The 57671-nt window shown below is 38.6% G+C and carries 51 protein-coding genes, 1 tRNA gene and 2 pseudogenes (2 of these 54 running past the window's edge); 23 read left to right on the top strand and 31 right to left on the bottom strand.

Annotation, left to right across the window (positions count from 1 at the left end; genetic code table 11):
- The 4 genes in view from ABN212_RS11030 to ABN212_RS11045 are tightly spaced (at most 9 nt apart) and all read left to right on the top strand, a layout consistent with a single transcriptional unit that may run on beyond the window.
- On the top strand, positions 1 to 397 hold the 3' portion of the coding sequence (locus tag ABN212_RS11030) for a siderophore ABC transporter substrate-binding protein (RefSeq protein WP_198620120.1). It extends 563 nt beyond the left edge of the window; 397 of the gene's 960 nt are visible here — the last part of the coding sequence; its start codon lies beyond the left edge, outside the window; its stop codon occupies positions 395 to 397.
- A gap of 9 nt (positions 398 to 406) precedes the next feature.
- Positions 407 to 1369 carry an ABC transporter permease gene (locus tag ABN212_RS11035; RefSeq protein WP_196533913.1) on the top strand — a complete coding sequence of 321 codons (963 nt, stop codon included), beginning with the start codon at positions 407 to 409 and terminating at the stop codon, positions 1367 to 1369.
- Positions 1356 to 2363 (top strand): iron chelate uptake ABC transporter family permease subunit, encoded by a 1008-nt coding sequence (locus ABN212_RS11040; protein ID WP_198626275.1) that lies wholly within the window; start codon positions 1356 to 1358, stop codon positions 2361 to 2363. The genes ABN212_RS11035 and ABN212_RS11040 overlap by 14 nt, the downstream gene beginning before the upstream one ends.
- A gap of 1 nt (position 2364) precedes the next feature.
- Positions 2365 to 3120, top strand: coding sequence for an iron ABC transporter ATP-binding protein (locus ABN212_RS11045; RefSeq protein WP_196533912.1), 756 nt, complete (start codon positions 2365 to 2367; stop codon positions 3118 to 3120).
- Positions 3121 to 3184: 64 nt separating this feature from the next.
- Here the strand turns inward: ABN212_RS11045 and ABN212_RS11050 are convergent, their stop codons facing one another.
- Positions 3185 to 3739 carry a TetR/AcrR family transcriptional regulator gene (locus ABN212_RS11050; RefSeq protein ID WP_349443221.1) on the bottom strand — a complete coding sequence of 185 codons (555 nt, stop codon included), beginning with the start codon at positions 3737 to 3739 and terminating at the stop codon, positions 3185 to 3187.
- An 87-nt stretch (positions 3740 to 3826) separates the two neighbouring features.
- Here ABN212_RS11050 and ABN212_RS11055 point away from each other — a divergent pair, with 87 nt between their 5' ends.
- The gene (locus ABN212_RS11055) at positions 3827 to 5317 is read left to right on the top strand and encodes an MFS transporter (RefSeq protein WP_349443222.1); all 1491 of its coding nucleotides are present in this window, start codon (positions 3827 to 3829) and stop codon (positions 5315 to 5317) included.
- A 38-nt stretch (positions 5318 to 5355) separates the two neighbouring features.
- On the opposite strand, the pseudogene ABN212_RS11060 reads toward ABN212_RS11055, so the two are convergent.
- Both ABN212_RS11060 and ABN212_RS11065 read right to left on the bottom strand, forming a co-directional pair.
- Positions 5356 to 5556 (bottom strand): annotated as a pseudogene (locus tag ABN212_RS11060) (hypothetical protein); the annotation flags it as partial.
- Positions 5557 to 5759: 203 nt separating this feature from the next.
- Positions 5760 to 6545 carry an AraC family transcriptional regulator gene (locus ABN212_RS11065; protein WP_198620123.1) on the bottom strand — a complete coding sequence of 262 codons (786 nt, stop codon included), beginning with the start codon at positions 6543 to 6545 and terminating at the stop codon, positions 5760 to 5762.
- Positions 6546 to 6991: 446 nt separating this feature from the next.
- Between ABN212_RS11065 and ABN212_RS11070 the strand changes: the two genes are divergently transcribed.
- The 4 genes from ABN212_RS11070 to dmsD all read left to right on the top strand — a co-directional run bounded on the left by ABN212_RS11070 (position 6992) and on the right by dmsD (position 11594).
- A complete protein-coding gene (locus ABN212_RS11070) occupies positions 6992 to 9412 on the top strand; it encodes a DMSO/selenate family reductase complex A subunit (RefSeq protein WP_349443223.1) in 2421 nt (806 codons plus the stop codon).
- The gene (locus ABN212_RS11075) at positions 9409 to 10050 is read left to right on the top strand and encodes a DMSO/selenate family reductase complex B subunit (RefSeq protein ID WP_109406736.1); all 642 of its coding nucleotides are present in this window, start codon (positions 9409 to 9411) and stop codon (positions 10048 to 10050) included. The genes ABN212_RS11070 and ABN212_RS11075 overlap by 4 nt, the downstream gene beginning before the upstream one ends.
- On the top strand, positions 10047 to 10946 hold the full coding sequence (locus ABN212_RS11080) for a dimethyl sulfoxide reductase anchor subunit family protein (protein WP_349443224.1): 900 nt from the start codon (positions 10047 to 10049) through the stop codon (positions 10944 to 10946). Before ABN212_RS11075 ends, ABN212_RS11080 begins: the two co-directional genes overlap by 4 nt.
- Positions 10947 to 11024: 78 nt before the next feature.
- Positions 11025 to 11594 carry a Tat proofreading chaperone DmsD gene (dmsD, locus tag ABN212_RS11085; RefSeq protein ID WP_349443225.1) on the top strand — a complete coding sequence of 190 codons (570 nt, stop codon included), beginning with the start codon at positions 11025 to 11027 and terminating at the stop codon, positions 11592 to 11594.
- Between the two features lie 98 nt (positions 11595 to 11692).
- On the opposite strand, the gene norR is transcribed toward dmsD, so the two are convergent.
- Positions 11693 to 13210 (bottom strand): nitric oxide reductase transcriptional regulator NorR, encoded by a 1518-nt coding sequence (norR, locus tag ABN212_RS11090; protein ID WP_198620128.1) that lies wholly within the window; start codon positions 13208 to 13210, stop codon positions 11693 to 11695.
- Positions 13211 to 13400: 190 nt separating this feature from the next.
- Here norR and norV point away from each other — a divergent pair, with 190 nt between their 5' ends.
- Both norV and norW read left to right on the top strand, forming a co-directional pair.
- Complete coding sequence (norV, locus tag ABN212_RS11095) at positions 13401 to 14849, top strand: anaerobic nitric oxide reductase flavorubredoxin (RefSeq protein WP_349443226.1); 1449 nt, start codon at positions 13401 to 13403, stop codon at positions 14847 to 14849.
- Complete coding sequence (gene norW, locus ABN212_RS11100; protein ID WP_349443227.1) at positions 14846 to 16000, top strand: NADH:flavorubredoxin reductase NorW; 1155 nt, start codon at positions 14846 to 14848, stop codon at positions 15998 to 16000. Before norV ends, norW begins: the two co-directional genes overlap by 4 nt.
- Before the next feature lie 285 nt (positions 16001 to 16285).
- On the opposite strand, the gene ABN212_RS11105 is transcribed toward norW, so the two are convergent.
- On the bottom strand, positions 16286 to 18493 hold the full coding sequence (locus tag ABN212_RS11105) for an extracellular solute-binding protein (protein WP_198620131.1): 2208 nt from the start codon (positions 18491 to 18493) through the stop codon (positions 16286 to 16288).
- A 346-nt stretch (positions 18494 to 18839) separates the two neighbouring features.
- On the opposite strand from ABN212_RS11105, the gene ABN212_RS11110 reads away from it, so the two are divergent.
- The 3 genes from ABN212_RS11110 to ABN212_RS11120 are packed head-to-tail and all read left to right on the top strand — an operon-like array spanning position 18840 to position 21675.
- Positions 18840 to 19661: an MBL fold metallo-hydrolase gene (locus tag ABN212_RS11110; protein WP_099076083.1), complete on the top strand. Its 822-nt coding sequence runs from the start codon at positions 18840 to 18842 to the stop codon at positions 19659 to 19661.
- Positions 19662 to 19674: 13 nt separating this feature from the next.
- A complete protein-coding gene (locus ABN212_RS11115) occupies positions 19675 to 20922 on the top strand; it encodes an MFS transporter (protein ID WP_198620132.1) in 1248 nt (415 codons plus the stop codon).
- A 39-nt stretch (positions 20923 to 20961) separates the two neighbouring features.
- On the top strand, positions 20962 to 21675 hold the full coding sequence (locus ABN212_RS11120; protein ID WP_151436438.1) for an MgtC/SapB family protein: 714 nt from the start codon (positions 20962 to 20964) through the stop codon (positions 21673 to 21675).
- Between the two features lie 78 nt (positions 21676 to 21753).
- On the opposite strand, the gene ABN212_RS11125 is transcribed toward ABN212_RS11120, so the two are convergent.
- The 11 genes from ABN212_RS11125 to ABN212_RS11175 all read right to left on the bottom strand — a co-directional run bounded on the left by ABN212_RS11125 (position 21754) and on the right by ABN212_RS11175 (position 31510).
- Positions 21754 to 22251: an SGNH hydrolase domain-containing protein gene (locus ABN212_RS11125; RefSeq protein ID WP_349443228.1), complete on the bottom strand. Its 498-nt coding sequence runs from the start codon at positions 22249 to 22251 to the stop codon at positions 21754 to 21756.
- On the bottom strand, positions 22248 to 22643 hold the full coding sequence (locus ABN212_RS11130; RefSeq protein ID WP_232805417.1) for an SGNH hydrolase domain-containing protein: 396 nt from the start codon (positions 22641 to 22643) through the stop codon (positions 22248 to 22250). Before ABN212_RS11130 ends, ABN212_RS11125 begins: the two co-directional genes overlap by 4 nt.
- Before the next feature lie 101 nt (positions 22644 to 22744).
- Entirely contained in the window at positions 22745 to 23461 is a 717-nt protein-coding gene (locus ABN212_RS11135) for a hypothetical protein (protein WP_198620134.1), read from the bottom strand.
- A 175-nt stretch (positions 23462 to 23636) separates the two neighbouring features.
- Entirely contained in the window at positions 23637 to 24527 is an 891-nt protein-coding gene (locus ABN212_RS11140; RefSeq protein WP_100158564.1) for a dihydrodipicolinate synthase family protein, read from the bottom strand.
- Between the two features lie 172 nt (positions 24528 to 24699).
- Positions 24700 to 25587 (bottom strand): MurR/RpiR family transcriptional regulator, encoded by an 888-nt coding sequence (locus tag ABN212_RS11145; RefSeq protein WP_109373760.1) that lies wholly within the window; start codon positions 25585 to 25587, stop codon positions 24700 to 24702.
- Between the two features lie 187 nt (positions 25588 to 25774).
- On the bottom strand, positions 25775 to 26248 hold the full coding sequence (nanQ, locus tag ABN212_RS11150) for an N-acetylneuraminate anomerase (RefSeq protein ID WP_198620136.1): 474 nt from the start codon (positions 26246 to 26248) through the stop codon (positions 25775 to 25777).
- A gap of 13 nt (positions 26249 to 26261) precedes the next feature.
- The gene (locus tag ABN212_RS11155; protein ID WP_198620137.1) at positions 26262 to 27752 is read right to left on the bottom strand and encodes a sodium:solute symporter; all 1491 of its coding nucleotides are present in this window, start codon (positions 27750 to 27752) and stop codon (positions 26262 to 26264) included.
- Positions 27753 to 27802: 50 nt separating this feature from the next.
- Positions 27803 to 28672 carry an N-acetylmannosamine kinase gene (gene nanK / locus ABN212_RS11160; RefSeq protein ID WP_109373763.1) on the bottom strand — a complete coding sequence of 290 codons (870 nt, stop codon included), beginning with the start codon at positions 28670 to 28672 and terminating at the stop codon, positions 27803 to 27805.
- Positions 28669 to 29367, bottom strand: coding sequence for an N-acetylmannosamine-6-phosphate 2-epimerase (locus tag ABN212_RS11165; RefSeq protein WP_109373764.1), 699 nt, complete (start codon positions 29365 to 29367; stop codon positions 28669 to 28671). Before ABN212_RS11165 ends, nanK begins: the two co-directional genes overlap by 4 nt.
- A 209-nt stretch (positions 29368 to 29576) precedes the next feature.
- Complete coding sequence (locus ABN212_RS11170; protein ID WP_109373765.1) at positions 29577 to 30272, bottom strand: oligogalacturonate-specific porin KdgM family protein; 696 nt, start codon at positions 30270 to 30272, stop codon at positions 29577 to 29579.
- A gap of 80 nt (positions 30273 to 30352) precedes the next feature.
- Positions 30353 to 31510, bottom strand: coding sequence for an N-acetylneuraminate epimerase (locus tag ABN212_RS11175; RefSeq protein WP_349443229.1), 1158 nt, complete (start codon positions 31508 to 31510; stop codon positions 30353 to 30355).
- A 953-nt stretch (positions 31511 to 32463) separates the two neighbouring features.
- Here ABN212_RS11175 and ABN212_RS11180 point away from each other — a divergent pair.
- Positions 32464 to 33780: a sodium-dependent transporter gene (locus tag ABN212_RS11180; protein WP_198620140.1), complete on the top strand. Its 1317-nt coding sequence runs from the start codon at positions 32464 to 32466 to the stop codon at positions 33778 to 33780.
- Between the two features lie 87 nt (positions 33781 to 33867).
- Here the strand turns inward: ABN212_RS11180 and ABN212_RS11185 are convergent, their stop codons facing one another.
- The 4 genes from ABN212_RS11185 to ABN212_RS11200 all read right to left on the bottom strand — a co-directional run bounded on the left by ABN212_RS11185 (position 33868) and on the right by ABN212_RS11200 (position 38325).
- Positions 33868 to 35238, bottom strand: a complete 1371-nt coding sequence (locus tag ABN212_RS11185; protein WP_198620141.1) for a class-II fumarase/aspartase family protein — start codon at positions 35236 to 35238, stop codon at positions 33868 to 33870.
- Positions 35239 to 35249: 11 nt separating this feature from the next.
- Positions 35250 to 36806, bottom strand: a complete 1557-nt coding sequence (locus tag ABN212_RS11190; RefSeq protein WP_109374183.1) for a PTS transporter subunit EIIC — start codon at positions 36804 to 36806, stop codon at positions 35250 to 35252.
- A gap of 334 nt (positions 36807 to 37140) precedes the next feature.
- Positions 37141 to 37881: a MurR/RpiR family transcriptional regulator gene (locus ABN212_RS11195; RefSeq protein WP_109374182.1), complete on the bottom strand. Its 741-nt coding sequence runs from the start codon at positions 37879 to 37881 to the stop codon at positions 37141 to 37143.
- Between the two features lie 198 nt (positions 37882 to 38079).
- The gene (locus ABN212_RS11200; RefSeq protein ID WP_198620143.1) at positions 38080 to 38325 is read right to left on the bottom strand and encodes a DUF2543 family protein; all 246 of its coding nucleotides are present in this window, start codon (positions 38323 to 38325) and stop codon (positions 38080 to 38082) included.
- Positions 38326 to 38450: 125 nt separating this feature from the next.
- Between ABN212_RS11200 and ABN212_RS11205 the strand changes: the two are divergent.
- Positions 38451 to 39165, top strand: a pseudogene (locus ABN212_RS11205) (RluA family pseudouridine synthase).
- Between the two features lie 10 nt (positions 39166 to 39175).
- Here the strand turns inward: ABN212_RS11205 and ABN212_RS11210 are convergent.
- Complete coding sequence (locus ABN212_RS11210; protein ID WP_349443230.1) at positions 39176 to 39658, bottom strand: cold-shock protein; 483 nt, start codon at positions 39656 to 39658, stop codon at positions 39176 to 39178.
- Positions 39659 to 39759: 101 nt separating this feature from the next.
- Positions 39760 to 40293: a DUF2058 domain-containing protein gene (locus ABN212_RS11215; RefSeq protein ID WP_198626260.1), complete on the bottom strand. Its 534-nt coding sequence runs from the start codon at positions 40291 to 40293 to the stop codon at positions 39760 to 39762.
- A gap of 182 nt (positions 40294 to 40475) precedes the next feature.
- On the opposite strand from ABN212_RS11215, the gene yajD reads away from it, so the two are divergent.
- The gene (gene yajD, locus ABN212_RS11220; RefSeq protein WP_006534437.1) at positions 40476 to 40823 is read left to right on the top strand and encodes an HNH nuclease YajD; all 348 of its coding nucleotides are present in this window, start codon (positions 40476 to 40478) and stop codon (positions 40821 to 40823) included.
- Positions 40824 to 40920: 97 nt separating this feature from the next.
- On the top strand, positions 40921 to 41283 hold the full coding sequence (locus tag ABN212_RS11225) for a YibL family ribosome-associated protein (protein ID WP_198620146.1): 363 nt from the start codon (positions 40921 to 40923) through the stop codon (positions 41281 to 41283).
- A 183-nt stretch (positions 41284 to 41466) separates the two neighbouring features.
- On the opposite strand, the gene ABN212_RS11230 is transcribed toward ABN212_RS11225, so the two are convergent.
- Together ABN212_RS11230 and ABN212_RS11235 are read right to left on the bottom strand one after the other, a co-directional pair.
- Complete coding sequence (locus ABN212_RS11230) at positions 41467 to 42501, bottom strand: virulence RhuM family protein (RefSeq protein ID WP_349443231.1); 1035 nt, start codon at positions 42499 to 42501, stop codon at positions 41467 to 41469.
- A 171-nt stretch (positions 42502 to 42672) separates the two neighbouring features.
- Positions 42673 to 42767, bottom strand: a tRNA-Sec gene (locus ABN212_RS11235).
- A gap of 241 nt (positions 42768 to 43008) precedes the next feature.
- Here ABN212_RS11235 and prlC point away from each other — a divergent pair.
- Entirely contained in the window at positions 43009 to 45051 is a 2043-nt protein-coding gene (gene prlC / locus ABN212_RS11240; protein ID WP_198620152.1) for an oligopeptidase A, read from the top strand.
- 3 nt (positions 45052 to 45054) lie between these two features.
- Positions 45055 to 45801: a 16S rRNA (guanine(1516)-N(2))-methyltransferase RsmJ gene (gene rsmJ, locus ABN212_RS11245; protein ID WP_198626259.1), complete on the top strand. Its 747-nt coding sequence runs from the start codon at positions 45055 to 45057 to the stop codon at positions 45799 to 45801.
- Between the two features lie 76 nt (positions 45802 to 45877).
- Here rsmJ and gdhA read toward each other — a convergent pair whose 3' ends face one another.
- Both gdhA and uspA read right to left on the bottom strand, forming a co-directional pair.
- Complete coding sequence (gene gdhA, locus ABN212_RS11250; RefSeq protein WP_196533884.1) at positions 45878 to 47218, bottom strand: NADP-specific glutamate dehydrogenase; 1341 nt, start codon at positions 47216 to 47218, stop codon at positions 45878 to 45880.
- A gap of 256 nt (positions 47219 to 47474) precedes the next feature.
- Positions 47475 to 47906: a universal stress protein UspA gene (gene uspA / locus ABN212_RS11255; RefSeq protein WP_023583131.1), complete on the bottom strand. Its 432-nt coding sequence runs from the start codon at positions 47904 to 47906 to the stop codon at positions 47475 to 47477.
- 406 nt (positions 47907 to 48312) lie between these two features.
- Between uspA and uspB the strand changes: the two genes are divergently transcribed.
- Entirely contained in the window at positions 48313 to 48645 is a 333-nt protein-coding gene (gene uspB, locus ABN212_RS11260) for a universal stress protein UspB (protein ID WP_160230819.1), read from the top strand.
- Positions 48646 to 48711: 66 nt separating this feature from the next.
- Here the strand turns inward: uspB and pitA are convergent, their stop codons facing one another.
- On the bottom strand, positions 48712 to 50211 hold the full coding sequence (gene pitA / locus ABN212_RS11265; RefSeq protein WP_198620170.1) for an inorganic phosphate transporter PitA: 1500 nt from the start codon (positions 50209 to 50211) through the stop codon (positions 48712 to 48714).
- 309 nt (positions 50212 to 50520) lie between these two features.
- Between pitA and ABN212_RS11270 the strand changes: the two genes are divergently transcribed.
- Entirely contained in the window at positions 50521 to 51729 is a 1209-nt protein-coding gene (locus ABN212_RS11270) for an NAD(P)/FAD-dependent oxidoreductase (protein ID WP_349443232.1), read from the top strand.
- Positions 51730 to 52271: 542 nt separating this feature from the next.
- On the top strand, positions 52272 to 52973 hold the full coding sequence (locus tag ABN212_RS11275) for a pirin family protein (RefSeq protein WP_349443233.1): 702 nt from the start codon (positions 52272 to 52274) through the stop codon (positions 52971 to 52973).
- Between the two features lie 172 nt (positions 52974 to 53145).
- Here the strand turns inward: ABN212_RS11275 and pckA are convergent, their stop codons facing one another.
- From pckA to umoB, 4 genes are all read right to left on the bottom strand, one after another.
- On the bottom strand, positions 53146 to 54765 hold the full coding sequence (gene pckA, locus ABN212_RS11280; protein WP_198620156.1) for a phosphoenolpyruvate carboxykinase (ATP): 1620 nt from the start codon (positions 54763 to 54765) through the stop codon (positions 53146 to 53148).
- Between the two features lie 204 nt (positions 54766 to 54969).
- Positions 54970 to 55854 carry an Hsp33 family molecular chaperone HslO gene (hslO, locus tag ABN212_RS11285; protein WP_198620157.1) on the bottom strand — a complete coding sequence of 295 codons (885 nt, stop codon included), beginning with the start codon at positions 55852 to 55854 and terminating at the stop codon, positions 54970 to 54972.
- 26 nt (positions 55855 to 55880) lie between these two features.
- Positions 55881 to 56294, bottom strand: coding sequence for a ribosome-associated heat shock protein Hsp15 (gene hslR / locus ABN212_RS11290; RefSeq protein WP_100158535.1), 414 nt, complete (start codon positions 56292 to 56294; stop codon positions 55881 to 55883).
- A gap of 71 nt (positions 56295 to 56365) precedes the next feature.
- A protein-coding gene (gene umoB, locus ABN212_RS11295) for a flagellar biogenesis regulator UmoB (RefSeq protein ID WP_109374168.1) crosses the window boundary here: on the bottom strand, positions 56366 to 57671 show its 3' portion. Its footprint extends 803 nt past the window's final position; 1306 of the gene's 2109 nt are visible here — the last part of the coding sequence; its start codon lies off the right edge, out of view; it ends in the stop codon at positions 56366 to 56368.

The following is a 57671-nucleotide window of genomic DNA, read 5'->3' on the forward strand; positions in this document are numbered from 1 at the left end:
AGATGCGGGTAAAGCAATGGTGGTTTTAGTCAGTGGCGGTAAAATTTCAGCTTATGGGCCAGGCTCTCGCTTTGGCTTTATCTATGATGTATTAGGTTTTGAACCCGCTTATGTTTTTGATAGCCCAGGTTCACACGGCAACATCGTTAACTCTGAATTACTGTTAAAACTTAACCCAGATTGGCTGTTTGTCATTGACCGTGATGCAGCAATTGGTCGTGAAGATTCACAACCTGCTCAACAAGTTCTCGATAACGCACTGGTAAGAAAAGTAAACGCTTGGAACAAAGACCAAGTTATCTATCTTGATTCAAGCTCTATTTACATTTCAGGCGGGATCCAAACTTACTCTCGCTTAATGGATACCATTAATCAGGCGTTGGATCAGAAAAAATAAAATAATCGAATGAAAACGTTCCATTTATCATTGGGGATAGGGATTGTTGCTATCCTCTCAATGATCAGTCTATTTGTCGGCGCAGGAGATATTACTCCTGCTTCGCTTTTTTCTGATCCCGATATGCGCGATATCTTCTTTATCAGCCGTGTGCCAAGAACCCTATCATTATTACTCGCTGGTGGTGCCATTAGTGTTGCAGGTTTAATCATGCAACTACTCACTCAAAACCGCTTCGTTGAACCTTCTCTTGCAGGAACAACACAATCTGCAAGTCTTGGCTTATTAGTTGTCATGTTGCTCTTTCCAGCCGCTGGCATCTTTACCAAAATGATGGTTGCAACTGTTTTTGCCCTTCTTGGTACTTTGTTATTTATGTTGCTTTTGCAAAGGATCACCTTAAAAACAACACTAATAGTACCTTTAGTGGGCATTATGCTCAGTGCAGTTATTGGCGCACTCACCATCTTCTTAGCGGTATATTTCGATTTACTGCAATCATTAGATGCATGGACAAGTGGCGATTTCTCAAGTGTGTTACAAGGCCGTTATGAGCTGTTATGGCTTGTCGGTGCGCTAGCAATCATGGCGTGTTGGGTAGCCGATAGCTTTACTGTTGCCGGAATGGGGCGTGAATTTTCCATTAACGTGGGACTCAATTACCGCAAAGTGATGATCATTGGATTATCCATTATTGCACTGATTAGTGGTGTTGTGGTTTCCGTTGTCGGCGCATTACCTTTCCTCGGCTTAATTGTGCCCAATCTGGTGAGCTTAGTAATGGGCGATAATATCCGCAAAACCATTCCTTGGGTTTGCTTGAGTGGTGGTGCAATTGTTTTACTGTGTGATGTGATTGGTCGCCTTATTCGCTACCCATTTGAAATTCCTGCCAGCGTTATTTTAGGCGCAGTGGGTGCCGTTATTTTCCTTTTCTTAATATTAAAGCAGCAACGTTATGCAAAAAGTTAATTCATCCATAATTAGCAAATGTACTGGCGCTGTCGAACATAAGAAAACGCGCCTCTCACCTATGTCTCGTATTTGGTTATTATTAGGGGCATCGTTATTATCCATTGTGTTATTTATGACGATAAACCTAAACGGCAATATCTCTTATATTCTGACTCACCGTGCTTATATTGTACTTACAATGATTGTGGTAGCGTTTGCCGCTGGTGTTTCCACGATATTGTTTCAAACTATCGCGAATAACCGTATTTTGACACCCTCACTTATGGGGTTAGAAGCCCTGTTTGTATTACTACAAACTGTGTTTATTTTCTTTGAGGGGGATATGCCTGCCTCGTGGATGTTGAACCTATCAAAGTTCTTCTTAGAATCGACATTGCTGGTGCTATTTTCTGTTGTGCTCTATCGTTGGTTGTTTAGTTCGGTACGCTTTAACATTAACTTAGTCCTGATGATCGGGATTATTTTAGGCACTTTATTTCGTAGTTCAGCTACGCTATTACAACGTTTGATGGATCCCAATGAGTTTTCCGTCTTACAAAGTCGTATGTTTGCCACTTTCACCCGTGCAACGCCTGATCTTATCTTTTGTGCCTTAGCCATGATTGTGGTTGTCGGTGTTTTACTTTGGCGTATGCGTTATAGCTTTGATGTCATGGCATTAGGACAAGCCAATGCCATTAACCTCGGTATTAATTACCGCAAACAAACCACTTATATTCTGTTACTGATTTCTATTCTAGTGGCTGTATCAACAGCGTTAGTGGGTCCGTTAACCTTCTTAGGGTTAATTGTCGCTAACCTCGCTTATCATATCAGTGGCAGTAGCCAGCACCGTTTCTTGATGCCCGTAGCCTTCCTACTGGGCACTATTGCCTTAATCGGTGGGCAACTGGTTTTAGAATATGGCTTAAAAATGACAGGAACACTTTCTGTTGTGATTGAGTTTGTTGGTGGGATGTTCTTTATCTATTTGGTGTTAAGAAGACTTTAATATGATTGAAATCAGCAAAATATCAAAACGTTATCAAGACACGACCGTTCTCGATAATATTACAACAACAATTCAACGTGGCGGTATTACTTCGATCATAGGTCCTAATGGCGCAGGTAAATCCACACTACTTTCTGTTATTGGACGTCTATTACTTCCTGAAAGTGGCATGGTGAGCGTTAATGGTATGGATGTTGCTGCAACTGATAGCGATGTTCTTGCTAGAAATCTTTCAATACTGCGCCAAGAAAACCAGTTTGTTAGCCGTTTAACCGTAGAAGAATTAGTTGGCTTTGGTCGCTATCCTTACAGCAAAGGTCGTTTAACGCTCGATGATAAAAAAGTCATTGATGAGTCATTAGACTTTTTAAATTTGACTGAATTTCGTCACCGTTATCTAGATGAATTATCGGGTGGGCAACGTCAACGTACCTATGTTGCGATGGTGCTATGCCAAGACACAGAATATGTCATGCTTGATGAACCACTGAATAATCTTGATATGAAGCATGCGGTAATCATGATGAAACTTCTGCGAAAAGCAGCAGATGAATTAGGAAAAACCATTATTATCGTTATTCATGATATCAATTTTGCTTCTGTTTATTCTGACTATATTTTAGCCATGCGTAACGGACAACTGTATTATCACGGTTCACCAAAAGAGATCATGAAAGCAGAGATTATCGAAGATATTTTCGATACACCCGTTGACGTTAAAGAGCTAGATAATAAGCTAATTGCTATGTATTACTAATTCCATTTAGCCCTATTATCTTCAATAAAAAGCATGTTGTTCTTCTCATTAACAACATGCTTTTTTATTGCCTTTTCCCTTGCTGAAGTAACTCTGAATCAATATCTTCAAAGATAGATTGCCATTCGTTATCATCAATATCCATTAATCCAAAATAGCGCAGTAAAAAAGTGCCTTCTGCCGCTAAAAATGCCAATCTTGCCCGTTTTCCAGCTTCTGTTGTCATATCTACACCTGCTAATCGTTGCTGATACCACTCTTTTGTACTTTGTAGATATTCAGGCGTTTGCAGCAATGCTGCCATCAAACTCGCTCCTTTAGCAAAAGAGACTTTGTCATGATTATGAGTGGCATGAATATGTGCAGTGACTCGATTTTCAGGTGAGTTATCGTTTTCAACGATTTTTTTAAATTGCGTTTCATAACTGCCTTCCCAGTGCTCAAACATCGCATCAATCATTGCTTCTTTGCTACTAAAACAGTATTGAACGCCCCCTTTTGAGATCCCCATTTTTTTTGCAACAGTATCAATCGTTAATGCTGCCGCTCCTTGCTCCATGACAATGTCGAAGATAGCTTCTAACAGTTTTTCTCTATCAATGGTTCTTTGACGTCCCATAAAAAAAACCTCTTTTCAATACGTTCGTATGGATTTATATTATAGCCGCTAGTAAAAATAATACACATAAAAATAACTGAGATTTCTATGATAAAAGATTATAAACGTTGGATAGTATTACTTTTGGTATCTAGCATGCTGTTTCTCATTGTTGTTGATGTAACCGTGCTTTATACCGCATTGCCACGTTTAACTTATGATTTAAACGCAAGTGCTTCAGAAAAACTTTGGATAATGAATGCTTATCCATTAATTGTTGCTGGATTATTACCCGCAGCAGGTATGCTAACCGATAGAATTGGTCATAAAACGCTGTTTATCTGTGGTCTTCCTCTTTTTGCGATTGCCTCTCTATGTGCTGCTTTCTCACCGACAGCAACCACTTTAATTGCTTCTCGAGGTTTTTTAGCCGTGGGTGCCGCAATGAGTATGCCTGCAACACTATCAATCGTGCGCCAAGTTTTTAGCGATCCACAAGAGCGAGCTATTGCGATTGGCATTTGGTCTGCGGTTGCTTCTGGCGGAGCTGCTTTAGGGCCTTTAATTGGTGGCATGTTACTTGAACATTTTTGGTGGGGTTCTGTCTTTTTAATTAACGTCCCTATTGTGCTTATTGTCTTGCCGTTCTCTATTTGGCTTATTCCTAAGTTTTCGGGATATGGTGATCATAAAATTGATTATTTAAGCTCAGTACTCATTTTAGTGGGTTTGATCAGTACTATTTATGCCTTAAAAGAGATAGGAAAACCTTATACACAGTGGAATGAAGCGACGATTGCCGCCATTATTGCCGTAGTTTTCCTCACTCTATTTACTCTACGCCAACGTAAACAGACTCACCCGATGATTGACTTTAGGTTATTTAAAAACCGCTTTTTTAGTATCGGTATTTTAATGGCCGTACTTTCTATGGTGATCATTGTAGGCATTGAATTATTGCTTAGCCAGCGTTTACAGCTTGTTGCGGGTTTTACTCCACTGAATGCAGCGCTGGTCATTTTACCTATTCCTATTGGCTCTGTACTTGCTTCTCCCTTGGCAGGTTATTTCTTGGTGCGTTTAGGTGAAGTTCGCTTAATTATTGCTGGATTTATGCTTACTTTGGTGGGAAATCTGTGGTTAATTGCTGTTTATCAAACAACATCTCCAATGGTGTTAATCGGTAGCTTATTCTTAATCGGCTTTGGTTTAGGTATTATCTTTACCACGGCATCTACGTCAATTATGTTGAGTGTCGCAGATAGGCAAGCGGGAATGGCGGCATCAATTGAAGATGTAGCTTATGAGCTCGGTAGTGTGATTGGTGTGACATTTATGGGCAGTTTGATGAGTACCGTGTACACCTTAAAACTGATATTACCTGACTCATTAACAATTGATGATGCGGTATATGACAGTTTAGATGAGGCTCTTATTGTGGCAGAAAAATTGCCAAATGACATGGCTTCTCTTGTGATATCTCAAGCAAATATCGCCTTTGAAAATGCCTTTTTTGTCGTGCTAACCGCGACCGCAATTATTACGGCACTTAGCTTAGTGGTTCTACCTTATTGTTTACGGAATGAGGTGCGAAAGTAAAATTGTTTTGATAATAGCTATTTGCACATTTTTGTAGAAATTAAAGGACAGTTATCTCCTAGGTGACGTTGTTTTCTGTCACGACTTTGTTTACCTGAAAGAAACTGTCGTTTAAAAATTGCATAAATTTTTAAACCATTCGAATATTCAATAGTTGGATTTTCTTCAGACTGAGTTGTTAACCAATCAGAGCAATCATGTTCCACAATAACACATTGTTCTTTAAGAATTAATCCCACAAACATATCTCTATACTAAAAGAGAGCAAAGTATAAAAGAGATAAAATAATAGAACTATCTTCTAAAGAAGATGTTTATTAAGAATACTATTTCTACTTATTTAAATAAAATTAACATCTAACTTAAAATAAGAGTATATCTATTTTTAAACTCAAAAATTATCTATATTTAATTTAATTAGAGAATTATTTTATTATTCATATTAAAACCGATCAATATCCAATGCATCCATACTAAAATGAGAAGGCGATTGTCCCATCTGTTTTTTAAACATTGTTGAGAATGAGCCAGCGCTGTTATAACCCAAATCAAAGGCAATCTCGGTAATACCGCGTCCTGATAAGATTTGTGTTAATGAATTTAATAAACAGACTTGCTGTCGCCATTGTGAAAATGACATTCCTGTTTGCTGACGAAAAAATCGGCTAAAAGAGCGCTCACTTTTATGTAATTTATCTGCCCACTGTTGCGGTAAAGAATCTATTTTAGGATTACGGATAAAATCACGGCATAATTTAGCTAATTTACTGTCTTGTGGAATAGGCGCAAAAAACGGTAATGGTTTTGCTTTCGATAATTCACATAGGATTAACTGCATTAAAAGACCATCTCGCCCTTTTTTGTCATATTCCGCAGGTACATCAACAGCTTCAAGTAACAACTGACGAAAGAGAGGAGAAACACTTAACACTTCACACTGTTTACTATGACGAGGAGCAGCAGAAGGCTCGATATACAAGCTTCGCGTACTCACATCTAACATACGAGTTTCATGCCCTGTTTCTGGCGGTATCCATACGCCACAAGACGGTGGAATAACCCACTCACCATCATTGGTACTCACTTCAATTAAGCCTGTGGCAGGATATAAAAATTGAGCTCGACGATGTTGATGCGTTTCTAACAACGTATTAGGCAGATAGTCTGTACCTAGCGCAATAACATCTCGGTCAAGTGAATCAACGCTTTTTAAAGGTACATTTCTCACAATTTAAACCACTCTCTTTTTATTTTCTTCCTTTTAATATAGCAGTTATCCCACGCTCTACACACTGGCAAATAATAACCTATATAATTAAAATCGTTATATATTTAAATATATAGCTAAAATACCTTATGCGAAATTTCAACCTTCTTGATATCTATTTAACAAACCCTATTAACAATCAAAAAACGAGCTTTTAACACCTCTCGTAAATAGGCTGAAATTCAAATGTCATTGTCTGGTTTTAGAATGTTGGCAAAAGATTAATCAACTACTATCCCTCTCGCAGAGGTTATTTCGAGCATTCTGCAATTATCTATGCATTCAATAATAATGCAGCGGATACCAGACATTCCCTTTATTCATAGCCTAGAAAAAACACGCACATTCTTTATATCAAGTATCGGGTATATCGGGATCCGCCTATTATGTTTAAGGTAGAGTTCATTATGAGCAATCAGTCCGATCACGATAGTGATACAAAGAGCATTCTCAACGATGTTAGCCGCCGTCACTTTATTCAAGCGAGCTCAGCATTAGTCACCCTTCCTTTTCTCGCATCAAACTCTTTTGCTGCGACAACAGATAACGCTATCCCAGTAAAATCAATAACAACCGAAGATGGAGAGCGCGTTGTTTCAACCTGTAGTAGCTTTGACTGTGGAGGCAAATGTGACATTCGTGCCCATGTAAAAGATGGCAAAGTCACCCGTATTAGCACACGCCCAGATGCTGATTTAGATGAAGAGATGCCCATTATGCGTGCCTGTGTACGAGGCCGTGGTTATCGTAAATTTGTCTATCACCCAGACCGTTTAAAATACCCAATGAAACGCGTTGGAAAACGTGGCGAAGGCAAATTTGAGCGCATCAGTTGGGAAGAAGCCACCACGCTTATCGCACAAAATATGCAACGCATTAACCAGCAATATGGTCCAGCGTCTCGCTTTGTGAGTTTAAGTACGGGCGTTACTGGCGGTATTTTCTCAGGTGCGAATATGTTACGTCGCCTATTTAATATCACTGGCGGTTTTCTGGAAAACTATCACTCTGTCAGTAACGGCAATACCCTTGCGGTCACGCCTTATACATACGGCACCGCAGCCAGTGGCAGTACATTAGATACGTTAGAAAATACCCCTCTCGTGATTTTATGGGGTCATAATCCTAACGAAACTATTTTTGGTCATTCAAACCATTTTTTCCAAAAAATGAAGAAAAACGGCACTAAATTTATTGTTGTTGACCCTCGTTATTCTGATACCGCCTCTTCTTTAGCTGATCAGTGGATCCCTTTATTACCCACGACAGATAACGCGATGATGGATGCGATGATGTATGTCATCGTCAGCGAAAACCTGCATGACCAAGCCTTTATTGATAAATACACAATCGGCTTTGATGAGCACCAAATGCCAGAAGGTGTGGGTGAAAATGAGTCTTTAGTTGCCTATTTAATGGGTAAAAAAGATGGCATTAAGAAAACCCCTGAATGGGCTGAAACCATCACTAAAGTACCTGCCGATACTATTAAAAAATTAGCGCGTGAATACGCATCGACAAAACCTGCTGCATTAATGCAAGGCTGGGGGCCTCAACGTCATATTTGTGGTGAACGGACGGCGCGTGGCGCTACTTTACTCGCCACTATCACGGGGAATGTGGGAGTGCGTGGTGGTTGGGCTGCGGGTTATGGAATGGCATTAAATTCTGAACTGCGTAAAACCATCGCAGGGCCAAGCCTATTAATCAACCCAGTAAAAGCGAAAATCAATATCACCAACTGGGTACAAGCGTGTGAAGATAAAAGTTTAGTCACACCACAAAATGGGTTACTGAATGCAGAGAAACTTGATACTGAAATCAAGATGATTTTCTCAATGGCCGGTAACTACATGACAAATCAAAATACCGATATTCTTCATGCTGCGAAAGTACTTGAAGATGAATCGAAAGTCGAGTTTATCGTCTGTAGTGATCTCTATCTTACGCCAAGTGCAAAATACGCCGATATTTTACTACCAGAAACCAGCTTCCTAGAACGTTGGAACATCGGTGGTACATGGAGTTATGGCGACTACATTATTCTTTCTGAAAAAGTAATTGAACCTGAGTTTGAGCGTCGCACTGACTACGATTGGTTACGTGAAGTTGCCGATAAATTAGGGGTAGGCGAACAATTTAGCGAAGGCAAAGAGACTGACCGTGATTGGATTGAATATTTAGTTAATGACGCGAGTGTTAAACGTCCTGAAGACGGTATTCCAACCTTTCAAGAGCTATTGGTTAAACGCCGTCATCTCTTAAAACATCGTCCTCATACGCAAAATGTGGCATTTGAGAAAAATATCCAAGATATCGAGAATAACCCATTCCCAACACCATCAGGAAAAATTGAGATCTTCTCTAAGCGTTTATATGACATGAATAATGTCGATATTCCTGCGCTTTCTCATTATGTACCCGCAATTGAGGGCCCCGAAGATACGTTAACGGATAAATTCCCTCTGCAACTTATCACATGGAAAGGGCGTAACCGCGCAAACTCAACACAATTTGCTAACCCTTGGTTGCAAGAAGTCCAACGCCAAGAACTGTGGATTAATCCGTTAGATGCCCAAGATAGAAACATCAAAGAGGGCGAGAAAGTCAAAGTGTATAACGATCGCGGGGTAACCATGGTTCCCGTCAAATTAACACAACGAATTATGCCTGGTGTTGTCGCCTTGCAAGCAGGTGCTTGGTGGCAACCTGATGCAAAAGGCATAGATCAAGGTGGATGTGCCAACGTATTAACATCATCTCGTAGCACCGCAATGGCACACGGCAATGCTCACCAAACATTATTGGTCGAGGTAGCAAAAGCATGAGTAAATTTATCGTTTATCCCGCAGTGAGTAGTAAACAGTTAGGATTTTATATCGACAGCGCTCGCTGTTCAGGTTGTAAAGCGTGTCAGGTTGCGTGCAAAGATAAAAATAACCTCGATGTCGGGCGCAAATTTCGTCGTGTCTATGAAATTACGGGTGGCGGGTATACCCGAAATCCTAAAGGCGCACTGATTAATAATGTCTTTGCTTACACCTTATCTATCTCTTGTAACCATTGTGACGATCCTATTTGCGTTAAAAATTGCCCAACAACCGCAATGCATAAGCGTGAAGGTGATGGCATTGTGATGGTAGATACAGACAAATGTGTCGGTTGTGGTGCTTGTGCGTGGTCTTGCCCTTATGGCGCACCACAAATGAACCCAGAAACCAAACAGATGTCAAAATGCGATTTTTGCATCGATTTACAGCAAAAAGGTGAACAACCCGTTTGTGTCGCTACTTGTCCGTTAGGTGCAATCCAATTTGGCCCTATTGATGAACTACGTGAACGCTATGGCGATTTAGATTATGTCACGGGTTTACCTTCCCCTGAAATAACGCATCCAAACCTTGTTATTAACCCACATCAGGGTGCCAATAATGACGGAATTAATAATAAGGGAGAAAGAAAATGAATGAATGGTCATTATTAATCTTCACATTTATGATGAATGCGGCTATTGGTCTTGCGCTAACAACAGGGCTTTTTGCTCGCCGCCTTTCTCATTATCTCAATGCAGAAAGCTACTATCGCTTTATGCTATTGGCCTTATTTGTTATTTGCGGACTAGCAGGTTTAGGCTCTATTGCCTCAATCACTCACTTAGGTGTGCCATTAAATGCCCCAAATGCGATTAGAAATGTTTTTTCCGCTTGGCTAAGTCGTGAAGTTGCTATCACAGCTATTTTTGTCGGTTGTCTAGGCTTAACCTTTTTATGGCTCTGGCGCACTCGCAAACTCTCAATGCTGTTATTAAGTACCAGTATTCTGATTGGGTTATTTGATATTTATTGCATGGCATCAATTTATCGCCACACCTCCATTTTGACATGGATGGATAACAACACGTATGTGATGTTCTTCGGGGCAATGTTAACGCTAGGTGCTGCAATTTTCTTTTTATTGTTCAAAATAGTGCAACGTGTCGGAAATAAGTTAGGTATTGAAATACCACAAACCTCTTTCCCAATGCGTTGGAAATGGCAACTATGGGGAATAATAGCAGTTAGCTTAATGGGTCGATTATTGTATCAACCTTTTTATGAGCAATATTTAACTAGCACTCTATATAGCCAAAAATCGGTGACATTCCCGTTATCACCTATTCAAGTCTATTACTCCATTGGTTCGTTACGGACTACATGCTGGATCTTAGCAACCTTTGCAGTATTGGCTTGTGGTTATAGTTTAGTGAAATTCCTAGCCCATAAAAATCAAGAGAAATCCACTGAGTCTATTTTTGCACTTGGCTGTGTTATCGCAATTATCGCTGACTTTATGTTGCGCTATGTTTTCTACTCAATTCACTAATTGCCATTGAGTATGTCGTTTAAATAATAAAAAAACAAACCTCATTAATCGGGGTTTGTTTAAGGAAATATCAAAATTATGAGCAGACTCTCTTATTATGCGGCTGCATTTAATTTATTGGGAATTTGTTATTTGTTCCCACCTGATGATGACACCAATAAAACTGCACTCAACTTTTTTAAAACTGGGGATTTTGTAGCACAGTGGCCTTGTAAAATTGAAAACCGTCTGTGTGAACGTTTAATTGATTCTGTGTCTATCGATACAGAGCAATTAAAAACCCAATGGCAAAATCTTTTTGTTGGCCCTAATGCATTGCCTGCCCCACCTTGGGGTTCGGTCTATTTAGACCCTGAAGGTTTATTACAAGGGGATTCTACCCTTGCGCTGAGTGAATTTTTAAAACGGGAACGTTTAAAAGTAAACACGCCTTTTCCAGAGCCTGTTGATCATATCGGTTTGATGCTATTTCAAGCGGCGGTATTGGCATCGGAAAAAAAAGAAGAAGCAGTTAATGAATTATTTTCCCTTCATTTAATCACATGGCTACCTCACTATTTAAATAAATTAAAAATGAGTGGGTATAGCCAATTTTATAGCACATTAACAGAACTGGTAACCATCACGGTGAACGCATTCAGAAAATAGAAATTTATTAACAACTTATCATCCTAACATAATTATTTAAGGTAATTTGGATCACGCACCCAAATTACCTTTTTTCATTTAGAACATCCCTTTTAAAATTATGATAATTTTAATCCCAAGCGTTTTGTTAAACGACGTAAATTAGCCGGATCAAGTGATAATTCTCGCGCGGTTGCTGCCCAATTTTGGTTATTACGCAGTAATGCTTGTTTGATTAAGTCTCGCTGAAATTCGTCCGTTGCTTCTTTTAGATTTTTTTCTTCTGAAGGTAACATTTGAGAACCAGAGTGAACTGGATTTTCAGCTCCTAAAGCAAAATGGCTCACTTGTAAAATAAGGCTATCAGTTTTATTTCCCGCTCTGGCTAAAACAATCGCTCGATGAATGGTGTGTTCTAATTCTCGCACATTACCTGGCCAAGAATAGTGTAATAAATAAAGGCGTAATTCTGGGCTAATAATCACTTGAGTAAGATTAAAACGTTGACGATATTGCTCACAAAAATAACCTACTAATAGCAGAATATCTTCGTCTCTTTCTCGTAATGGAGGCACATGCAGAGGGAAAATACTTAAACGATGAAATAAATCAGCACGGAAATTCCCCGCTAATACTTCTTCCCATAAATCACGATTTGTTGCTGCTAATACACGCACATTAACGCGTAAATTACGATCATCACCAATACGTTGAATATCACCATATTGTAAGACACGCAGTAATTTGGCTTGCAGTGATAATGATAACTCCCCTATTTCATCAAGAAATAACGTTCCGTTATCTGCCATTTCAAATTTACCACTACGATGACTAATTGCTCCTGTAAAAGCCCCTTTCACATGACCAAATAATTCACTTTCCGCCACGCTCTCAGGCAGTGCGGCGCAATTTAAATAGACTAACGGATTATCTGCACGATTAGACATTTCATGAATGGCTTTTACCACCAGCTCTTTACCCGTTCCCGTTTCGCCACTCACTAAAATATTCATATCTGCGGGTGCAACAATTTCTATCTCTTTTTTCAGTTGCATCATTGAAGGCGATAAACCAATAATTTCTGTTTTTACTGTGGGCTTAAACGTATTGGTTGGCGTAAATAACATATTTTGATTTTCAAGTTGCTCAATCAATAATGCATTATTTAATGCTCCTGCGGTTAATGCAGCAATTAAACGTAATTCTTCATCACTAAAGGTATCAAACTGATTAGGGTCCATTCCATCAAGCGTTAACGTACCAATTAAGTCTTGTCCCGCAAATAACGGCAATCCCACACAAGCATGCACTTTTAAATGCTCTCTATCCGGAATAAGCCCATCATAAGGATCGGGTAAATCACTATCCGCAGGAAAACGAACAACATCCCCAGCACGCGCAATAGTTTCAAGGCGTGGATGCCCTTCAAGTAAAAAGCGCCGCCCTAATACATCAGGCACAAGACCATCTATCGCCAATGGAATAAACTGATGAGGCTCATAACGAAGCAGAGCGGCCGCATCGCAATTTAGCACTTGCCGAAGCGTGGTCACAAGGCGTTGAAACCTATCTTGATGACCCACATCTTTTTGTAATTCAATGGCAATTTTAGCCAGCACATCAACAGAAAAGCCCATAAAAACACCTCATAGTCATTATGACTGTTATTATGGTCATTTTGACATGATAAAGATAGTCATATTGACAATATATAAATAGCCAACAAAACAAAAAACGTTATAAAACAACAAATTAAAAAATGGCACGCTTCTTGATTATATCAATACATATCCCTATGAAAAGATTAATGAGAAGGAACAATACAAAATGGCTATTCATGTTAAAAATAATGTTAATTGGGTTGGACAACGTGACTGGGAAGTTCGTGATTTTCATGGCACTGAATACAAAACACTATTAGGCAGTAGCTACAACAGTTACCTAATACGTGAAGAAAAGAATGTGCTTATTGATACGGTTGATCATAAATTCAGCCGTGAATTTGTGCAAAATTTACGCACGCAAATTGATCTGGAAGAGATTGATTACATTATTATTAATCATGCAGAAGAAGATCACGCTGGCGCACTCACTGAGCTGATGTCTTTTATACCTAATACCCCGATTTATTGCACAGCAAATGCGATTGATTCAATCAATGGTCATCACCATCATCCTGAATGGAATTTTAATATCGTTAAAACAGGCGATAGCCTAGATATTGGTAATGGCAAGCAACTCATTTTTGTTGAAACGCCAATGTTACATTGGCCTGACAGCATGATGACCTATTTAACGGGAGATGCGATTTTATTTAGTAATGATGCCTTTGGTCAGCACTATTGTGATGAACGGTTATTTAACGATGAAGTTGACCAAACTGAATTATTTGAACAATGCCAACGCTATTATGCCAATATTTTGACGCCATTTAGTCGCCTTGTAACACCCAAAATTAATGAAATTTTAGGCTTTAACTTACCTGTTGATATGATTGCTACTTCTCACGGTGTGGTATGGCGTGATAATCCAACGCAAATCGTTGAATTATATCTAAAATGGGCAGCAGATTATCAAGAAGATTGCATCACTATTTTCTATGACACCATGTCAAACAATACACGAATGATGGCAGATGCGATTGCACAAGGTATTAACGAAATTGACCCTAACGTGTTTGTAAAAAGCTATAACGTCGCCAAAAGTGATAAAAATGACATCATCACTAGTGCTTTTCGTTCTAAGGGTGTTCTAGTCGGTTCATCGACAATGAATAATGTCATGATGCCAAAAATTGCCGCCATGCTGGAAGAGATGACTGGCTTACGTTTTCGTAATAAAAAAGCCGCTGCTTTTGGCAGTTATGGTTGGAATGGCGGTGCCGTAGATCGCATTCAAACTCGCTTAATGGATGCCGGATTTGAAACCACATTAGCGCTAAAAACCAAATGGCGCCCAGATATGCAAGCACAAGAAATTTGTCGTGAATATGGTCGTGAAATTGCACGCCAATGGGCTTTAGCACCACTTCCTGCAACCCAATCTTGTTGTACAGTCTCATCACAACCTGAAGTTGCCACAAATGTTGAAGCTGTCGATTTAGGTCCTTGTATGCAATGCAGTGTGTGTCAATGGATTTACGATCCTGCAATTGGTGAACCGATACAAAATGTTCAACCTAATACGCCGTGGAGTGAAGTACCTGATAATTTCTTATGCCCTGAATGTTCATTAGGAAAAGATGTCTTTGATGCACTTGCCAAGGAGGCAAAATGAGTAAAGACCTTCTCAGTAATGGGATTGTCATTATTGGCGCGGGTTTTGCTTCGCGCCAATTAGTGAAAAATATTCGCAAATTTAATGCAGATATTCCTATTACCCTAATTGCATCAGACAGTATTGATGAATATAACAAACCCGATTTAAGCCATGTAATCAGTCAGGCACAAAGTGCCGATGATTTAACGAAACAAACGGCTCAAGACTTTGCACAACAATATCAATTAGCAATTCATCCTTATACGCAAATTACGGATATTAATACGGATGAAAAACGTATTCAGAGCATGCAAGGCGAACAATGGTATTACGATAAATTAATATTAGCCACTGGTGCCAAAACCTATTGTCCGCCAATTTCAGGGCATGAGTTAATGTTAACGCTCAATAGCCAACAAGAGTACCGAGCTTATGAAACGCAAATTCATCACGCTAAACGTATATTAATTTTAGGTGCTGGGTTAATTGGTACTGAATTAGCGATGGATTTTAGTCGAGCAGGTAAAGAAGTGATCCTTGCTGATATTTCTGGGCAATTATTATCGTCGCTGATCCCATCTGATCTCAGTGGTCGTTTACAATCAAGCCTAACAGAAATTGGTGTGCGTTTAATGCTCAAATCACCGTTACAGTCATTAACACAAACCGATAACGGAATTTTAGCGACATTTAATCAACATCATCAATTAACCGTTGATTGTGTTATTGCCGCGACTGGGCTTACACCAAATATAGAGCTTGCTTATCTTGCAGGTTTACATACTGACCGTGGGATTATTGTGAATGAATATCTGCAAAGCAGTGATAAAGATATTTATGCCTTAGGTGACTGTGCACAAATCAACGGTAGCTTATTGCCATTTTTACAGCCAATACAATTGAGTGCGATGCATTTAGCAAAATCACTTGTAGGTGAAAATAATGCGCCACTTAATCTACCGCCAATGATTATTCGGGTAAAAACGCCTTTAATGCCACTGCACCTTGCCGGTGAAACCGCACGTAAAGATTTAACGTGGAATATTAGTACAACACAATCGGGCATTATCGCTAAAGGCTTTGATAAAAATGATGTATTACGTGCCTTTGTGGTAACAGAAGAGCAGGTAAAAGAAGCGTTTGCTTTATTAAGAGCACTGTCCGCTTAATTTAAATCTCTTCTCTAATTTTGACCTCTTAAACGACAAAAAGCACCTCAAGAGGTGCTTTTTGCTGAAACAATACAAATTCGAATTTGCAATATTTTACAACCTTGCTTGTTGCCTTATCCGCGCTCTAAGGAATATACATTTTGATCCTTACGATCTGACCGTATATCAGAGTGCAGCGCGGGCGACGTTCGATAATTTATAGAGCAGAGCCACTCATACCAGCTCTAGCGCAAGTAATATACGGATAATAAATACAATGCAAGTCGCCTAATAAAAACTGATTTACCGCTCACCTTGAGTATCTATCAACAAACGCTGATTTATATAATCGATAGTCTCGTCTATCGTCATAATATTATTAACGACATTCGTAATACCTTGTCCGATAATAATTTCGGCCTGGCGTAAATTAAATAACTTACCATTAGGTACCGAAGATTCTCGTATTCCCTTATTAATTTCTTGATAAGCCAATGTCATCCATGGGTAACGATGGCTAATTTCTTGGTTATGGCTGAAATTTTGATGATTACTGTTTCCACCTAATAAAATAAGGTGATCCATCACCATTGGGGAATAAAGCCAACGATAAAATTGCTCTGCATATTGTGATTTTTGGCTATAACGTGAAACGCCTAATACGCCACCGCCTAATTGTGGAATACTTCCGGGCACAGGTGCAAAACCTGTTTTAGGTAAAATATTGCTATGAGCGACATCGTTAAATAAATTCATATAAGCGATAAGCATAGCAAGATGACCTTGCTCAAATTGTCTAACTGATTCACTCCACCATTTATTATCAATATTTTCGGTGATCGACAATTGCTGTAGATACTCTTCTAATATTTCACCCGCTAACGGCATTGCTAATCTAGGAATATTATTACTTCCTATTAAACGCCCACCTTTTGCGTAGTAACGTAATAAATATTCTGTTGCAATGAGCCCTGCACTCCCTAATGTTGTTGAAGCGCCCATTGGACGATTTAATTGCCCTTCTTCATGCTGTTCAGTAAAAAACTGCGTTACATTATCGTATTCTTCGAACGTCGCAGGCACCGTTAATTCATTACCGGTTTTTTCGTAATACATTCTTTTTAGAATAGGATCTTCAAACAAGTCTTTTCGATAAAACAGAAGTTGCGCACTGGCATCAAAAGGCATGGCATAAGCAACATTATTGACTAAACTAAATTTCTGTTGAGTGGGCAATGAGAAATTATTTAATAAATCCGTTAGTCCATTACCGATCTTATCTAATGGCTGCAATATTCTTTCCGCAAACCAAGGAAAACACGCCATATCAATACGCAGCAAATCATAATATGGATGTAAATGTAGCTGACTCAATATTTGATAAACTTCATCATAAGGGTGTATCGCCAAATTAACTTTAATTCCTGTCTGGCGATAAAAATGGGGCAATAGTTTTTTTAATGCACTGGTTGAAGGACTAGGCAGAATAAGTAAATTAAGATTTATATCTGCTTTATCCTCACATATAACCGCAGCGGTTTGCGTATAAAGATGATCACTTTGATTACGCACATAAATGGCATTATTTGCTGTTATCTCTCCCTCATCGGCATCTTGCATTAGCGCATCAATTACTTCTAACCCAAGTTGGGCATAGTTCATTGGAAAGTAATACAACCCTTTTAATACAGGTGGAATATTATCGCTCAATGCAAAAATAGGCGGGCAATCATTATGGCTACCGAAATAACTGGCTTGTGTTAAATAACGTGCTTTTTCTATATCTTGAGCAATAAATATGTCTGGAATTTGCTCCATAGAAAAGAAATCAAACGCAATTTTATAGCTCTCTTCATCTGACGCGCAAAGCACCACATTTTTTTTATTTGGTGCGTACTTCAAAAGTCGATGTTGTAATTCATTAACAAAAATCTGATTATTTAAATAATCACTATTGCCAATAAAAATGCCGACCAATTTACCGACAGTTTTTGCTACCTGTTGGCAAATAGCCTCTGCCGCTTGAGCAAAATCGAGTGTAAAAAAACGTTGTGTATTGAGTGGTTGGCGATAAATAAATGCAATTTGAGAAGGGGACAATTTTAACGTGTCAAAATAGATATTCGCATCATTAAGGCAACTCACGGTGATCACTTGCTTATAACCACCTGCTGCAATTTTCTGTAATAGCTCTAACTCTGTGGTTTCAAGGTCATCCGTTAAAAAAAGATCGTAAGTAACTTCAGGAAAATGAGCGATAGATTGTCTTAAAGAATTAAAGAAAACAGCATATTTTTCAGAAACTAATTGAGGTAAAAGTATCGCAATTTTATGGCTTTTATTGGTTCTTAACAGTTGAGCCTGTGTATTTAATTGATAACCCATTTGTTTGGCGGCTTGATACACAGCTTCAATTTTCTCAACGCTTACATTTCCACGCTTGTTCAATACGTTAGAAACAGTACCATGAGAAACACCTGCTAATTTTGCAATATCTTTTATCGTTGCCATAGACCTTTTTCCATCTCAATTTCCGCTTTCACTAGCATACCTGAATTATTTATCTCGACTACCGATAATTAATTTGAACGTTCCATTTAATAATTGTTTATAAAACAATCTTTTATTACTTGTCTCAAATAAATAATTATCAATATCAATTAAAAAGTCATATTCATATTAATCAATAAGATAATAAAATTAATTTGAATAAGATCACTGATCTGATCTTCATTTATTGGCAAAGACTCTTCATCATTTTATTATTGGAACGTTCAAATTTATCTATATCTTATAGATAGCCAACACCAGATAATTAATAAAATCATAATAAAACAATAGGATAAGGGGATTTCTTATGAAACTTCATTTTTTAGGGACGGCTGCCTCAGAAGGCATACCCAATCCCTTCTGCCGTTGTGAACACTGTCTAAAAGCAAGAGAACTTGGTGGGAAAGATATCCGAACTCACTCGTCTGCCATTGTCGATGACATTATGTTAATCGACGTATCACCTACATTTAGCTACCAGTTAATGCGTGATGGAATGGATGCTACCCATTTTGAAAGTCTTCTATTCACTCACACGCATCCTGATCATTTCAATGTTGGCGATCTGTTTAGCCGAATGGAAGGTTATGGTTTTGAAATTAACCATCCCCTTCATATTTTTGGCAATGATCGCGCCATTAATGGTTGTATCGAAGTTTTACCTGGTTACAGCAAAGAGCGTTTCGCTTTTCACTGCTTAATTCCTTTTGTTACTGTCGAAAGAAACGGTTATAAAATTACGCCATTACTTGCTAATCATGCGAAATGGGAACTTTGCTATGTTTATCATATTGAGAAGGATGGCAAGGTGATTTTCTATGGTCATGATTCTGGTTGGTTCCCTGAATTAACGTGGAAATGGTTAGAAAACAAACCACTTGATATCGTTGTTTTTGAATGTACTTATGGACTCAATGGTAAAGATCGTACTGATAATCATATGAGCTTAGAAACCGTATTTGCAGCAAAAGAAAAACTGCAACAACAAGGTTGTTTACATCAAGATACACAAATTGCCGTTTCGCATATTTCACATAGCGGTAAATTGCTTCACCACGAATTAGAAGCTGTTTGTGCTCCTCATAATATCCGCGTTGCCTACGACGGATTAACGTTAGAAACAAATTAAGAGGAGAACGATGATGGATATGAAAATAACCTCTCGCTTACTAATTATGATGTTTGTGCAATATTTCATGCAAGGTGCGTGGAATATGACTATGGGGCTAGTATTAAGTACCTATGGTATGGCAAGCATTATTGGTAATGCCTATGCTTTATTAGGTGTAGCAACAATTATCTCCCCATTATTTATTGGTATGGTGGCTGACCGTTTCTTTGCTTCACAAAAAGTGATGGGAATCCTTCATTTAATTAATGCCGCAGTCATTATTTGTGTTCCTCAATTTATTGAAGCACAAAACAGTGGTATGACTTTATTCTTAATTTTCATTATTGGATTATTGTTTTATCCAACCACTGCGCTTTCAAATAGTATTAGTTTCTCCCACATTAATGGTGTGAAATATTTCCCTATTATTCGTGTATTCGGTACGTTCGGTTTTATGGCTATCGGATTTATATTAGGAGAAATGGGCTTCTCTGGTAGCACAATGACTTGGTATATTGCTTCTGCTGTGGGCGTATTACTGGGTTTCTATTGCTTTACTTTACCTAATACACCACCGAAAGCGAAAGGCAAACCGTTCTCTGCTCGTGATATTTTATGTTTGGATGCACTGTCATTATTTAAAGATCGCTATTTTGCTATCTTAATGTTTAGTATCTTTATTTTAATGATCCCTAAAACAGCTTATTCTGCTTATATTCCTGTCTTTATTAAAGCATTAGGTTTTAATAATGCAGCGTCTATTATGCAAATAGGGATCGCCTGTGAAGTGCTGTTTATGTTTGTCTTGTCATTCTTCTTAATGAAATTTGGCTTCAAAATTACACTTCTTTTAGGTGCTGTTAGCTGGATCATTCGCTCAATATTCTTTTCTTATGCTGCGGTAAATACAGAATTCTATTTTATCGTTATCGGATTAATGCTACAGGGATTATGTTGGGACTTCTTCTTTACCGCTGGTGATATCTATGTTGACCGCAAAGCAAAACCTGAAATCCGCGCTCAAGCACAAGGTTTACGTTTTATTGTCTCTAATGGTTTCGGCTTATTATTTGCTTCCACTATTTGTGGTCAAATCTTTAATTCAACCGTAACAGAAACAGGTGATGCAGCCTTACCACAATGGTCAACATTCTGGATATACCCAGCGATTGTTGCCGCCGTTGTGACGATATTCTTTATCTTCTTCTTTAAAGATGATGTGAGTAAAAAGAAAAGTAACGAAGATAAAAAAGCACAAGAAAGTATTGCAACACCGTAGTTTTAAAATAAAGGAATAAGCCAACGTTAGGAGCAAACCATGGACGCATTAATACAGTTTGTTGACAGCATTGGCCCTTTATCACTTTCAAGTATCGCTAAATTACTGGCCGCCTTTATTTTAGGCGGCCTTATTGGCTTAGAGCGTGAATCAAAGGGAAAGCCTGTCGGTTTTAAAACCTGTGTCATTATTGCTGTTGCCAGTTGTTTATTAACCATTGTCTCTATTCAATCCGCAGAATATTACGCCAATATCTCCGACAATATTCGTAGCGATCCCATGAGGTTAGCAGCACAAATTATCAGTGGTGTCGGCTTTCTTGGCGCAGGTGTTATATTGCATCGACGTGATGACGCAATTTCAGGTCTAACAACAGCAGCGATAGTATGGGCTTCAGCGGGTGTGGGGATTGCTTGTGGTTCAGGGTTTTATTGGCATGCCATGATTGTGACTTTTCTCTTTTTTATGGCTATTCAACTCAGCCCACAAGTGGTGCTATTCCAAATGAAAAACCAACGTTTAGGTAAGATAAAAGTACGTATGTTATTTACTCATGAAAGCGGTGTTCCTCTTTTAATTGAGTATTTAAAAAGTCATAAAGACGTAATTGAAAATCTGACTATTCGTGATATTAAAAAAGAGCGCGTTGAAGTAAATTTGAAGCTGTTAGTTAGGCAAAAAATTACCTTACCTGAATTTTATTGCTCATTAAAACAGCTTGAACATGTTCATTCTGTTTCTTTGGATCATTAATATATTCAAAAATAAAAAGGGCGGTTATCTAAGATAAAGCGCCCTTTTTATTATTTTGATGACCGATTGATGGTCATATTAAGGATTTTTGATGACTAGCGGATTACCAAAACGTTCTAGATACATCATGCCGAAGATTGTTGAAGCATAATCTGTAATATGCCCTACATCACGATAAACCGGCACACCTTCTATATCGGTTAAGCAGATATTTTTATCACACTGCACATCTTTAGGATCGATGATAATTAAAGTTGGATAATCCTGTTTTAATTTAACGAATAATTGATCCATCCATGTATTTCCCTCACCTTTATAGTTTTTGGGATTACAGTTATTATCTGCAAAGTCTTTTCTTAATTTTGTATTTTCATAAAAACAGGTCATAAAACCACTTGGCATAGAATTAACTGTTTTAATAAAAACGGGTTTAGCGCCTGTGGTAATAATAAGATCAAGCGCTTCACGCATCGCTTTCTCAACGCGTTTACGAGGCTCTTCGACGGTTCTAACATCACCTATTTTATTAATGACATGGTTTGACGCGTAGTTATTCCAAACCTGCCCAAATATCACATAATCAAAGTGATTGTTCTTGATGAGTTGATAATATTTCGCCGTTTGATCGAACAACGCTGATAAACCGCATTTTTATGATTAGACCAATCATAAAGGTAAATATTAGGAAGAGTAATGCATGATGACGTGGCTTGTGCATATACATCTATTTTGGCGTCTTTACCTAAAATATCCATAAAGCCCCAATAATGATTTGCATGAGAATCACCAAATAAAAACGCTTTTCTCTGGCTTCCCACTTCACCAATATGGCACATTTTATCTGGATCAGAGGCTTCAAAATTCATACATTTAATTCGATTAGGATAATCAAACTGACTCAACTTAGCTTCTAAATTAACGTAATTTTGCCCAAGCCTTGCGCCAATACCGTGATATTTTTCATTCATAATTCAAGTACATTATCCAGATGAAAAGAATTGCCGGATTATATACCAATTAGCCATATCGCTTTAGTCACAAAAAGAAAAAGGCTATTTAATATTTATTATTAATAACACCTAAATGGCCATAACTGATTAAACTCCATCGTTAAACCTAATTGCACTTCAGATGAAAGAGAACCTTTACTCACCACAAATTTTGGATGTCGAATAACGATAGAGGTATTAATATCATAAAACATTAATGATGATCGGCTCTGTTCTAACTCATCATAAAGCGTCCTCATTTCTGCTGATGACCTATTTTCACATAATCGCCCAAGCGTGATATGAATAATATTTTTATGAAGGGTGTTATCAATGGGGATCTGCTGATAAACCTTTTGTCTAAATTGTTCTAATTCCTTTGAAACGCCCGTTAATATCACACTACCATTAGACGTTAACACAACGTTATTAAATGAAATTTCAATTCGTTTTGTTTGATTAAAGATTTGGGCAATCTCATGGCACCACGCCAATAATCCGGGTCGTTGCAGTTTAAACTGTTCATTTTGTTGATTAAAAATCGTTAATAATGTGGAATGAAATTCTTGTGGCTGAGCAAATTCAATAAATGGAAACTTAAGTGCAAGCGGTTCACAATAAGCCATTAGCTTCTGGCTAAAGGGAATAAAGCTTTCCTCAATTTCAGGCTGACAAATCATTAATTGCCCCGCATTTAAGCTGACATCAAAAATACTTTCATCATTGATTTGTCGTTGCCAAATTTCACCTGTTGACAATTTTTTGAGTGTTGCTTGTGTCAGGAATTCGCATGCCATAAATGCACCTAAGTAAAGAATATAATTATTGCTATTACTTTGGTTGGAGTGAAATTTAAAATCAAGTTGCAGAGTGAATAATAAAAAGTGGCTTTCATCTAAAAGCCACTGTCACATCAATGGGGGAGATGTTAAAAATGGGCTATCTATAAATACTCAATCAAAATCAAATCAATTACAGAAAATTAGCAGCTTTAAACTTCGCGAGAGCATCTGCTGTTTGCTCTGCGGTCATTGGGCGTAATGGGCGACGAGGAGAGCCCACATCAATACCATGCAGTTGCATTGCCACTTTTCCTGCCGCAACGCCGCCGTATTCGACTAACACACGAATAATCGCAATCACTTTATCCATGCAAGCGGTCACACCTTCATGATCACCCGCTTTAAATTTTTCAATAATTTCAAGGTATAATGGCGCAGCATAGTTATAAGTACTGCCGACTGCACTTAATGCACCACAGGCTAATCCAGCAGGAATAAATTCATCAACCCCAAATGGGATGTCATATTTTCCACCATCTACACGTAAGCAACGCTGGAATTCATACATATCAGGAGAGTTAAATTTCATACCTGATAGATTTGGGATAGCTTTACCCGCAGCTTGTAAGAATTTTTCCATATCAATGCTTAAGCCTGACATCGTGGAATGATAATAATAAAAACCTTTTGATGGCGCACTGGCGGCGGCTAAACGGCAATATTCAACCAAGTCATCAACATTGCCTGGCTTAAAGAAACAAGGACCAATCACTGATGTTGCTTTGATATCTAATGTCTCAGCATGGCGAGCAAGTTCTAGTGTATCCGCAATGCTCAATGCACCCGTGTGAATAATAAGGTCTAGTTTACCCTGACTGGCATCAACCCAGCGTTCGGCTACCTTCTTACGTTCTTCAACAGAGCAATGAATACCTTCACCCGTTGTTCCTAATACATAAGCACCCGTCACACCGCTTGCTATAAGGTGTTTTGCTATCTCATCAATGACAGGATAATTAACGCTACCGTCAGTCGCAAATGGGGTATGAGGTGCGGCAATCAGTCCAGAGAGTTTGTTCATGATCACTTCCTTTGGAGGTTAATTTCTTTATTGTTTAATTTATGGAGTTTGACTCTATATTAGAGAGCTATACTTCAGAACGCAATAACGAAATGAGCGTTAAAGGAAGAGAAAAATGAAAGTGTGATCTTTCGCCAATTTTCGCAAAAAATCACACAATGCAGAAATGAGCTTACGCGGAATGAGTCTGTTTTAACGCATTCAGTGTTCGTAGTTTTTGCTCCTTGACCATTTCTGGTTGAGCTTGAACTAACAAGGTATAGAGGAGATCCAACACAAAGAGTTGTGCTGTTTTTGTGCCAATAGAGTCGCCTTGCAATTTCCCTTGTCGATTACCATTAATCAAATGATAGTCCGCATGTTCCATAATTTGTGAACCCAAATTATGAGTCAGTGCAATGGTATGGGCTCCCGCTTCTTTTGCCAATTTAAGGGAATGAACCGTTTCTGGTGAATTACCTGAGTGGCTAATACCAATAGCAACATCACCCGGTTTTAATAACGAGGCTTGCATATACATAAAATGGTTATTTGTCACCGCATCAACACGATAACCAATTCGCATTAATTTATTTTTTAGATCTTCCGCCGTTATACCTGAAGAACCAACACCACAGATAAAAATATAATTTGCTGACAATAAAGCATCTACAGCGCCTTGAACTTGCTTCATATCGAGCAGATTCAATGTCTCTGATAGTACGTTATTAATCGTTGCTTGAAGTTTTAAACCAATGGTATGGATATCGTCTTGATGAGTGACTTCTGCATCAAGAATAGGTGACTCTTCATTATCAGAGGTCGCCATTTCAATCGCCAAATCCATTTTAAAATCTTGAAACCCTTTATAACCCAATGTGCGACAAAAACGCACAACCGTCGCTTCACCCGCTTTTGTCGCTTGTGAAAGTTGAGCAATAGAGAGCTGAGTAACTTCTGTAGGATGGAACAGGATATAGTCTGCAATACGCTGTGATACTCGCGTTAGACTATTTTTCATTGCGCCTAGCGTATCAAGTATTTTACCCGGCTTTAATCGGGTCGTTGCCTGTTCTGTCATGGAGATTATCCTTGGTTGCAGCGGATACACGGAAAAAATTCTGCTAACAAGAGTACCAATTCCAACAGGTTAAAAAAAGCCTTGCTCATACAATAATGTGATAATAAAAAACGCTTTATTCCTTATATCATCAGAATACAACTTACTGATACATCAGAAATAAAGCGCTTAATAAAAACAGTAATTGTTAGTCAGTCAATGCGGCGACATCCAACTTAACGACTACTTTCTTCAGTGTATTTGCACCCTTTTCAGCCGAAATTCCCGGTTTATGAGGTTCATAAGGCATAAAAACAGCAAACATGCTTGGTGTAAGCGTTAAGGTCTGTTGACCTATTATTGTATCGGTTAGTTGATAATCATCAGCCTCATTATAAGGCGTCACATCTTGAGCTGAGCCCTGTATACCAAAATCAATAATTTCCTCACCAGATAGCAATATCTGAATATCAATATAACGCTGATGTAACTCTGCACGTTTTTGCTCACGAGGCTGCGTGTCAAACGTCATCACATTCATAAACAACGTTTCACCGTCAATTTTATAACTACCCGGTGCGAGAGATGCGGGATCAAGTGCGAGTGCTTTTTCCATCGCGTTACGCAGTGTTGAATTCATTTCTGGCATCAAAGCCAAATCTGATATGTGTCCAAATAACATAGGTTATCCCCTATTAATTCCCTGATGTTTCATTGTCATCTAATGAAATTTGTTTTGCTGAGGCGAAAAGAGGCGCTGTAATTGTTCCTGCTATTACCACAGACATTGCACCGATCACACCGTAGAAGAAGAAGTTAAGATCACTGCCATAACGAGCCGCTAATACCGCAATAATACTGACGATAATACCCACCACGGCACTGCCTGCATTGGCACGTTTAACAAAAATACCCAACATAAACAGACCTGTCATTGGGCCACCCATTAAGCCAATCAGGCTGTTAAAGGCATCCCAAATTTCAGACTCATCAGATAAAACTAACCAAATTGCGGCAAGGCTACTGAACACACCCGCTACGATAATCACTAATCTTGCGACTTTCATTTTTTGTTCAGCACGGCGTTCTACTTTACTTAAACGAGTATAAATATCTGAGTTAAAGCAACTTGAAATACTGTTTAAGCTACTCGAAATACTCGATTGAGCCGCAGCAAAAATAGCAGCGATAATTAATCCAGCAATACCGACAGGCATTTCGGTCACAATAAATAGAGGTAGAATACCACCTGTATTAAAGCCTTCAGGTAAGAAACTAGGATTCTGTTTGTAATACACAAACAAGGCCGAGCCAATAGCGAAGAAGAAAATAGGAATAATGGCAACTAATTTAGCGTTTGTTATCAGTGTACGCTTAGTTTCTTCAATGGAATCCGTCACAATATAACGCTGTACGACATCCTGACTTGCGGTAAATTGCTGAATATTCGCGAATAAAAATCCGATCATCAAAACAGGAATGGTGCTATCAGTCCAACTCCAACGTAATTGTGTCGCAGGGAAGAATTTATCTGCCTGTGATGTTGCAGTGAAAATTTCACTAATTCCGCCATCAACTTTAAAGCAGATCATAATAAAGATAAGCACTGCGCCACCTGATAGTAATAACCCTTGAATAACGTCAGTCCAAATAACGCCTTCAATGCCACCCATCCAAGTATAAACAATACATAGCAAGCTAATCAGCACAATTAATACAACGGGATCGATACCCATAAAAGGACGCAAAGCAAGTACAGTTAAATAAGTAATAATTGCCACTCGACCAATATGGAATAACATAAATGAAAGGCTGGCAAATAAACGGCTGCGTATATCAAAACGCGCTTCTAAATATTCATAAGCCGAGGTGATTTTTAATTTTCTAAAAAACGGAATATAGAAATAAAAGACTAATGGCAAAATAGCGATCGCTAAATATTGCCCAATAATGAAAGTCCAGTCTGAGGTATAAGCCTTTGCAGGAATAGACATAAACGTAATCGAGCTTAATGTGGTTGCAAAGACGGAAACACCCGCAGCCCAACCAGGAACGCGACCTCCGCCACGGAAATAATCATCCGCGGTTTTTTGACGTTTAGAGAAATAAACACCAACGAGTAGCATTGCTGCTAAATAACCAAACAGCACTGCATAATTAATGAAACCAAAATCATGTAATTGCATTTTTTAGTCCTGCCATATGTAGGGTAAAAGGTAAGTTTTACGACAGTTTTTTATTGCTCTCTAGCCCACAGGACAGCGCCCCAGAGCCCGGCATCATGATGGTAGTGAGCCGATAAAATCGGCACTTGTAATGCTAATGGCTGTTGTGTCATGGCTGCTTGAACGAGTTCTATATACCCTTTCGCTAGCCCAACACTACCGCCAAGAACGACACAATCGGCATCGGTTGTGGCTTTAATATCTGTTACCAAATTTGCAATTGTGTTTGCTGAGTGCTCAATAATTGATTTTGCTTGTGAATTTCCCTGATGAAAGGCAGCAAAAATCGCTTTAGCATCTTTTCCTGCAAGCTCTCCAGTTGCCTGTGCGGCAATCGCACGACCTGAAGCGATGGCTTCAACGCAACCATAGCGACCACAGCCACAACGTGGGCCATGAGGATCTGCTAAGGTGTGACCTAAATGGCCTGCAATACCTCGTTTTCCTGTAAAAAGTTGTCCTTGTTGAATAACGCCACCGCCAACACCTGTCGATACAGTGATAAACGCCATATCAGAAATAGTTTCACGACGATAATCATATTCAGCCCATGTTGCGGCTTGAGCATCATTCAGTAACCAACATGGCAACCCCGTGATCGCAGATAACGTTTCTTTTAAAGGAAAATCCTTTAATCCGCCTAAGTTATCCGGATTCAGAGCCGTTAAAATGCCATTACAAATAATGCCTGTTGATGCCACGGCAACACTATCAGCATGGTTTTTTAGTGGTGTCGTAATAGCAACGAGTGCTTCATAAAGTTGTGTTGGTGATGCACTTGCGGGTGTGGTGATCTGCGTATGTTGTGTCAATTGGTTATCTCGGCTAATTAATGCTGCCGAAATTTTTGTTCCTCCAATATCAATGGCTAATGTATTCATTTATCTAACTCCTGCTGCCACTTTAATGCTTGAGTGAACCAATCACAGACATGCTCAAGACGTGTTAATGCAGAGCCTACAGTGACAGCCCAAGCACCCGCATGCATACCTCTTGCTGCCATCATCGGTGTGTTATAACGCCCTTCAGCAATCACTCGGCATCCTTTTTCAGCCAATGCAGTGACCAGCTGTAAATCAGGCAGCTTTGGTATTTCGCCACCGGTATAGCCCGACATCGTTGAACCAATAAATTCGGTGCCCAACTCTTGGCAATACATGCCTTCGTCAAAGGTGGCGCAATCCGCCATCGCCAATTTTCCTAAACGATGAATATGAGCTAATAACGTTTTCACGGGTACAGGACGCACACGATCAGTACCATCAAAAGCAATAATATCTGCACCTGCGGTGGCTAATTCTTCAATATCACTGAGCCACGGTGTGATCCTTACAGGGCTATCAGGCAAATCACGCTTCACAATGCCAATAATCGGCACATCAATAAGAGGACGCGTTGCTTTTAAATTATCAATTCCCTCAATACGTACTGCGATTGCACCTGCATTTACTGCGGCTTGAGCCATAGCAGCGACAATTTCGGGCTTATCCATTGGACTATTATCAACTGGCTGGCAAGACACGATTAATCCGCCTTTTTGCTGAATATCCTTAGTCATTTTTTCAATTAGCGCCATTTTGAACTCACTGTTCTCTTTTTTGAAATACAACTCCAAATTATAATATTTTACGGAGTTTAATTTCTCAATCAAAAAAATAACAATTTGTGAAGAAGATCAAACAATAACCACAGCCATATAACCAACTGATAAATAAACAAAATAAAAAGGAAGAATGATGTCTCCACCACTCTTCCTGTTTTTTACTTTGTTTTCATTAAGTAAAATCAGAAATGGAACTGTAACCCAACACGATAACGCGTCTGACGAGCATCACTAAGTGGGCTTACTGCCATATTGCCAATTTCAATATAAGGCGTGAATGTGCTGTTGATTTGATAAGAGAAAGCGACGTTATGCTCATAATTACGTTTTTTATTATCGTATTTTATGGCATCGCTATACATTTGCGTGTAGTCATATTCCACTTTAAATTTGTTATATTTATAACCAATAAAACCATCAAAACGATTTGTCTTTTCGTCATCAACACCCTGTTTTGTTTTACGGGCATAATCAAAACGATAACGCCCTGCAATATATAAACCACTATCAAAATTATATTGTGCTTTTAAATAAGGTTTATATATAGAAGTATCGGTAACTGTTTCGAAAATAAGACCAGGTTGTAATGTGACATTATTATTTAATTTATGATTGTAGCTTAACCCCATTTCAATGGCATTATTAACAACATCACTAAATAATTTATCTTTTTCACCATCAACACCACCTGATTTGACACTCGCATCAATATAAAAACCAATACCATTTGAAAAAGAATGAATAAATGCAATTCTATCTTTATTAATTCGTGTCGAATCTGCATATTCATGACGGAAGTCTAATGTAGTCGCATATAATTGAGATGACATTAATAAAGTACAGCATGCCAATAAAAGTTTTTTCTTTTTATTTGCCATAATATTTACCTAAATAGGTAAGACTCCCTGAATAAATCAGGGGTCTTAATGGGTTATTTTAATTTATATGTAGGGAGAGATTATTCAATAATTAATTGTTTATCTTTCATCGTTAAAGTAATAACTGAATTAACAGCTTCACCTTTATTTGTTTCACCTCCGATTAAATAAAGTGAATTATCATGTGAGATAGTGACACCATAGCCAAGAGGAAGCGGTAATTCGCCAATGACTTTCCATTGATTATTAATAAAGCCATAAATTTCTTTATGCCATGTTTTTTCTAGTCCTTGGTGTGCAAAATAATGTTGCTGTGCATAGTTTGCCTGAGAACCCGGAAAATTAGCCCCTCCAGCAACCAGCAAGGTGTGCATGCTGTAACCCGCAAATGCACCTGCTAAGCCGTCTTGTTGCTGATCAGGTGTAGGATTTGGTAGCTTTTGTGCTACCGTGTCCCATTGTAATTGGTTGTTTTTAAATGTCGCTGTTTGTACTTCACTGGTTCGTAATCCCGGTTTTATTTCACCATTTATTAAGGTGATTTTATTACCATCATAAGCTAATGCCGAACCCGCCGTTCCATTAAATGGCATAACACCTAATAATCGCCATTGATTACTTTCAGCGTTATATTCCATTATATTTCGATTAAAGAAGTAACCTTCCGCAGGTTTATTAAAATAATCACTGATGACTTTTTTATTTTCAGATCCATTCTCTTTGGTGCGGTTTAAATCAACAAAGTAACCATCAAAAATTTGTTGATTAACACCACCAAGAATAATAGCTTCATGGTTGTTAATATTGATAGCAGCATGCCCAACTAATCCGTAAGGCGCTCGCGTATTCACTTTTTCCCATTTATTTTCTTTAGGTAAATAACGATAAACTTCTGTGAGTGCAATAATAGTTTCACTCTCTTTATTTTCTTTTCCCGCACCACCAAATACATAAATATCGTTATTTAATGCTAGTGCAATGGCCTGGTCTCTTTGTGTACCAGGAAAGTCTGCTATTTTTTCCCATTGTTTTGTTTGATTATTAAGATCAAGCTTATACCAAGATTTTCCTGCTGTGCCTAAACCAATATAAATAACATTTTTGTTGATTGTTCCTGCCCCACTTTTAAATGTGACAGGTAAGTTAGGAAGTTTTTCTGCAAAGCTAGTAGAGGTGAATATTGCTGACACTAGCATTACAGAGAGACAGGCGTAAGATATTTTCTTTATTCTGTTCATACTTATTAGCTCTTATTATTGTCATCAAGTAGGGTGTTTTTTGTATATTGAAGATCACTCCAATATATAATTATTTTCGGAGTTAAACTTCAAATCGATCTTTTCTGAATTGTGAAGACGATCAAAATGTCTATTTTTTAGCCTTATATTTTTATAACTTTCCTTAAATCAAATTTAGGAATAAAAATCTGACATTGGAATAAAAAGTAGTCACAATAATTTATTGTTGAGATTTTATGCAGAATATAATGTTACTTCTTTTACAGTAAAATTTTTTTATAAAAGAGATAAGAATGGAGTTTTATTTCAAGAGCCTTTTTAATCGATTTAATCCCCATTTTCACCTTGTGTGCTAACTAGGGAGTAAAAGAGTCATAAAGAACTTTCAATTAATCAGGAATTATTCCAATTAAATTTTTTAAATATAATCAATAAGATATAAAAATAAAATAATGTTTAATAACCGTTTCGACATTTTTGCTGATGCTCACCTTACACAAATAAGGTTAATTCCATGACTTATTACGACATTTATCTATTGGCATCAGAAAAACATTTAGAAATAAAAATTAACACTGAATTCCAATAAAATTTATTTCTTTAGTTTGAATTTATGATATAAATAACAAATACGCATTTTGAAAAACAATATTTCATATTGCATTGCGATGATATCCATTTCAATAAAGAGCAAAAAGATGAATATGAACACTAACAACCGACTTTTAGGCCTAAACCTACTACTACTTCGTTAGGTGGCCACGCTTATTCATCTTTTGCAAAAGCCACCAGTAAGGTGGTTTTTTTGTTTGTAACCTACTGGTGGAACTGATTTTTTAGGGGAGTTCTATGATGTTTAGTTTCACCACAAAGGTTATGAATTACAATGTTTTATCTGCAATTCGTTGTTTGCCAGCTACCTCCATCACTAAAATAATTAAATCGGAGGCAAAATGAGCCAGCAATGGACATCACGAGTCGGCCATATCTTAGCAGCCGCAGGCTCTGCAATCGGTATTGGCGCAATCTGGAAGTTTTCTTATGTCGCTGCCAATAATGGTGGTGGTGCATTCTTAATCGTCTTCTTATTATTTAGTTTTATTATCGGGCTTGCGGTATTACTGGCTGAAAATATATTAGGCAGTAGCACACACGCCGAAGCAGTTAATGCATTTAAGAAAATGATGGGGCGCAATTGGGTCATTATAGGCGTTATTGGTGTATTCAGTTCATGGTGTATTTATAGCTTCTATAGTGTTGTCGGTGGTTGGACAATTGGCTATACCGTTATGGCGGCAACAGGTCAGTTGAATATTACAGATAGCGCTGAATTAACGGGTATTTTTACCCGCTTTATTAGTGATCCTTTATGGCCTATTTTGGCTCACCTTGCTTTTGCTGGATTAACCTGTTTTGTGGTTTTAGCAGGTGTACAACGCGGATTAGAAAAAGCCGTTAAAATCATGATGCCAATGTTATTTATCATTATGATTTTATTGATTATTGTTGGTATTAGCTTACCTGGTTCTTCTGAAGGCTTAAAATTATTTTTATACCCTGATTTCAGCAAATTAACCCCTCAAGGCGTATTAGATGCGTTAGGGTTAGCCTTCTTCTCACTGTCTATCGGTTTAGGTATTCACATCACTTACAGTGCTTATTTAGCGGATAATAAAGGTATCGCTAACTCCAGTATGTGGGTGGTTATTCTGTCTTGTATGGTATGTGTACTTGCCGGATTAATGATTTTCCCTGCATTATCTGCCGCAGGCTTAGAGCCTAATGCGGGCCCAGGTTTAACCTTTATGACCATGCCAGTTTACTTTGCTAACTTACCTGGTGGCAATATTTTAGCCGTGACGTTCTTTGTCTTGTTATTAATGGCAGCGTTAACTTCTGCAATTTCATTACTGGAACATATCGTCGCTTACGTACAGATGCGTTTTCAGTGGACACGCCGTCGTGCAGGGTTAGTCGTAACCGCATCGATTATGTTGATGGGTATTCCAGTGTCATTATCTTTTGGACCGATGAGTGACGTGACGCTGGGGGGCAAAACAGTCTTCGATTTGTTGGATTACCTGACTTCTAATATTTTGATGCCACTGTTTGGTATTGCAATGTGTTTAATCTTTGGTTGGTCACGTAGAGCGAATGCCTTTATTCCTGAAAATATCACAGGATTAAAACGTCAAAGCTTATTATTGGTATGGCGTTATATTGGGCCAATTTGTATCGGGATTATTTTAGTGCATGGTTTGATTGGTTAGTCATCAGCAAAAAGAGCCACTCAAAATGAGTGGCTCTCGACTTAACTGATAATGATTTATTGATGGATACTTGATAACTTTTACGACTTATTTATAGCTTTGCTTAATTTCTTGAGCCGCCACTAATCCACGTTTTGCTTCTTTTTCAGCAAGTTCAACAGATAAACCGATATAAGAACGAGGATCAAGCATTGCCTTAATTTCATCTGCATTAAATGCCGCTGTAATGGTTTCATTCTTCATCAGATTAGTGTAAAAATCTTCACCATCTGCCGCCGTTTTAATGGCTTCTTCATATAACAATGAATGCGCTTTATCTTTGCCTAATTTTTCTGCCATTTTCATCATAACGTATTCGGTATTATCTAAACCCTTATTTCTCATCACGTTATGTAGCATTCTCTCTTCATGAGGAACGATGGTTCTTGAAAGCTCTTCCGTTCTTAGCAAAATTTCTGTTGTTAATTCTAATGCTTCTTCAATTAAGCCATCGAATAACATATAAGAGCTGCTATCGCCCTCGTATGGTCTTACTGCGGAATACATGCCCACATTCGGTAATGAGTAAAGCTTTTGTGAGTTAGCGATAATTCCTTTGGCTAATTTTGGATTAATTTTATGAGGCATCGTGCTACTACCCACAGTGCCTTTTGTAAATCCTTCAGAAACTTCAGCAATTTCTTCTAACGTGGTGCTATACACTTCTTCACCCATTTTATGGCAGATATTTGCCATCAATGCCAAATTCATCATGTACTCTAATTTATGCGTACTTAGGTTACGTGATGGGACTTCCATTGCTTGCATACCCACTAATTCAGCAACGCGTTTTTGTACTTTCATCCCCACTTCAGGCATGGAGTTAAAAGCACCTACTGCGCCCCCCATCATGATAGTGAATACACGCTTTTCACACTCTTTCATACGCTGGTAGCAATCAATAAAATCACTGATCCAAACAGACACTTTATAACCATAAGTAATTGGAATAGCATGGCGACCGTGTGTTCTACCTGCCATCACCATATGTTTGGTTCTTTCAGCGAGATTTGATAAGTTTTCGATGATCTCGCTTAACAACAACATAAATTTGTTGTGTACCGTTTTCATCATATACAGCTGTGAACTTTGCTGTATATTTTGAGTGGTAATGCCGTAGTGCACATATTTACCACTCTCTTCAGAGCATGCATTCACCAGTACTTTTAAGAAAGGCACAAAGCCATGACCGATTTTTTGATAAATACGGTTCATCTCTTCGAAATCGATATTCTCAATAATCGCCTTTTCTTTAATTTCATCTGCGGCAGACTGTGGAATAAAACCGTATTCAGCTTGTGCTTGCGCTAACATGGCTTCAAACATCAACCAAGTTGAATATTTCGCTTCATTGGACAGCAGATTTTTTATACCGCGATCGTCGATTGTTTTACTTTTAGAATCGTATAACGCTCTCATCATGTATCCTTTTATTTCTTCATTGCTTCATCAACAGCATTGCGAACAAATTCGACTTTAGGGCCATAAACGACATGGACATGGTTTGCTGCCGGAAAGAAGAATGCTGTACAGCCAGACTCTAACATTAACTCTTTATCTATTTGATTAACTTCATTAATATCGATACGTAATCGTGTAATACAGTTATCAACATTACGAATATTTTGTTTGCCACCTAACGCTTGAATAAGAATTTCTGCAATTTCGCCATAACGTTTTTCTTTGATTAACGTATTTTTCATATTGCTTGATTCTTCTCTACCTGGTGTTTTGATATCAAATTTGACGATAGCCCAGTAGAAAATAAAGTAGGTCACAACAGCCAGTGCGCTACCAATCAACACTAAGAAGATCCAGTTAGTATGTTCGTACAGTAAACCAAAGATGGTGAAATCAAAGACTGTGCCTCGAATATAACCAATCGCAACTCCCGCAAAAGAGAGCAGAACAGCGCCAATACCGACGATAATCGCGTAAATTAAGTAGAGTAACGGCGCGATAAAGACGAAAGTAAATTCAAGTGGCTCAGTAACGTTACCTAACATTGCCGTTAAGACCATCGTCACCAGCATCGATTTAACTTCAGCGCGATTTTCTTTCTTCGAGGTTTTATAAATTGCTAATGCAATCGCAGGGAATAGGAACAACGTAACCAACATTTGTTGTTGAGCCATAAAGCGCGTTAGGCTTGGCATCATTGCCCAATATTCACTACTTGGCCCTTGATTAAACAATACTTCGGTCATTGCTGGCACAACACCCACATAGGTTTGACCTTCAATAACATAAGAGCCACCCGCTTCGGTAAATCTAAACAGAACGTTCCAAACATGGTGTAAACCAAATGGAATAAATAGACGTTCACCACCCGCGGTAAAGAAAGGCCCGACAGGGCTTAAGAAGACAGCCGAGAGCTTAGTTAAGCCCATGACTAATACTTCCCAAATAAATGGCAATAATGCGCCTACGCCTATCATCAATCCGACCATAATAATGGCGACAGATTTTTTCCCTGAGAAGAAAGCAAATGCAGTTGGTAATTCCAGGTTATAGAATTTATCCGTTGCCCATGCGGCGATTAATCCCGTGATAATCCCCCCTGCTGCACTGATATTCATGGTTTGGATACCAAGCACCTTGATTTGCCCCACTTGCGTCATAATCGCAGGATCAGCCAATTTTCCTGTCAATACCAGCCAGATATTGATAGTACTTATCAAGGTTAAATAGCCGACAACAGAGGCAAAGACCGCTATCCCCTTATCTTTGTGGCTCATACCATATGCCACACCCATTGCAAATAAGAGAGGGATATTGTCAAACACAACGCCCGCAATAGAACGGATACTCACTAACAATGCGTTGACGGTTTCATTTCCTAAGAAAGGAAAGCGTGCAATCATATAAGACTGAACTAAAGCACCACTGATCCCCAATATCATACCGATTGGTGCCAATACGCCGATAGGTAGAAGTAGGGTTCTACCAAAGCGCTGAATAGATTCGCTGAACTTTTTCCTGGCCATATTTTTTTCCTTATGACTTCTCGAATATAAAAGAATTACAGAGGTACTCTATCTTAGGGATTATAGGAAATGAATGACGCGCTGGTTTTAAATATTATCTCAGGTCATATTTTATGACTTAGGTCTTTTTGTTAATTATCGATGTAATAAAGAACAATGAATAAATCCTTTTATTCTATTAAATAATATTTATTTTAGGGTTGAGAAGTAAGATTGAAAAGAAAAGCTATTTTAGAATAAATAACGATTAATCTAACAAGATATATTAATATTATTCACGCTTTAATAATTAAAAATAGTATTTAATAAATCATATAAGCTCTATTATCCCTTTTTAAAGTAGATTTTCTAACTCATTAATCAGTAAATCCACCAGCATAAAAAATCCAATTCGTGATTTGGTATCATCTTTTTTAGTATCATGATTATCAGCAAAACAAAATAGAGCATGAGTTGCATAAGTGGTTAATTCATTGGTATTAAATGCTGTCATACTAATGATGTTAGCATCTTTTAGCTGCACGATTTTTGCTGTCTCGATGATTTTCTTAGTGCCACCAGAAAGAGAGATAAAGATAACCGTGTCATCTTCATTAACAAGACGTGTAAACGAATCAGATAAGTTGTAATCATTAATAAAAAAGCAATGCAGACCTAATGCAAACAATAGGTGTTCAAGGTAATACCCTACGGCTTTGCTTGTACCTCTTGCAACAATAAAAATATTCCTAGAATGGCGTAAGGTTTTTGCACACTCCTGAATTTGTTCTTCATTAATTAAGGTAAATGTTTTATGAATATTTTTTTCTAATTGTTTTTTATAAGATGCCGCATTCGTTTTTTCGACTTTATTTTTCGTCAAAATATAATTATTAATTTGGAATTTAAGCTCTTTAAATCCACTAAATCCTAATTTTTGCGATAAATTAATGATAACCGTTTTTGATACAAAGGTTTTGGCGACTAAATCATTAATATTTAAATACGGAATATCCGCAATATTATCGGTGAGATATTTTAATACTTTCTTTTCGCTGATCGTCAAATTGTCATAATTTTTTAAAAAATCCAGCATATCTCACCCAATAAATTAATCTAAAATATCTAATGAAAACAGCAAACATCAAAAAAGCAGTTCGGTTATTTTTTACGAGTTTATGTGAAATAAAGTGCATAACGAGTATACGTTAAATCATACAGTTATGTAGGATCAGAGTGACATTTTGTGAATTAGGATAATATTGAGCCCATTTTTTAATGAGCCCAATACGTATTATTCGTTACCCCAGCGATTAAGAAACATGGCGATATCATCAATGCGTTTTTTATCAATACCCGCTTCTTTTGCCATCTCTTGCTGTGCGTTTTCGCTAATTTCTTCGTTATTCATTAATCGTGTAAGTAGTAACTGGAAGTAGAGAGCCAGCGCATCTGCTTCAGCCTCAGCAACAGGCTCTATCGATTCCATCGCATACTCTTCTACCATGTCATAATATTTAAAATGAATGTCATTGTTCATCGGTTGTCCTCAGGGATTAACGTTTATACTCGTCGTATTCAAATTACTAAGAGTATATCTCTACATTCGCCTGTTAACCTAAAATTCGCTATCATCCATTTCCTTCTTTTTCTGCGGATAAGCTGATGTCTACGATTATCGATACTTTTATTGCCCCACCTTGCCATGATGAAATCGAGATCCTTTATCAAGACGAGCACTTAGTGCTTATCAATAAGCCAACAGGGCTACTCAGTCTGTCAGGAAAGAATCCAGAAAACATCGACTCAGTACACTATCGATTAGTGAAGCTATTTCCGGGTTGTACGCTTGTTCATCGACTTGATTTTGGTACATCTGGATTGATGGTTGTGGCACGCAATAAAACAATCAATGCTCTTTTGTGTCAGCAATTTAGCCAGCGCAGTGTAACCAAAGTATACAGCGCTACTGTGCGGGCATTTAGATGATAATGAAGGAATAATCGATGCGCCGATTGCAAAAGATACGGCTCTGTTCCCACGTATGTCGATTAGCCCCATTAATGGCAAACCCGCGCGCTCTCGCTACCACGTTATTGAACGTTTTTATCATACGTTAGAAGATGGAACGTTATTGCCTTTAACGCGAGTACAATTTATGCCTGAAACAGGGAGAACTCATCAACTTCGTATTCACAGCCAGTTTATAGGGCATCCTATTTTAGGTTGTGATTTATATGGTGGGTGCGACGGAGATTTAATTGAAGGAATAGAAGGAACTGAACGGACTCCGCGACTTATGCTTCATGCGAGTGAACTTCATTTTGTTCATCCCATTAGCCAAGCACCCATAAAAGCGCGCTGCGAGAGCCCGTTTTAAATATCGATATTTACAGTTTAAGTGCTTTTACTGTTTCATCGATATCAAGTTCATCTTCAGTAAAAACTATTTCTGTTCCGTGCATTGTGGTGATCGCAAGCTTTCTCAACGTGCGCATATTATTGGCGTCATCCGCTGATTTTGGTCTGATGCTATTCATTAAAGTACCGACAGAAAGTATGGTGTTTTCTTTATTGATATGCGTATCTGCGGGCACATCTTCACTATAAATTCGAAATGATTTAATGGATGTCAGTTTAACTCGCTCACCTGCAATATAGACATATTTGCTGTCTGGGATCACTTTCACCGCGTAAGCAGATAGACCTTTAGTATTTGTGGTTGGTTCAAACGTGACATTTGCATCTGTTTTTATCAAAGCAGGGTTGGCAACTTTAATCACATGAAAATAACGGTTATCACCGTTTTCATCTTTAATAAATCCAAAACCTTTATCTTCAAACCACTTTGTGATTATTCCGTTCATTGCCATTATCGCCTACTTAATCGTTTATCTACAAAAATTTCCAGATGCAGTATAAAGCACAATGCTTATACAGACTATGTCTTTGAGGTAATAAGCTACTTTGCTTATTACCACATCAAATCATCTGGGATTTTAAAATCAGCATAAGGATCGTCTTCATCTTGTTCTGTTTCGCTAAGTGCGTTATTTAACAAGATACAGTCCACATCTCTTTGTGTAATTTTATCCGCAACACTTGCTGGAATAATCGCATATTCAGTTTTATCTGCACTATCCAGACGAGCAATGGCGAGACGTCCATTAATCAATTGAGATTGTGTCAGTTTATCCACTACGATATTTTTAATCACATTATTGTCAGTGAAGTTAAAATCAATATCGCCTGTTGCTGGCGTAATTCTATTCATCTCAATAAGTTGCTTAACTTGCGCTTTATACTCTTTAGATAAAGTTGCTTGTTTTTGTTGCTCACTAAGCAGTTTATCGCGCTCAAGTTGGGCTTTTTTATTTTCTTCCACGGCTTCTCTTGCTTCTCGTGCCTGAACGCGTGATTTTTTCGCCGTTCTTTGAACTTTCGCCATTTTTTTACTGGTCACAAGCCCTGCTTTTAACATTTGTTCTTGTAAGGTAAGTTTTGCCATTTTTATGCCTAAATCTGCTAAATAATTTTTGAAATTATACCTGTAATTTCCAAGAGTGCATCAGATTGTGAGTGTGATGGGTTATTGGAGGAAATAGGCCTTGTGAGATTTGAACCAATGAGTGCATTCAGAGTATATTGGAAAAACTATCGTCAAACTTTCTCTTATAACAGGTAATAACAATGGCACTGATCCCTAAAAACTATGCACGGTTGGAAAGTGGCTACCGTGAAAAAGCGCTGAAAATCTATCCGTGGGTATGTGGGCGTTGCGCTCGTGAGTTCGTTTATTCCAATCTACGTGAATTAACCGTTCATCATATTGATCACGACCATACCAATAACCCAGAAGATGGCAGTAACTGGGAGTTATTGTGTCTGTTTTGCCATGATCATGAACACTCGAAATATACAGAAGCAGACCAATACGGTACAACCGTTGTCGCGGGTGAAGATGCACAAGACGATGTAGGCGCAGCCACTTATAATCCGTTTGCTGATTTAAAATCGATGCTGAACAAGAAAAAATAATGAATGTGATGTCTGCTTTAATTCGTCCCCCTTTTCATGCTCCTATGCAGAATGGTGTATACTTGCCAACAAGAAATTTGTTCACGGTTAATTAATAATGAAAGAAATCGAAAAAGCAAAAATCAAACTCCTTAGCGACCGTTTAGATCTTATTCGTCACAAAATGGCAAATATCTCGCTGACAGACGAAGCAGAAAAATACGCAGAGTTTGAGAAAGAAAAAGTAGAACTGGAAACTGAAATCGTTCGTTTGAAAGAAGTACGTAGCAATAAACTAAGTAAAGAAGCGCAGAAATTAGAAGATATGCCATTCAAACGCCCCATTACTAAGAAAGAACAAGCTGATATTGGCAAGCTGAAGAAAGCCGTACGAGGCTTGATCATTGTCCATCCAATGACAGCATTAGGCAGAGAAATGGGGCTAGATAGTATGACTGGTTTTTCTAAGACTGATTTCTAGTTAGAAAATTACTCCGACTAAAACCTGCAAAGATCGACTAATACTGGCTGGTTCTTAATATACTTTTCGTTGTTATGAACCGTCAGTAAATAATTCGCCTTCAATATTCGCTACCTCATCTTCTGCCATAAAACTGATCCTGACAATTTAGTTAATATAAAAATTAATAGAATGACTGCTTTTTTATTTACCTCTTTTTAGCAAATCTTTCAGTGCCGCAATATTCGCTCTTGCCCCTTCGATTTCTTTTAATCGACGACGTTTTTGGGCAAAAATATCAAATACTTCTTTAGCTTTTTCATCAGCGGCTTTTTTACTTATTTCACCTGCGCCTTGTAATACTTCACGGTCGTTGAAACTTAAAAACTGATCCAGCTTGGTATCCCAATCCTGTAAGAAAACTTGCTTACGGCGCAGTGCTTGGTCTTCAGCAAAATCGAGCCACATATTGACAATACGGTTTAATTCTTTAAGTTCATTTTCACGCAGATAGTTCTTCGCAATCGTTACATCCGTTTTACGTACTTCATCAAATTTATAGCTGGTTAATCCCATATCTGGCTGACTCGCATCTGCACGGCTGGCAATAAGCTCTGCGGCAGTCATTCCCGTACAGGCAAAATGCAATTTGTTTTGGATGGTTTGGAAGAATCGATTGGTTTCTTTATTTGAAGGTTCGTAGTCTGCTGCCATGGTGAATATCTCTTTCACCCGTAGATAAACTCGTCGCTCACTGGCACGAATATCACGGATACGTTCGAGTATCTCATCAAAGTAATCTGGCACAACAGACTGACCGATAGGCGGGTTCTTTAGCCGTTCATCATCCATCACAAACCCTTTGATCAGATACTGCTCCAGCGTTTGCGTTGCCCATTGGCGGAACTGAGTACCGCGAACTGAACGGACGCGGTAACCAATAGCAAGGATCATTGAAAGGTTGTAATGCAGCGTATTGCGATTAACCTGCCGATTGCCTTCTTGTCGAACTTGTAAGAAAGACTTACAAGTTGAATTTTGTACAAGCTCGCCTTCTTCGTAGACAGCTTTAATATGTTGAGTTATTGCCTGAGGTGTTACCTGATAAAGATTGGCAATTTCAGCCTGAGATAACCACAGCGTATCCGACTCAAAGCGGCATTCGACGTGAGTCTGACCATCTTCACTGCGGAACAAAACAAATTCGCCCTGTGGCGCTTCAGGAAGATTTTTGCTCATCAAATTATCCCCACTCTCTATACGTTATGAATAAACTGTGAACAACAATATACCATGTTTAATAAAAAAATAAGGGCATCAGCCAATAGATAACAAACGTACTATTTTGCTGAAAAACAATATGATAAGAGAATAAAAAGAGGTTTTATTGGAAGATCAGTTAATACAAAGTGGCGGAAGATCACAGGAGTCGAACCTGCCAAGGACCGCTGGCGGCCCCATCTGGATTTGAAGTCCAGCCGCCCCACCGGGGACGATGATCTTCCATTTTTGAATGGGTCAAAAGGAAATAACGGGATGATTATACGCTGAATTATTTTTAATCCCAAGTGCATCAAATCAATAAAAGCTCTTTCAAATAAAATAATCCCATTTTTGAGTAAAACCTCGGATAATTACCGCGATACTATTGAACTTATGCGGTTTCATCCTCATCTTACTCTCTATAACGAATAAACTCAGTGGTGTGTTTTACGCCACTGCAAACCTAAATACAGGATGTTTTTTATGTCAAATCCATTACTTAGCACAACGGGATTACCTGCATTTTCCCTTATCAAACCAGAACACGTTATTCCCGCCCTTAAAGAAGTCTTAGCAACTTACCGTGAAACAGTTGAAAAATTATTGGCTGATAATACTCAATTTAACTGGGATAACCTTTGCCAACCGTTAGCAGAAGCTGGCGATAAACTGTCTCGAGTTTGGTCTCCTGTTAGCCATTTAAACTCAGTTAAAAATAGTGCAGAACTGCGTGAAGCCTATGAACAAAGCTTACCGCTATTGTCTGAATTTAGTACTTGGATGGGGCAACACGAAGGTTTATATCAAGCTTATAAATCCATTAAAGAAAGTGCAGATTTCAACACATTAACTCAACCTCAGAAAAAAGCGGTTGAAAATGCACTGCGTGATTTTGAATTATCAGGTATCGGTTTACCAAAAGAGAAACAACAGCGTTTTGGTGAAATTAGTGCGCGTATGTCAGAATTAGGTGCGAAATACGGCAATAACGTATTAGATGCCACAATGGGTTGGTCTAAATTAATTACCAATGTAGACGATCTATCTGGTATGCCACAAAGTGCAATTGATGCAGCCAAAGCGATTGCACAAGCTAAAGAGCAAGAAGGCTATCTGTTAACACTTGATATGCCAAGCTATCTACCAGTTATGACTTACGCAGATAACCGTGAACTGCGAAAAGAGATGAGCATTGCTTATAGTACTCGCGCCTCTGATCAAGGTCCAAATGCTGGTCAGTGGGATAACAGTGAAATTATGGCGGAAATCTTAGCGTTACGTCATGAACTCGCTCAACTGCTAGGCTTTAAAAATTATGCTGAAAAATCCCTTGCTACTAAAATGGCAGAGTCTCCTGAGCAAGTAATTAGCTTCTTAACTGATTTAGCCCAACGCGCTCATCCACAAGGTGAAGAAGAATTAGCAGAACTCACTCAATTTGCAAAAGAACACTATGGTGTTGATAAACTCGAATCGTGGGATCTGGCTTATTACAGCGAAAAGCAAAAACAACACCTATTCTCAATCGATGATGAACAGTTACGCCCTTATTTCCCTGAACAACGTGCTTTAAGTGGTTTATTTGAAGTCGTTCATCGTATCTATGGTTTAACAGCCAAAGAACGTAACGACATCGAAACTTGGCATGACGACGTCCGTTTCTTTGAGCTTTATGATGAAAGCAACACTTTACGTGGTAGCTTCTATCTTGATTTATATGCACGCGAGCACAAACGTGGTGGCGCTTGGATGGATGATTGCGTAGGAAGAATGCGTCATGCTGACGGTTCACTACAAAACCCCGTTGCTTACCTCACTTGTAACTTCAATAAGCCAGTAGGCGATAAACCAGCACTGTTTACTCATAATGAAGTAACCACTCTATTCCATGAGTTTGGTCACGGCTTACATCACATGTTAACTCAGATTGATACGGCAGATGTTGCAGGCATTAATGGCGTGCCTTGGGATGCTGTTGAATTACCAAGCCAATTTATGGAAAATTGGTGTTGGGAGCCAGAAGCGTTGGCCTTTATTTCGGGTCATTATGAAACTGGTGAACCATTACCACAGGCAATGCTTGATAATATGCTTAAAGCAAAAAATTATCAGTCAGCGATGTTTGTGTTACGTCAACTGGAATTTGGTCTGTTTGATTTCCGTTTACACGCTGAATATGATCCATCGAAAGGAGCGCGTATTATGGAAATCTTAAACAGTGTGAAAGAGAAAGTTTCCGTGGTTCCTTCTACACCTTGGGCGCGTTTTCCTCACGCCTTTAGCCATATTTTTGCAGGTGGATATGCAGCAGGTTATTACAGCTATTTATGGGCTGATGTACTGGCAGCAGATGCATTCTCTCGCTTCTCTGAAGAAGGCATTTTTAACCGCGAAACGGGTCAATCATTCCTTGATAATATTTTAACTCGTGGTGGTTCAGAAGAGCCAATGGAGCTGTTCAAACGCTTCCGTGGTCGTGAGCCGAAACTTGATGCTATGCTCAAAGGCTACGGCATTAAAGGATGATATGTGAATATCTGTTTACTTTGTGAAGAAGGCGCTGATAACAGCGCCTTATCTGATTTAGCGCAACGTTGGGGCTTAGTTCACGATGAAACGCAAATTATGGCATTAGTGTTAACACCTACTCACCTTGAATTACGCAAACAAGATGAACCTAAATTGGGTGGTATTTATGTCGATTTTGTGGAAGGCACCATGGCGCACCGTCGTAAATTTGGCGGTGGTCGAGGTGAAGCTGTGGCAAAAGCAGTCGGCATTAAAAAAGACTACCTACCTGATGTAGTTGATGCAACAGCGGGACTTGGTCGTGATGCGTTTGTATTGGCCTCTATTGGTTGTAAGGTGAGAATGGTTGAACGCCACCCTGTTGTCGCGGCGTTGCTTGAAGACGGCTTAAAACGAGCTTATCTTGATCCTGATATTGGTGAATGGATGCAAGAACGTATGACACTGATCCACGCCTCTTCAGCTCAAGCACTGACAGAAATCACACCAGCACCCGATGTAGTTTATCTTGATCCTATGTATCCACATAAAGCAAAAAGCGCATTAGTGAAAAAAGAGATGCGAGTATTTCAGTCTTTAGTAGGTGCCGATGAAGATGCAGATGCACTATTAGAACCAGCAATGACGTTAGCTAAAAAAAGGGTTGTGGTAAAACGCCCTGATTATGCAGAACCATTGAATAATCAGCCCGCACACGCCAATGTAACTACAAAAAATCACCGTTTTGATATTTATCCTTGTGTGTAATCACTTACACATTAGGAAAAAATAAATAAATTTTAAATCTGACGGGTGTTAAACACCCGTTCAGAATAGATAAAATTTACAGAACGCCTTGTGCCAGCATTGCATCAGCGACTTTAACAAAGCCTGCGATGTTCGCGCCTTGGATATAATTAGTTTGCTTACCTTCACCACCGTAATTCACGCAAGCATGGTGAATATCTAACATAATGTGATGTAAGCGAGCATCCACTTTCTCTGCTTTCCAGCTTAAACGTGCCGCATTCTGTGCCATCTCTAAACCAGAGGTTGCAACACCACCAGCATTAGCAGCTTTACCTGGCGCAAACAGGACTCCCGCTTCAGTAAAGGCATCCGTTGCAGCAATCGTTGTTGGCATATTCGCGCCTTCAGCAACGGCTTTCACACCATTTTTGATAAGTATTTTAGCCGCTTCCAAATCTAACTCATTTTGTGTTGCACAAGGCAAAGCAATATCAACAGGAACAGCCCAAGGTTGTTGCCCTTCAAGATACGTTAAGCCAAATTCTTTTGCGTACTCTTCAACACGACCATAATTATTTTTAATTTCAGTGAGTCGAGCGAGTTTTTCAGTAGTAAATCCAGCTTCATCAACCACAGTACCACCTGAATCCGATGCTGTTATTACTTTAGCGCCTAACTCTAAACATTTTTCGATAGTGAACTGTGCAACGTTACCCGCGCCAGAAACCGCTACACGCATTCCCTCAAGAGACATACCATGACGTTTAAGCATCGCATTAGTAAAGTAAACTAAACCATACCCAGTAGCTTCTGGGCGGATTAAACTGCCACCAAATGAAAGACCTTTACCTGTAAATACACATTCATTGCTATTAGACAGCTTTTTCATCATGCCTGCCATAAAGCCGACTTCTCGTGCACCCACACCAATGTCACCAGCAGGAACATCCGTATTAGCGCCTAAATGGCGATAGAGTTCCGTCATCAGTGCCTGACAAAAACGCATGACTTCCCCATGACTTTTACCTTTAGGATTAAAATCGGAACCGCCTTTGGCTCCTCCCATCGGCAATGTAGTTAATGCATTTTTAAATGTTTGCTCAAAACCTAAGAATTTTAGGATAGAAAGATTTACTGATGGATGAAAACGCATACCACCTTTGTAAGGTCCAATGGCTGAGTTAAATTGGATACGCCATGCACGGTTAACTTGCACTTGCCCTTTATCATCTAACCAACAGACGCGAAACTGGATAATACGTTCAGGCTCAACTAAGCGCTCAAGTAATGATTGTTCACGATATTGTGGGTTTTTCTCTAAAAAAGGCCACAAAGTGGTAAAAACTTCACGAACCGCCTGATGATACTCAGGTTGATGAGCGTTATATTTTTCTACCCCTTCTAAAAACGAAGATAATGAGCCAGATATATTCATTCAGCTATTCCTTTTTTGTGTAATGTGATGTTGGCATAACCTCATTTATTCGGAATATTTTTGGGTTTTGTGAGGTTGATGTTGTTTTGCTTCTTGAATATATCATTAAAATACATTCACACTTCAAGACATTTTTTTCATAATTAGACAAAAAAAAAAGGTTGACTCGGTTTAAAAGCAGGAAAAATAGGAATTTTAGGCAAAAAAAATACCTGCATAAGCAGGCATTTTTTTTGCTTAAACAAGCAATCGATTATTATTCATCATCTTTCAGAGGAACAATTAGCATATCAACATGCACAGTATTAATTAGTTGGCGTGCTGATGACATCAATTTGCTCCAGAAGTCTTGGTGATGACCACAAACGACTAAATCCATATCGTATTTCTTAATCGCATCAACCAGAACTTGGCCTAAATCACCACTACCACTCAGGGTTTCCTGAATTTCATAACCTGATTTATCAGAGAGGTCTTTTAACGCGTTACGGGTTTCATCAGTAATACGTTGCTGCATATCACCGAGGTTGACATCAATTAGACCGGTATAAAGATCAGAGTAGTTAACATCAACGTGAATTAAGGAAACTTTGGCATTATAGGGTTTTGCCATAGATACAGCTTTCTGTACTAAGACGTTACTCTCAGGGGATAAATCAACTGCCACTAGAATATGCTTATAAGCCATCGTGAACTCCTTCCATAAGCTGATTAATCGGTTGGAAAGGCTGTTAAGCCTAAATCCTATGTATTAAATATAACGTTTTAAGATGAAAATTAGATGTCGCCTTGATCACAACTTATGTCAAATTCATCAAGAAAGCATCTATCGATAAATAACAATATACACCATTTTACATTAGCACGATGTCATTCACCGACAATATCATCATAATAATGAGAATTGAGTATAAAAAACAACAAAAACACCCTTTTAGAGTTATTTTTTATCTTTTTTTCTGAAAAAGGAAACAACTTGAAAAAGTCACTTTTGTTTATTGCTTAATTTCACCTAAACTTAAATTAGAGAAAAAAGTAACCTTTATTGGTAAAGGTTTTCTCATCTCAGAATCTATTATTCTAGGGAGGGGATTATGTTTAATGTCATTGTTGTCTTTTGGGCGCTATGTATTCTTTGCCTGATTAATATGATGCGTTATTTTTCATCTATTCGGGTATTGCTCACGATATTGCGCCAATCTGATCCTTTGCTCTACCAATCTGTGGATGGCAATGGATTTTTTACTATGCACGGACAATTTTCAAAACAACTAAGACTAATTCGCTATATCAACCAACGCCAATACGTCAGTCATCATAATCCTGAAGTCATTATGCGTTGTGAGCGGATTTATCGGCAATTTTATCTTGTTAGCCGTTTTTGTATTTTGGCTGTCGCAAGTTTAATTGCCATGCTTTTTTGGTAAGTGACAAAAATAAAAAACGGTGACTAAAAGTCACCGTTTATAAACAAACTTAGGTAATTATTGTTATCAGCTATTCACAATAAATGTAAGTGATATCCAATAAAGTAAACCTGATAAACCAATGCTAACTGGTAATGTTAAGATCCAAGCCAGTGCAATATTTTTCACCGTCTTCGATTGAACACCACCACCATCAACAATCATCGTACCTGCAACTGCAGATGACAGAACTTGTGTTGTTGATACAGGCATACCCGTATAACTTGCTACACCAATGGATACCGCTGCTGTTACTTGCGCAGAAACCCCTTGAGCATAAGTCATACCTTTCTTACCAATCTTCTCACCAATCGTTACTGCAACGCGTTTCCAACCTACCATTGTCCCGATAGAGAGCGCTAATGCCACTGCGATAATGATCCAAATCGGAGCATATTCTACAGTGTTTAGCAGGTCACGACTCAATGTTTTTAAGAACCGTGCATCTTGGGCGCTAGTTTCTGGTAATTTAGCCACTTCTGTTGCGGTATCAGCGATACACATAAGTAATCGACGCATTTGAGCACGTTGGTCTGCAGTTAGCTCATCATAAGAGCTAATATTTGCAAGCATCTGTTCTGTTTGATTCAGAACAATTGGCGTTCTTGCGCTATTACAATGGAAATCTGTATCACTAGCATCAGCTTGTACTGGTACTACTGGTGTATTATCAATAGCATGCTGTAGTGCTGGCTGATGTTTCTCATAATATTGTTGTAAGTGCACAACTGCATCATGAGTTTTGGTGATATCGTATCCGCTCGCACTCATATTGACGACAAAGCCCGCAGGCGCCACGCCAATTAATACCAACATGATAAGACCGATACCTTTCTGCCCATCATTTGCACCATGAGAGAAACTCACCCCAACTGCAGATAAAATCAGTGCAGTACGAGTCCAAAATGGCGGCTTACGCTTACCATCTTGCTTCTCACGTTCAGCAGGTGTCAGGTGAATACGACGACGTTTTTTCGTACCACTCCAGTAACGGCGCAGTAAGAAAATCATCGCGCCTGCAATAACCAAGCCGATAATTGGTGAAAGAATGAGTGATAGAAAGATACTGATCATTTTTGGTATGTTTAATGCGTCAACGATAGACGAATCTGTCACGATAGCATTTGTTAAACCAATACCAATGATAGCACCTATCAGCGTATGTGAACTTGATGCTGGAATACCGAAATACCATGTACCTAAGTTCCAGATAATGGCGGCTAACAGCAACGAGAAGACCATGGCAAGGCCATGAGCTGAGCTCACATTCAGCAGAAGATCTGTCGGTAACAAGTGAACGATAGCATAAGCTACGCTCAATCCACCGAGCAAAACTCCAAGGAAGTTAAATACACCCGCCATCACGACCGCAAATTGCGCACGCATAGCACGAGTATAGATAACAGTTGCTACCGCATTTGCGGTATCATGGAAGCCGTTAATAGCTTCATAAAATAGCACAAATAACAGTGCTAAAACCAACATCAAACCTGTGTGAAATTCTAGGTCAGTAAACAAATGTAGCATAGACGTTAAGCCAGTTAGTTGGACATGAACGCGGCGCATTATCAGCGACAAATGCGAACGGTGGAAGCGAAATTTAACCTTTTTTTGATTTGATAACCAAGAAAATTAGAACCTTTTTAAGATAATTCCTTATATATCATTTAATTAATAAAAATAAAAAAAAAGTAAATTTCTGACAATTTTTTTCCTTGCTAATAAGAATTTAGGTGAAAAATGCAGATTTCTCCATATAATTTTACAAAAATACTCTGATCTTACGCGAAAATCATTGATTAAGTTGTCAGAGAAAACCAAGAACGAGACATCATTGTGGGATCATACGATACAGTAATTATAGGTGCAGGTGCCGCGGGGCTTTTTTGTGCGTCTTTAGTAGGACAAGCAGGATTATCTGTTTTAGTCCTCGATAATGGCAAAAAAGCGGGCCGTAAAATTCTAATGTCAGGTGGTGGGCGTTGTAATTTCACCAATATGTATATCGAACCTTCAGCGTACTTATCAGAGAATCCTCATTTCTGTAAGTCAGCACTTGCTCGCTATACACAATGGGATTTTATTGAATTAGTGCAAAAACATAACATTGCCTACCATGAAAAAACGCTAGGACAGCTATTTTGTGATGATTCAGCACAGCAAATTGTTGATTTATTACTCACTGAATGTCAAAAAGGGAAAGTAAGTGTTCGCTTACGTAGTGAAGTCACGCAAATCGAGAAAACGGATGTGGGCTTTACTATTTTTGTTGATGGAAAAACGATCACAACACCTTCGGTGGTCATTGCCAGCGGTGGTCTTTCTATGCCTGGTTTAGGAGCTACTCCTTTTGGCTATAAAGTTGCAGAACAATTTGGGCTTTCTGTTTTACCCACTCGCGCAGGTTTAGTGCCTTTTACTCTGCATAAACCCCAACTTGAGCAATTAAGCCAACTATCTGGTGTAGCTGTACCTGCCATTGTGACGGCAAAAAATGGGACAAGCTTTAAAGAAAATATTCTTTTTACACACCGTGGTCTTTCAGGTCCCGCGATTTTACAAATTTCTAGTTATTGGCAAGCTGGAGAGTATGTAAGTATTAACTTACTTCCAAGCATTGATCTTGAAAGCCTTCTCCAAGAAAAACGTCAAGAGCATCCGAATCAATTATTAAAAAATACACTTTCTCGCTTATTACCAAAGCGTTTTATTGAAATAATGATAGAAAATAAACAGTTACCTGATGTTTCCCTGACCCAACTTAGTAATGAACGTATTACGCAAATTGCAACGTTATTACAAGAATGGCAAGTTCAGCCTAATGGTACTGAGGGATATCGCACCGCAGAAGTCACACTAGGTGGCGTAGATACCCGTGCCCTTTCCTCTAAAACAATGGAAGCCACAAAAGTAAAAGGACTCTATTTTATTGGGGAAGTGGTTGATGTCACAGGTTGGTTAGGTGGATATAACTTCCAATGGGCGTGGAGTTCGGCTTATGCCTGTGCGCAGAGCCTTATTTCAGCACCAAAATCAACAAACTGATAAATTACACATAATAAAAGCCAGCCATCATCAATCAGTGATGGCTTTTTCTTCTTGTATTTCTCGGTAGAGATTAAAAATACCTTATATCCCTTCCTTTCCTCTGGTTCTATGCCACATTTTCTCTTCTTTTTCCTATAAATGACCCCATAAAGAATATTGTTAACTATTTGGTTATATTACTGTTTTAAAAAATTATTAAAATAAAACAACTCTTTAATCAGTGAGTTAAAACTTTTTTAGCGCTTTTTTCTAATTTGCTTAAAAAAAGGGCTTTACAAATGATACTGAGAACTATTATCATCAATAACACTTTCAGATGCACCACCTTCAGGGTCATATGAAAGAACGACATTGCTCACATTGCTTCCAGTGTTTTATTTTAGCCAGCCGGGTGCTGGCTTTTTCTTTTCTAGAACTTATTCGATGTTTTTGTTTTCTCTTATTCAAATTATTTGGATCTTCAGGTTAAATTCCTCCGCTTTTTTACTTTGCGCTATTGAGTAAACTGTGTTCAACAACTTCAGAGAAGGAAACACATTATGATTTATCTACGCAAAGCAAATGAAAGAGGACACGCTAATCATGGTTGGCTAGATAGCTGGCATACCTTCTCTTTCGCAAATTACTACGATCGTGATTTTATGGGATTTTCTGCACTACGAGTGATTAATGAAGATCGCGTAATACCCGGTGAAGGTTTTGGTACTCACCCACATAAAGACATGGAAATTTTAACCTATGTGCTTGAAGGTAATATCGAGCATAAAGACAGCATGGGTAATAAAGAAAATGTTCCCGCAGGTGAGTTTCAAATAATGAGTGCAGGTACAGGTATTACTCACTCAGAATATAATCCAAATAGTGATAAAGGACTGCATTTTTACCAAATTTGGATTATGCCAAACACCGTCGGTATCACACCACGTTACGATCAACGTCGTTTTGATACAACAGTGAGCAAACAGCTTATCTTATCACCAGATGCCCGTGATAGCTCTTTAAAAGTCTTTCAAGATATGACGTTATGGCGCTGGAACCTGAAAAAAGGTGAAGAAGCACAATATCAAGCTGAAACAGGACGCAATGTTTGGCTACAAGTTGTGAAAGGCAAAATAACGATTAATGACATAATTGCGACCACCAGTGATGGTGTGGCTATCGCAAATGAAGATATGATCCGTTTCGTTGGTGATGAGGACAGTGAAATTTTACTGTTTGATTTACCTCCAGTAACAGCATAGTTGGGTTATCACCCTCTAAAGTCACTTTTTCTCTAATAAACAATTTCACTTTATTTTCTTTCTATTCCCTGAAATCTTCTCGCATTTCAGGGATTTTTTTTATCTCAAAGATCTCAAATAAAAAACACCAAACATCCTATGAGTTTGGTGTTTTTATTCATGCTAATAAAAATTAACGTTTTGGCCCAACTTTAGTCAACGCTTGACCCGCTGGGGTGTCCGTATATTTATCAAAGTTTTTCACAAAGCGATCGGCAAGATCGTCTGCTTTGGTATCCCATTGCGTTTTATCAGCATAAGTATCACGAGGATCTAATATTTCACTGTTAACGCCTGGCAGTGCGGTTGGGATCTCTAAATCAAATACTGGCAGTGTTTTCATTGGTGCTTTATCAATATCACCATTTAAGATGGCATCAATAATAGCGCGTGTATCTTTAATAGAGATACGCTTACCTGTACCGTTCCAACCTGTATTAACCAAGTAGGCTTTAGCACCTGATGCTTGCATACGTTTTACCAATACTTCAGCGTATTGTGTTGGGTGCAGAGATAAGAATGCCGCACCAAAACAAGCCGAGAATGTTGGCGTTGGCTCAGTCACACCACGTTCAGTTCCCGCAAGTTTAGCGGTGAAACCTGATAAAAAGTGGTATTGCGTCTGTTCTGGTGTTAAACGTGAAACAGGAGGTAACACACCAAAAGCATCCGCTGTTAAGAAAATAACTTTCTTAGCGTGACCTGCTTTGGAAATGGGTTTAACGATATTATCAATATGATAAATAGGGTAAGAAACACGAGTATTTTCTGTTTTCGAACCATCGTCGAAATCAACAGAGCCATCAGATAACACAACCACGTTTTCTAACAGTGCATCACGTTTAATTGCACCATAGATATCAGGTTCGGCTTCTTTTGATAAGTGGATTGTTTTCGCATAACAACCGCCTTCAAAGTTAAACACACCGTCATCATCCCAGCCATGTTCATCATCACCAATTAGCTTACGCTTAGGATCGGTTGAAAGGGTTGTTTTACCTGTGCCTGATAGACCAAAGAAAATAGCAACATCACCACTTTCGCCAACGTTTGCAGAGCAGTGCATAGAAGCTATGCCTTTAAGAGGAAGGAAGTAGTTCATCATAGAGAACATACCTTTCTTCATCTCGCCACCGTACCAAGTACCACCAATTAACTGAATGCGTTCAGTTAAATTGAAAGCAACGAAGTTTTCTGAATTCAGACCTTGCGCCTTCCAATTTGGATTTGTACATTTCGCTCCGTTCATCACAATGAAGTCTGGTGTGAAATTCTCCAGCTCTTCTTGTTCAGGACGAATAAACATATTTTTAACAAAATGCGCTTGCCAAGCAACTTCTGTGATAAAACGAACTTTCAAACGTGTATCCGCATTCGCACCACAAAATGCATCGACAACAAACAAACGTTTGCCTGATAGCTGATTGGTTACTAATGATTTTAAGTCAGTCCACACTTCTTGTGAAAGTGGCTTATTATCGTTCTTACCTTTACCCTGATCAGCCCACCATACGGTGTCACGAGTAACATCATCACGAACAATGTATTTATCTTTCGGAGAACGTCCAGTAAATATACCTGTATCAACGGCAATAGCGCCTAACGAGGTTTGTGTACCTCGCTCGTAACCTGTTAATCCAGGCTTGGTTTCTTCATTAAATAACAGTTCATAACTTGGGTTATAAATGATTTCACTCGTGTCCTTAATACCGTACTGCTGGAGATCCTTAGGGGTAAGACCTTTAACGCTCATAGTTTCGCTCCTGATAAATAGACCTTTCTACGAATAATATTAAGGTGTTACGAGTAATTAACAGCGATTGTTATCAATATTTTGAAAATTTATAATTTTTTTATGTTAAGAACGAGAGCTAATGCACAAAACTACAGAAAAATTGTTGAATAAAAAAGGACGCAAAATGGCGTCCTTTTGATAAAACTGACTTGCTAAATCGAATCAGTGCAATTCAGAGTCGCTCAACTTATTGATATTATTAATATCATTCTCATTGAAGATATAATGAGTTCCACAATATTCACATTCCATATCAATATTTCCCTGTTCTTGCAACAGGTGAGTTACATCTTCTTTCGACAATGTTACTAATGTATTTTCACAGCGTTCACGTGAACAAGTGCAATGAAATTCAACAAGTTGAGGATCATAAAGAGTGACATCTTCCTCGTGATATAAGCGATGTAAGATCTCTTTAGTATCTAGCGTAAATAGCTCTTCAGCTTTAATTGTGTGCGTTAACTGTGTGAGCAATTCAAAATGTTCAGCAGTATGTTCTGCTGTGAACTCTTCTGATGCAGGCAATACTTGTAATAGCATACCCGCTGCGGCTGGTTTGCCCGCTTGCATACCACTACGAATAAATACGCGTGTAGGTAACTGTTCTGATTGCTTAAAGTAGTTATCAATACATGCTTCAATAGTTTCACCATCAAGAGCAACAATACCTTGATAACGTTCACCTTTTTCAGGCGTTACCGTGATGACCATAAAACCATTACCGATCATCTCTTTTAATGTACTTCCAGCCTTAACATCATCACCTACACGCGCAACACCACGCATTTGTTGATTATTGTTGCCATTAATAACCGCCAATCGTACTGGACCATCGCCTTGTATTTGAACTGTAATATCTCCTTCAAATTTAAGCGTTGCTGTTAACAAACTCGTTGCCACCAACAAATCACCCAAAAGGCATTGAACTGGCTCAGGATAATGGTGATTTTCAAGCATTGATTGATAGGTTTCAGTCACATTGACCAATTCACCACGTACCGCGTTTTTTTCAAATAAAAAACGTGATAAAGCGTCTTTTTTAGACATAACTTTCTCTCATTTCAGGGAATCGGTTAATCCGATTCTTGTAAATTTGTCTGTTTGAAGCGAAGTAAGGTGCGTCTTTCCTTTTTATCAGGGCGACGCTCAGGATGAGGCATTGTTAACGCATTCATTTTTCTTGCTAGAGCAATTTTTTCTCTTTTAGCAATACTCTCTGGTGTTTCACAATAGAGTGTCTGCGCTTGTGTAGCACCTTGTCGCTGTGCACTTACCATGAGAATGGTTACCGTCCGTTCATCATTACCTTGTCGTAGGCGTATTTCTGCGCCTTCTTCAACGATTTTACTTGGCTTGCCTCTCACACCGTTGTAATGGACTTTACCACCTTCAATCATTGTGCGAGCAATGGCACGCGTTTTATAAAAACGAGCGGCCCAAAGCCATTTATCTAAGCGGACACCACTTTCTTGTGATGGTTGACTCATCCCTTTCTCCTTAACTTCAACTTCTTTACGAAGGCGATAGTGTAAACACATAGCCTTCCACAACAAGGGACTTACTGAGGAGGGCGATAAAAACAGTGCTCATAATAGAGACTGATTTTATTCATGCGTTGGTTATTTTGTCGCCGGCGCCGGATGATAAGAAATAGGTTCAATATTAAGAACCCGATAGCAAGAAACAATAATAACGTATTACCGATGTAATATAACATTGTCATCGAGTCTGGCAGGCTATGTAAAAATATCTGTAACGTGCCATTTGCATCGATAACCATGCCTGTTATGACACCTCCGGTATCAAAAGGCGTGTGTAATAAAATATCAGATAAACGTTGTAGTTCTCGCCACTGTTCTAACGGGGTCGGTTCAAATACCGAATTTGAACTTGAAGCGTAATCAACAAGTTGTTTTCTCTCATCACTGATTAACAGCACACCACCTGGTGGAGGACTGTTTAACAGTATTGCGGCTTTATCTATTTCTCGGTAGATAAAAGAAGATGTGGTGGTGTCGATAAGCTTTTCCAAGGCCTCAGCACTCACTGCACGCAATAAAACATTAGTTCCGGTTAATTTTCCACTTTCAGCTCGTTGAACTAATGCAGTCCAATCATTGACGTTACTTAAGTTAACTAGCGCCATTTTTAGCCGAATACATTCATTTTCTCGTGGACATAAATCCTGTGTTTTCAACACAATGCCATCAAAATTATCTAACAAGTTCATCCCAGATTTAGTAATCGCTTGGCCTAAACTTGGGTTAACTCTGTTATTAGAAACAGGGTGTAATTGCTCTTCAACCATATGCAATAAAGCGGCAGCTTTTTCTATCGTGCTCGATTCAGGCATTGGCATTGGATTACTGTTATTCCAATAAATCCCTGAGCAATCAAAAGGTGCAAAAATCGTTTTATTATTCTTACTTGATAAATTAGGTGGCATGTAGCACATCCCAACCCCTTTAGCTTGAATAATATCTCCGACATGCAAATCGGTTGTTTCCAACTCGGTAAAGTTGGTGACTAAATGAGGTTCAGTATCTTTAAGCCATGAAAAGCTGAGTTTCATAGAAAGAGAAAGTGGCTGATAAAGATACAACATTCCAATAATAAACAAACTCCAAAAAACGAAAATAATATTTTTAATATATCGTTTATAAGGATAATTTTTCTCTTCATCATGTAATGAAAGGTAATTTCCTTGTTTTACAACATGATGGTTTGGATACATTTCTAAATAGGTCACCTTATCAATATCGTTTTGGATATAAGGCTCCCAATGAGGCGGGTAAACAAGATCAATCCCCCCTAAAGAAACATTTTTTACCTGCCCATGATCAAAATTACCAAAAAGCCCCCAG

Origin of the sequence: Proteus genomosp. 6 (assembly GCF_040139785.1) — a bacterium.
Classification (GTDB): Bacteria; Pseudomonadota; Gammaproteobacteria; order Enterobacterales; family Enterobacteriaceae; genus Proteus.

Bases quoted from the DNA above. Each gene is read 5' to 3' on its own strand.
- ABN212_RS11035 (WP_196533913.1), top strand. From the start codon at position 407: ATGAAAACGTTCCATTTATCATTGGGGATAGGGATTGTTGCTATCCTC.
- ABN212_RS11040 (WP_198626275.1), top strand. From the start codon at position 1,356: ATGCAAAAAGTTAATTCATCCATAATTAGCAAATGTACTGGCGCTGTC.
- ABN212_RS11045 (WP_196533912.1), top strand. From the start codon at position 2,365: ATGATTGAAATCAGCAAAATATCAAAACGTTATCAAGACACGACCGTT.
- ABN212_RS11050 (WP_349443221.1), bottom strand. From the start codon at position 3,739: ATGGGACGTCAAAGAACCATTGATAGAGAAAAACTGTTAGAAGCTATC.
- ABN212_RS11055 (WP_349443222.1), top strand. From the start codon at position 3,827: ATGATAAAAGATTATAAACGTTGGATAGTATTACTTTTGGTATCTAGC.
- ABN212_RS11070 (WP_349443223.1), top strand. From the start codon at position 6,992: ATGAGCAATCAGTCCGATCACGATAGTGATACAAAGAGCATTCTCAAC.
- ABN212_RS11075 (WP_109406736.1), top strand. From the start codon at position 9,409: ATGAGTAAATTTATCGTTTATCCCGCAGTGAGTAGTAAACAGTTAGGA.
- ABN212_RS11080 (WP_349443224.1), top strand. From the start codon at position 10,047: ATGAATGAATGGTCATTATTAATCTTCACATTTATGATGAATGCGGCT.
- dmsD (WP_349443225.1), top strand. From the start codon at position 11,025: ATGAGCAGACTCTCTTATTATGCGGCTGCATTTAATTTATTGGGAATT.
- norR (WP_198620128.1), bottom strand. From the start codon at position 13,210: ATGGGCTTTTCTGTTGATGTGCTGGCTAAAATTGCCATTGAATTACAA.
- norV (WP_349443226.1), top strand. From the start codon at position 13,401: ATGGCTATTCATGTTAAAAATAATGTTAATTGGGTTGGACAACGTGAC.
- norW (WP_349443227.1), top strand. From the start codon at position 14,846: ATGAGTAAAGACCTTCTCAGTAATGGGATTGTCATTATTGGCGCGGGT.
- ABN212_RS11105 (WP_198620131.1), bottom strand. From the start codon at position 18,493: ATGGCAACGATAAAAGATATTGCAAAATTAGCAGGTGTTTCTCATGGT.
- ABN212_RS11110 (WP_099076083.1), top strand. From the start codon at position 18,840: ATGAAACTTCATTTTTTAGGGACGGCTGCCTCAGAAGGCATACCCAAT.
- ABN212_RS11115 (WP_198620132.1), top strand. From the start codon at position 19,675: ATGGATATGAAAATAACCTCTCGCTTACTAATTATGATGTTTGTGCAA.
- ABN212_RS11120 (WP_151436438.1), top strand. From the start codon at position 20,962: ATGGACGCATTAATACAGTTTGTTGACAGCATTGGCCCTTTATCACTT.
- ABN212_RS11130 (WP_232805417.1), bottom strand. From the start codon at position 22,643: ATGAATGAAAAATATCACGGTATTGGCGCAAGGCTTGGGCAAAATTAC.
- ABN212_RS11135 (WP_198620134.1), bottom strand. From the start codon at position 23,461: ATGGCATGCGAATTCCTGACACAAGCAACACTCAAAAAATTGTCAACA.
- ABN212_RS11140 (WP_100158564.1), bottom strand. From the start codon at position 24,527: ATGAACAAACTCTCTGGACTGATTGCCGCACCTCATACCCCATTTGCG.
- ABN212_RS11145 (WP_109373760.1), bottom strand. From the start codon at position 25,587: ATGACAGAACAGGCAACGACCCGATTAAAGCCGGGTAAAATACTTGAT.
- nanQ (WP_198620136.1), bottom strand. From the start codon at position 26,248: ATGTTATTTGGACACATATCAGATTTGGCTTTGATGCCAGAAATGAAT.
- ABN212_RS11155 (WP_198620137.1), bottom strand. From the start codon at position 27,752: ATGCAATTACATGATTTTGGTTTCATTAATTATGCAGTGCTGTTTGGT.
- nanK (WP_109373763.1), bottom strand. From the start codon at position 28,672: ATGAATACATTAGCCATTGATATTGGAGGAACAAAAATTTCGGCAGCA.
- ABN212_RS11165 (WP_109373764.1), bottom strand. From the start codon at position 29,367: ATGGCGCTAATTGAAAAAATGACTAAGGATATTCAGCAAAAAGGCGGA.
- ABN212_RS11170 (WP_109373765.1), bottom strand. From the start codon at position 30,272: ATGGCAAATAAAAAGAAAAAACTTTTATTGGCATGCTGTACTTTATTA.
- ABN212_RS11175 (WP_349443229.1), bottom strand. From the start codon at position 31,510: ATGAACAGAATAAAGAAAATATCTTACGCCTGTCTCTCTGTAATGCTA.
- ABN212_RS11180 (WP_198620140.1), top strand. From the start codon at position 32,464: ATGAGCCAGCAATGGACATCACGAGTCGGCCATATCTTAGCAGCCGCA.
- ABN212_RS11185 (WP_198620141.1), bottom strand. From the start codon at position 35,238: ATGAGAGCGTTATACGATTCTAAAAGTAAAACAATCGACGATCGCGGT.
- ABN212_RS11190 (WP_109374183.1), bottom strand. From the start codon at position 36,806: ATGGCCAGGAAAAAGTTCAGCGAATCTATTCAGCGCTTTGGTAGAACC.
- ABN212_RS11195 (WP_109374182.1), bottom strand. From the start codon at position 37,881: ATGCTGGATTTTTTAAAAAATTATGACAATTTGACGATCAGCGAAAAG.
- ABN212_RS11200 (WP_198620143.1), bottom strand. From the start codon at position 38,325: ATGAACAATGACATTCATTTTAAATATTATGACATGGTAGAAGAGTAT.
- ABN212_RS11210 (WP_349443230.1), bottom strand. From the start codon at position 39,658: ATGGCAATGAACGGAATAATCACAAAGTGGTTTGAAGATAAAGGTTTT.
- ABN212_RS11215 (WP_198626260.1), bottom strand. From the start codon at position 40,293: ATGGCAAAACTTACCTTACAAGAACAAATGTTAAAAGCAGGGCTTGTG.
- yajD (WP_006534437.1), top strand. From the start codon at position 40,476: ATGGCACTGATCCCTAAAAACTATGCACGGTTGGAAAGTGGCTACCGT.
- ABN212_RS11225 (WP_198620146.1), top strand. From the start codon at position 40,921: ATGAAAGAAATCGAAAAAGCAAAAATCAAACTCCTTAGCGACCGTTTA.
- ABN212_RS11230 (WP_349443231.1), bottom strand. From the start codon at position 42,501: ATGAGCAAAAATCTTCCTGAAGCGCCACAGGGCGAATTTGTTTTGTTC.
- prlC (WP_198620152.1), top strand. From the start codon at position 43,009: ATGTCAAATCCATTACTTAGCACAACGGGATTACCTGCATTTTCCCTT.
- gdhA (WP_196533884.1), bottom strand. From the start codon at position 47,218: ATGAATATATCTGGCTCATTATCTTCGTTTTTAGAAGGGGTAGAAAAA.
- uspA (WP_023583131.1), bottom strand. From the start codon at position 47,906: ATGGCTTATAAGCATATTCTAGTGGCAGTTGATTTATCCCCTGAGAGT.
- uspB (WP_160230819.1), top strand. From the start codon at position 48,313: ATGTTTAATGTCATTGTTGTCTTTTGGGCGCTATGTATTCTTTGCCTG.
- pitA (WP_198620170.1), bottom strand. From the start codon at position 50,211: ATGCTACATTTGTTTACTGACCTAGAATTTCACACAGGTTTGATGTTG.
- ABN212_RS11275 (WP_349443233.1), top strand. From the start codon at position 52,272: ATGATTTATCTACGCAAAGCAAATGAAAGAGGACACGCTAATCATGGT.
- pckA (WP_198620156.1), bottom strand. From the start codon at position 54,765: ATGAGCGTTAAAGGTCTTACCCCTAAGGATCTCCAGCAGTACGGTATT.
- hslO (WP_198620157.1), bottom strand. From the start codon at position 55,854: ATGTCTAAAAAAGACGCTTTATCACGTTTTTTATTTGAAAAAAACGCG.
- hslR (WP_100158535.1), bottom strand. From the start codon at position 56,294: ATGAGTCAACCATCACAAGAAAGTGGTGTCCGCTTAGATAAATGGCTT.